Origin of the sequence: Streptomyces sp. UNOB3_S3 (genome assembly GCF_020740895.1) — a bacterium.
Lineage (GTDB): Bacteria > Actinomycetota > Actinomycetes > Streptomycetales > Streptomycetaceae > Streptomyces.
The window spans coordinates 1-56294 of sequence record NZ_JAILXP010000004.1 but is presented as its reverse complement, the minus strand read 5'-3'; the positions used below and the strand labels follow the sequence as shown (position 1 = coordinate 56294).

Sequence of the window (56294 nt, the reverse complement as noted above, 5' to 3'; positions counted from 1 at the left end):
GTGTGCGCGGCGTGGCCAACGCCGATCTGACGGCCGAGCTCGCGCTCGGCCTGTCGGTGGCGGCGGCGCACGTGCTCGCCGAGGCGGGCACGTTCGAGGGCCATCGCCCGATGGCGGTGGTCGGCCGTGATCCGCGGGCGTCCGGGGAGTTCCTGGAGGCCGCCGTGGTGGCGGGTCTCGCCAGCGCGGGCGTCGACGTGCTGCGGGTGGGCGTGCTGCCCACGCCGGCCGTCGCCTACCTGACCGGCGCGCTCGGCGCCGACCTCGGCGTGATGCTCTCCGCCAGCCACAACGCGATGCCCGACAACGGCATCAAGTTCTTCGCCCGTGGCGGCCACAAGCTCGCCGACGAGCTCGAGGACCGCATCGAGCGGACCTACCGCGCCCACGCCTCCGGCGAGCCCTGGGACCGGCCCACCGGCGCCGGCGTCGGCCGCGTCAAGGACTACGACCAGGGCTTCGACAACTACGTCGCCCACCTCATCGGCGTCCTGCCCAACCGCCTCGACGGCCTCAAGGTCGTCATCGACGGTGCCCACGGCGCGGCCTCCCGGGTCTCCCCCGAGGCCTTCTCGCGCGCCGGCGCCGAGGTCGTCACCATCGGCACCGAGCCCGACGGCCTCAACATCAACCACGAGTGCGGCTCCACCCACCTGGACAAGCTCCGCGCCGCCGTCGTCGAGCACGGCGCCGCCCTGGGCGTCGCCCACGACGGCGACGCCGACCGCTGCCTGGCCGTGGACCACAAGGGCAACGAGGTCGACGGCGACCAGATCCTCGCCGTCCTGGCCCTGGCGATGCGCGAGGCGGACTCGCTGCGCAAGAACACCGTCGTCGCCACCGTCATGTCCAACCTGGGCTTCAAGCTCGCCATGGAGCGCGAGGGCGTCCAGCTCGTCCAGACCGCCGTCGGCGACCGCTACGTCCTGGAGGAGATGAAGGCGAACGGCTTCGCCCTCGGCGGCGAGCAGTCCGGCCACGTCATCGTCCTGGACCACGCCACGACGGGCGACGGCACCCTCACCGGCCTGATGCTGGCCGCCCGCGTCGCCGCCACCGGCCGCTCGCTGGCCGACCTCGCCGGCGTCATGGAGCGCCTGCCGCAGGTTCTCATCAACGTCCGGAACGTCGACAAGTCCCGCGTGGGCACCTCGCAGGAGCTGGCCGCCGCCGTCAACGCCGCCGAGCGCGAGCTGGGCACGACGGGCCGGGTGCTGCTGCGCTCGTCCGGCACGGAGCCGCTGGTGCGCGTCATGGTCGAGGCCGCGGACCACGAGCAGGCGCGCAAGGTCGCCGAGCACCTCGCGGACGTCGTGAAGACGACGCTGGGCTAGCCGGGCACGCTGTGCGAACGCCGGAGGGGCTGACTCCTGTCAGCCCCTCCGGCGTTTTCGCTACAGCTTGCGCAGCGACAGCCGCTGCGCCTTGTGGTCCGCGCCCTTGCGCAGGATCAGGTTCGCCCGCCCCCGCGTCGGCGCCACGTTCTCGAGCAGGTTCGGCTTGTTGATCGTCCGCCAGTTGCGCCGCGCGTAGTCCAGCGCCTCCTCCTCCGACACCTGGGTGTACCGGCGGAAGTACGAGTCGGGGTCCTGGAAGGCCGTGGCGCGCAGCTTCCTGAAGCGGTCGTAGTACCAGCGCTCGATGTCCTCCGCTCGCGCGTCCACGTACACGCTGAAGTCGAAGAAGTCGGCCAGGCTCACCCGGGTGCGGCCGTCCTCGCCGGGGCGCGCCGGCTGGAGGACGTTGAGGCCCTCGATGATCAGGATGTCCGGCCGGTGCACGGTCAGCCGCTCGTCCGGCACGATGTCGTAGATCAGATGCGAGTAGACGGGCGCCGACACCTCGTCCTTCCCGGCCTTCACATCCGCGACGAAGCGGGTCAGCGCCCGGCGGTCGTAGGACTCGGGGAAACCTTTCCGCGACATCAGGCCCCGCCGCTGGAGCTCGGCGTTGGGCAGCAGGAAACCGTCCGTCGTGACCAGCTCCACGCGCGGGTGCTCGGGCCAGCGGGCCAGCAGCTCCCGCAGCAGCCGGGCCGTGGTCGACTTCCCCACCGCCACGCTGCCCGCCACGCCTATGACGAACGGCGTGCCGCGCTGGGCCCCCTTCTCGCCCAGGAAGGTGTTGAGGGCGCCGCGCAGGCTGCCCGTGGCGCCCACGTAGAGGTTGAGCAGGCGGGAGAGCGGGAGGTAGATGTCCCGGACCTCGTCCAGGTCGATGACGTCCCCCAGGCCGCGCAGCCGCTCGACCTCCTCGGCGGTCAGCGGCAGCGGGGTGTTCTCGCGCAGCGCGCTCCACTCCGTACGGGTGAGATCGACGAAGGGGGAGGAGTCCGCGCGGCGTCGGTGCTGCGGCTGGTCGGTCGTGGTCGGCACGGGCCCATTGTGCGCGTCGGTGACGGGACGATCACCTCCGGGTGGTGTTCACACCGTGACCAGTGGGAGTTATGTGGTGCTGGTGGGTGAAGTTTGCGCTGGGGTCTGTACTTACTCACGAGTCAGGAATAGCGTCCAGCCCCCTGTCCCTCTCCCCAAGCGAGGGGTTCCGTTGTTCGTTCTCCACCTCGTGCTCCGCCGTGCCAGGAGGGGCGTACGACGTGTCGTACGCCCCCGCCGCAGCGTCCACGCGCCCGTCGGCGCGCCCATCGCCGGGGCCGTGCCCCCGCGCGACGCCTTCGCCGACCGGGTGCGCGGCGATCTGACCGCCCAGCTGCCGGACGAGGACCTCGGCCAGGACCTCGACGACTGCCTCGACCGGTACGTTCTCGGCAGCAAACCGCGCTGCGAGGAGGTCGAGTACCTGGAGCTGGTCCAGGACGCCATCGACCGGATCGAGCGCGGGCGTTGACCCACGGGTGCTGACACCGGGGCCGTACGCTTCCGTCCATGTGCGGAATCGTTGGCTATGTGGGAGGGCAGTGCGCCCTCGAAGTCGTATTGGCGGGGCTGCGGCGGCTGGAGTACCGCGGCTATGACTCGGCCGGGGTGGCGGTCCTGGCCGACGGCGGGCTGGCCGCGGCGAAGAAGGCGGGCAAGCTCGCGAACCTGGAGAAGGAGCTGGCCGACCGCCCCCTCCCCTCCGGCTCGACGGGGATCGGCCACACGCGCTGGGCCACCCACGGCGGCCCCACCGACGTCAACGCCCATCCGCACCTGGACAACGCGGGCCGCGTCGCGGTCGTCCACAACGGCATCATCGAGAACTTCGCGGAGCTCCGCGACGAGCTGGCCGAGCGCGGCCACGACCTCGCCTCCGAGACGGACACCGAGGTCGTCTCCCATCTGCTGGCGGAGTCCTTCTCCTCCTGCGGCGACCTGGCCGAGTCCATGCGCCAGGTCTGCCGGCGGCTGGAGGGCGCCTTCACGCTCGTCGCCGTCCACGCCGACGACCCGGACGTGGTGGTGGGCGCCCGGCGCAACTCCCCGCTGGTGGTGGGCGTCGGCGACGGCGAGTACTTCCTCGCCTCCGACGTCTCCGCCTTCATCGCCCACACCCGGGAGGCGATCGAGCTCGGCCAGGACCAGGTCGTCGAGCTGCGCCGCGACGGCGTCGTCGTCACCGGCTTCGACGGCGCTCCGGCCGACGAGCACACCCGCGCCTACCACGTCGACTGGGACGCCTCGGCCGCCGAGAAGGGCGGCTACGACTACTTCATGCTCAAGGAGATCGCCGAGCAGCCGAAGGCCGTCGCCGACACGCTGCTGGGCCGCATCGACGCCTCGGGCACGCTCTCGCTCGACGAGGTCCGCATCCCCGCCGCCGAGCTGCGGGAGGTCGACAAGGTCGTCATCGTGGCCTGCGGCACGGCGTACCACGCGGGCCTCATCGCCAAGTACGCCATCGAGCACTGGACCCGCATCCCCTGCGAGACGGAGCTGGCCAGCGAGTTCCGCTACCGCGACCCGATCCTCGACCAGCGCACGCTGGTGATCGCCATCAGCCAGTCCGGCGAGACCATGGACACCCTGATGGCCCTGCGCCACGCGCGCGAGCAGGGCGCGAAGGTGCTCGCCATCTGCAACACCAACGGCTCGACGATCCCGAGGGAGTCGGACGCCGTCCTCTACACCCACGCCGGTCCGGAGGTCGCCGTCGCCTCGACGAAGGCCTTCCTGACCCAGCTCGTCGCCTGCTACCTGGTGGCGCTGTACCTCGGCCAGGTGCGGGGCACCAAGTGGGGCGACGAGATCCTCTCCGTGATCCGCGATCTGTCGGAGATCGCGGGGGAGGTGGAGGAGGTCCTGGAGACCATGGAGCCGGTCCGTGAGCTGGCCCGCTCCCTCGCCGACAAGAACACGGTCCTCTTCCTCGGCCGCCATGTGGGCCACCCCGTGGCCCTGGAGGGGGCGCTGAAGCTCAAGGAGCTCGCCTATATGCACGCCGAGGGCTTCGCGGCGGGCGAGCTCAAGCACGGCCCGATCGCGCTGATCGAGCGGGACGTCCCGGTCGTCGTGGTCGTCCCCTCGCCGCGCGGCCGGTCCGTCCTCCACGACAAGATCGTCTCCAATATCCAGGAGATCCGGGCCCGGGGCGCCCGCACGATCGTCATCGCCGAGCGCGGCGACACGGCCGTGCGCCCCTACGCGGACCACCTGATCGAGATCCCGGCCACGCCGGTGCTGCTCCAGCCGCTCGTCGCCACCGTCCCGCTCCAGGTCTTCGCCTGCGAGCTCGCCACGGCCCGCGGCAACGAGGTCGACCAGCCCCGCAACCTCGCGAAGTCGGTGACCGTCGAATGATCGTGGGAGTCGGGATCGACGTCGCGGAGATCGAACGCTTCGACGCCGCGCTCCAGCGGACGCCGGGCATGGCGGACCGCCTCTTCGTGGAACGCGAGCTGTACCTGCCGAGCGGCGAACGGCGCGGCATCGCCTCGCTGGCGGCCCGCTTCGCCGCGAAGGAGGCTTTGGCCAAGGCCCTGGGGGCCCCGCCCGGGCTGCTCTGGACCGACGCCGAGGTCGTCACGGCTGCCAGCGGCCAGCCGGCCCTCGTCGTCACGGGCACGGTCGCGGCGCGGGCGGAGGCGCTGGGCGTGCGCAGCTGGCACATCTCGCTGAGCCACGACGCGGGGGTCGCATCCGCTGTGGTGATCGCGGAGAAGTGACGCGGGGCGGGGTGCGGTTCGCCGCGTGAGCGGCCCCGGCGGGCCGTTCCCCGCTCGCGGGGTCAGTCGTCCCAGGTGCGCAGGACGGCCGCGACGGACGCGGCGGTGGATTCCGGCTTCCTCAGCTCATGTGCGAGCGCCGTGACCCCGGCCTGGGTCGGCTTGACCTCGACCCCCGAAGCGACCAGGTAGGCGTGTGCCGCCGCCATGGCCACGCGCAGGTTCGAGCGCTCGAGCCACCGGAGCCGTCCCAGCGTATGAGCCAATGCGGCGGCTCGTGCGTAGGAGCCGTGGTAGATGTCCTGTCCCGCGAGCGCGGCTCTGTGACGCTCGACGGCCGCGATCGGCACCCCGTAGTCGTCAGGGGCCGGATCGTCCTCGCCCGCTTGGCGGGCGATCTCGAGGAGCCAGGACAGGTCGATGTGAAGGGTCACGCAGCTTCCTCGATCTCGTCGATGAGGTCGCCGTACGTGTCCAGGAACTCCTGGGAGGCGGCAAGGAATTTTTCCCGGAACAGCTCGTTGTCCGCCCGGATCAGCTGCTCGACGTACTCGTTCACCGGGATGTGCCGTGTCTCGGCGGCCTGCTTGGCCATCTCGGCGGTGGCTTCTTCCAGTCTGAGGTTGACCTGCGTCTTCGCCATACGCGGAAGCTATCACCTTGTAGCAGGTCGTGCGCCATGTTTGGGGCGAAAGGGCTGGGGGACATTCGCCATTGCCCTGTCGGCGGGCGGCGGTACCGTTCTCGTGTCGTGTCAGAACGGAGCTCCGTATGCCCGCGCACAGTGACGACCGCACCGGCGCGCGCATCGCGCGTGCGCGCAAGGTACGCCGCCTGACCCAGAGGGAGTTGGCGGAACTCTCCCATGTCTCCTACAGCACGCTGACGAAGGTCGAGCAGGGCGCCCTACCCGCGAGCCCCTCCGTCACCGGGGCCCTGGCCCGGGCGCTCTCGGTGCCCGTCACCGAGCTCACCGGCCAGCCCTATCTCGACGAACTCCGGGCGGACCAGCTGGACGGGCTGATCCAGCCGATCCGCGAGGCGCTCAACATCTACGACCTCGGGGCCGACCCGGACGTGACGCCACGCCCCGTGGAGAAGCTGGAGGCCCACGCCGAGGAGCTGTGCGCCATGGTCCGCGCGGCGCGCATCAAGCAGGTCGCCGCGGACCTGCCCGGCCTGATCCACGAGGCCACCACCGCCGCGCACACGACGCCCAAGGACCGCAACTGGCGCGTCCTGGCGGGCGCGTACCGCACGGCCTATGACGTGACCACGAAGCTCGGCTTCCCCGACCTCTGCACGGTCGCGCTGGACCGCCTCGACTGGGCGGCGCAGCGGGCCTCGGATCCGGTGCTGGGCGGAATGCGGCAGTACCTGCGGGCCCTGGCCTACCTCCGTGCCGGCGATTACCGCACGGGAAAGCGGCTCGTGGAGCTGGGGATGTCCATCTTGGCGCAGGCCGAGCCGGGCCGCGTCCGCGACGTCGTCACCGGTCAGCTGCACCTGGGCGCCGCCGTGCTGGCGGGCCGTGACAAGGACGAGGCCGCCGCCGACGGCCACTTGGCCGAGGCGAGGCGGATCGCCGAGCGCACGGGCGCGGCCGAGAGGGTGCACTGGCTGTCCTTCGGCCCGACGAACGTCGTCGCCCACCGCGTGAGCGTCCTCGCCGAGCTCGACCGGTACCCCGAGGCCGTACGGGCCGCCGAGGAGTCCCCGCTCCCGGACGACTGGCCGCCTTCCCGCCGGGCCCACCACTACACCGAGGTCGCCCGCGCCGAGATGTGGACCGGCCGTACGGACGCGGCGTTCAGGAGCCTGCTGCTGGCCCGAAAGGTGGCGCCGCAGCAGACGCGTTACCACCCGGTCGTCCGGGAGACCTTCGCCGGGCTGGAGTCGGCGAAGCGCCGCATGCCGGACAGTTTCAGCAACTACGGGGCCTGGCTGGGGCGATAACGCACGGCAAGGCGCTGGCCGGGGCTGTCAGTGACGTCTGATAGTTCCGGCCTCGCGGTGTCGGCAGGCTGTGGGGGTCAGAGGACCCCCGCGACCGTGCGACCGGTCCGGGGGCGTGGCCAACGCTGTAGAGGAGCGCCGACGATGCTCAACATTAATCGCTGCCAGACCAGTTGGGCGAGAGCTTCATCCGCCGACCTCGGGGCGGTGGAGCGATGACCGCCCTCGGCGAGACCTACCTCCTGTCCGCTCCCGTCGCCCCCGGCACGGCCCGGCTGGCGCGGGAGTTCGTGACGGCGTCGCTCGTCGCGGCGGACCGGCGGCTGCTGATCGAGAACGCCCGGATCTGCGTCTCCGACGCCGTCGCCAACGTCGTGCGGCACGCGCGCGTGCCCGAGCTCGCCGTGCAGGTGACCGTCCACCCCGAGCGCGTGCTCGTGGCCGTGCGGGACGACGATCCCGGACGGCCCCCGTGGCCCCGGCCGTCGTACGCGGGCGCGGGCGGGGGCGATGCCAGGGGCCTCGCGCTGTTGCGCCGGCTGGCGGACGCGTCCGGGGTGACGTGGGTGTGGGACGGGCTCAGGCCCGTCGGTAAACAGGTGTGGTTCGAGCTGCGGGAGGACGGGCCTGTACGTGTACCCGCCACAGGCAGCGGAAATCCGCACCCGGCGGTGGTCCGGGCTTGAGAAAAGCGCGCCCGGCCCGGGCCCGCACCCCCGTGGCGGGTCCGGGCCGGGGCCCGTGTCGTGCTTGTGCTGCGATCTTGGTACCTCAAGTCGACTTGAGGTCAAGGGTGTCGGCCCTCACACCCGCAGCTCCGGCGGGAAGCCCGTCCACCGCAGGTCCGCCGGCAGATGGCCCATGTCGTTGTGGACCATCACCGTCGCCGGGCGGTCCGGGGCGTAGCGGATGACCGTCAGTGACGCGTTGCCCTGGTTCATCCCCATCCAGCGCCAGGCCGGGGCGTCGTGCGCGGCGCGCACCAGCCAGGCCACGAGGAAGTTGTGGGTGACCACGAGCTCGTGGCGCGGCTCGGTGCCCTCCACCGGGCCCGTGAACTCCGCCAGGGCCTCGCGGGCAAGAGCCGGGCCCCGCTGCAGTTCCTCCTCCGGGAAGCCGGCGAGACGGGCCAGCAGGGTGTCCGCGAACTCCGGCGGCAGCTCGTCCCGGCGCGGTACGTACGGGACGTGGTCGCCGGCCTTCTCCGAACTCCGCAGCGGTACGCCTTCGAGCCGCCCGGCGATCAGTTCGGCCGTCTGCCGGGCGCGGGGCAGGGGGCTGTGGTGGACGGCGGAGAGCGGGGCGGAGGCGAGGCGGTCGCCGAGGTGTTCCGCCTGGCGTCGGCCCGCCTCGGTCAGGGCGCTCTGGTCCGGCACTGCCTCGCCGTGCCGGGCGAGGTAGAGGTAGCGCGCCGCCATGGCCATGGGTCCTCCTCGTGACGAAGTCCGTGATCGACTGTAGTCGGGGTGGACGCCGGGACCCTCTCTCCGGTTCCGACGGACTCCGTGTTGACCCTCCAGCGACGGGAGACACCAAGGTGGCGGACATGGACGACGACACCACCCTCTACTCCATCGGGGAACTGGCCCGGCTGACCGGCCTGACGGTCAAGACCATCCGGTTCTGGTCCGACACGGGGGTCGTGCCGCCGACCGACCGCACACCCGCGGGCTACCGGCTCTACGGACCGGACGCCCTGGCCCGGCTCGGCCTCGTCCGCACGCTGCGCGAACTCGGCGTCGGGCTCTCCGCCGTCCAGCGCGTGCTGGGGCGGGAGGTCTCCGTGGCCCGGATCGCGGCCGTGCACGCCGAGGCCCTGGACCGGCAGATCCGCACCCTGCGGCTGCACCGGGCCGTGCTGCGAGCCGTGGCCGTACGCGGGTCGACACCCGAGGAGATGGAACTCATGCACAAGCTCGTCAACCTTTCCGAGCGGGAACGCCGCCGCCTGATCGACGACTTCATCGACCACGCCTTCGAGGGCATCGACGTCGACCCCGGCTTCCTGACCACGTTGCGCGACGCGATGCCGGTCCTGCCGGACGCCCCGACGCAGGCCCAGGTCGAGGCCTGGGTGGAGCTGGCCGAGCTCGTCCAGGACGACGACTTCCGCGCCGGCATGCGACGGGCGGCCATCGACCAGGTACGGGCCCGCGAGGAGGCCGGGCGGCCCGACGAACAGGAGGCCCGGCGGCTGGCCGAGCTGATCCGGGAGCGCACCGCCGGGGCCCGGGAGGCCGAGGTCGCACCGGACTCGCCCGCCGCGCGACCGGTGGTCGAGGAGCTGGTCCGGGAGAGTGCCCGGCTGGCCGGGCGTGAGGACGGGCCCGGGTTCCGGGCCTGGCTGCTGGAGCGGCTGGAGATCGGCAGCGATTCCCGGTACGAGCACTACTGGCGGCTCGTCTCCGTGATCAACGGCTGGCCCGCACCCGACATGGGCCCGGCCGTGAAGTGGCTGATCGCCAGTCTGCGGGCGTACCCCGCGTAAACCAGCAGTTCCCCCGCCCCCGCCCCGACCACTGGCGTATCGTCAGGTGCTCGTCAGACCAGGGGTGGAGGCGGAGGGGGCGGTTCGGTCGTGCACCCGGCGAGGGAACGCATCGCGGCGGTGTTCGGGCGGAGTCAGGGCAGCGGTTACCTCCTGACGCCGGACCTGATCCTGACCGCCGCGCATGTGGTCGCGGACTGCGAAGCGCCCACGGTCGTCGTGCCCGGCGGCGTCGGCAAGGTGCGCTGCCGGGTGGTGTGGGCGCGGGACGACCGGCGGCGCTGCGACGTGGCGCTGCTGGCCGCCGAGCGCGACGTGGTGACGGAACAGGCGCTCCCGGACTTCGAGCCGCTGGTCTGGGGGCGTTCGTACGACCTGCGGGCCTGGCCGGGCGCGCAGGCCATCGGCTATCCGCAGGTCCAGCGGGACGGGGCGGACGAGCTCGACACCGAGCAGATCGTGGGAACGCTGAAACCCGGCAGCAATCTCCTCAGCGGGCGGTACGTCCTCGACAGCGGCCACGGCGCGCCGGCGCCGCCCGGCGACGGCGGCTCGCCCTGGGCCGGGATGTCGGGGGCCGCCGTCTTCGTGGACGGGGCGCTCGCCGGGGTCGTCTGCGCCGACCCCGCCGGGTGGCGGCACGGGCGGCTGACGGTGACACCGTCCGAGACGCTCTGGCAGGACTTCCGTTTCCTCCAGGAGTGCCTGATCGCCGGGCACAAGCCCACGTCGCGCTCGCTCGCCTCGCCCCGGCAGCTGGAGGTCGAGGCGTTCGAGCGCCGGCTGCGGGACTACATCGTCGGCAGGTCCGGGGAACTCACCATCATCGGGCTGACCCTGGGCGACGGGGAGACGGAGACATGGCCGCTCGACGCGGCGTATCTCAGCCTGGAGCTGACGGGCGCCTCCCGGGACGCCGGAGGCGGTCCCCTGCCCTCCCCGCTGCGCGCCGAGGAGGCGCTCGCCGGGCACAAACGGGTGCTGCTGCGGGGCGCCGCCGGGTCCGGGAAGACGACGCTGCTCCAGTGGCTGGCCACGGTCACCGCACGCGGCGACCTGCCGCCCGGCCTGGGCCACTTGAGTGGCTGCGTACCGCTGACGCTGCCCCTGCGCACCCTCATCCGCAAGGGTGAGCTGCCCCGCCCGGAGGAGTTCCTGGCCGCCGTGGCCGCGCCGCTCGCGGGGCTGCCCGCGGCGCGGGGCTGGGTGACCAGGCGGCTGGACGAGGGCACGGCGCTGCTGCTGATCGACGGGGTGGACGAGGTCCCCGAGGCGGACCGGCGCCGCACCCTGGCCTGGGTGAAGGACCTCCTGGCCGCCTACCCCGAGGCGCGCTACGTGATCACGACCCGCCCCTCGGCGGTCCGGGAAGGGTGGCTCGCGGACGCGGGTTTCGCGGAGCTGGAACTGCTCCCGATGAGCCGCGCCGACGTCCTGGCCTTCATCGAACGGTGGCACAACGCGGCCGGCCAGCGCGAGGACGACCGGTTACGGGCGTTCGGCGAGTCGCTGAGCGCCGCCGTGGTCGCCAAACGGGACCTCGGCCGGCTGGCCACCAACCCGCTGATGTGCGCGATGATCTGCGCCCTCAACCGCTCCCGGCGCGGCTATCTGCCGCACGGCCGCATGGAGCTCTACCGCGCGGCGCTGGACCTGCTGCTGATCCGGAGGGACCGCGAGCGCGAGATCACGGTCGGTCTGGAAGGGCCGGAGCTGGAGCAGGCGCAGACCGCGCTCCTCCAGAAGATCGCCTACTGGCTGATCAGGAACGGCCGTTCGGAGATCGAGTGGCACAAGGCGGTGGAGATCCTCGAACGCGCCCTGCCCGCGATGCCCGCCGTGGCGGCGCGTGGCAGCGCGGAGGAGATCCTGCGCCACCTGGTCGTCCGCAGCGGTGTGCTGCGGCAGCCGACCAGCGGGACGCTGGACTTCATCCACCGCACGTTCCAGGACTACCTGGGCGCCCGGGCCGCCGTCGACGACTGGGACTTCGACCTGCTCGTCAACCACGCCCACGACGACCAGTGGGAGGACGTCCTGCGCATGGCGGTCGGCCACGCGCCGCCCCGCGCCCGGGCGGAGCTGCTGGTGATGCTGCTGGAGCGGGGCGACAAGGAGGAGCTCCACCGGCACCGGCTCCACCTGCTGGCCGCGGCCTGCCTGGAACAGGCGCCGGAGGTGGACCCGGAGGTGCGGACACGCGTCGAGCGGGCGGCGGCGGAGCTGGTGCCGCCGCGTGACGTGCCGGCCGCGCGGGCGCTCGTCGGGGCGGGCAGCGCCGTACTGGACCTCCTGCCGGGACCCGAGGGGCTGCCGGACGAGGTGGCGCACGCGGTGGTCGTGACGGCCACGATGGTCGGCGACGACCGGGCCATCCCCCTCCTGGCCCGCTACGCGACGCATCCCTCGCTGCGGGTACGGGCCCAGCTGGCGTGGGCGTGGGACCGGTTCGACACGGACCACTACGCGGACGCGGTGATCGGGCGGCTGACGTACGCGGACCTGGGGGAGGGGGAGCTCGTGTTCGTGGTGAAGTCGGGCGACCACGTCGACGCGCTCGTCCGGCTGGGAGGCAGGCCCCGGGTACGGAGTGAGGTCGGCCCCCACCTGTCCCTCACCCCGCCACGACGTCCCGCCACACCCGCCGCAGCTCCTCCGCCACGCCCAGCGACGTGATCGGCGCGTCCCCCAGTCCGCGCGCCGCCAGGCCATGCAGATACGCCCCCACCGAGGCCGCGTCGCGCGCACTCAGGCCCGCCGCCAGCAGAGAGCCGGTCAGGCCGGACAGGACGTCGCCGCTGCCGGCGGTGGCCAGCCACGGTGTGCCCGTCGGGTTGACCCGCACGGCGCGGGCGCCGTCGGCGACGAGCGTGGTCGAGCCCTTGAGCAGGGCCGTCACCCCGAAGCGGTCGGCCAGCGCCCGTACCGACGACAGGCGGGACGCCTCGACCTCCTCCCGCGACAGGCCGAGCAGCGCGGCCGCCTCGCCCGCGTGCGGGGTCAGCAGGGTCGCGGCCCGGCGCGCCCGTACGGCCTGGGGGTCCAGCAGGCGCAGGCCGTCGGCGTCGACGAGTACGGGGACGTCGGAGGACAGGACGTCCACCAGGGCCTGGCGCGCCTCGGCGCCGTCCCCGAGGCCCGGGCCGATCACCCAGGCCTGCACCCGCCCGGCCTTCCCGGGCGGGCCCGCCGTCACCAGCGTCTCCGGGAAGCGGGCGATCACGGCGTCGGCGGCCGGGCCCACATAGCGCACGGCGCCCGCGCCGCCGCTGAGCGCGCCCGCCACGGCGAGCACGGCCGCGCCCGGATAGCGGGCCGATCCGGCCACGATTCCCACGACACCCCGGCGGTATTTGTCGCTCTCCGCCTCCGGGAGGGGAAGCAGACCGGCCACGTCCGCGTGCTGGAGGGCCTCGGCGTCCGGCTCGGACGGCAGCCACGGGCCCAGACCGATGTCGACCAGGCGCAGCGCGCCCGCGTGCTCGCGGGCGGGGTCGATGAGCAGGCCCGGCTTGTACGTGCCGAAGGTGACGGTGGCGTCGGCGCGCACCGCCGCGCCCGGGACCTCGCCGGTGCCGGCGTCGACGCCGCTCGGGAGATCGACGGCGACGATCAGCGCGCCCTCGGCCGCCGCGACGAGCTCCTGGGCGGGCTCGCGCAGGGCGCCCTTGCCGCCGATGCCGACGATGCCGTCGACGACGAGGTCGGCGCGGCGGACGGCCCGTACGCCTTCCCCTTCCCCGGCCGTGACCGCGCGGCCGCCCGCGTTCCGGAGCGCCCGCAGGCCGCCGGTGTGGGCGCGGTCGGGGGAGAGCAGCACGGCCGTCACTCCCGCTCCGCGGCGTGCCAGGCGGGCGCCTGCGTAGAGGGCGTCACCGCCGTTGTCGCCGCTGCCGACGAGCAGGGCGACGCGGGCGCCGTAGACGCGGCGGCCCAGGAGGTCGGCGCAGGCGGCCGCCAGGCCCGCCGCGGCGCGCTGCATGAGCGCGCCTTCCGGGAGCTCGGCCATGAGGGCGCGCTCGGCGGCCCGTACGGTGTCCACGCTGTGGGCAGTCCTCATGGGGGTCAGCGTGCCATGCGGCCGGTGGCGGGGCACCCTGTTCGGGTGCGGGCCGGTGGTCCGGTTTGTGCCCGCCCGTTCCGCCCTGCGGAACGACTGCCCACAAACCGGGCGCGTACCCACCCCGAGGCCCCGGCCTGAGAGACTGGCTGCGATGACTGAGACACCGATGCGCGCCCGAGCCGTGGTCGACCTGGCCGCCCTGCGGGCCAACGTACGCGCTCTGCGCGCCCGCGCCCCCCGGGCGCAGCTGATGGCCGTCGTCAAGGCGAACGCCTACGGCCACGGCGCGGTGCCCTGCGCCAGGGCCGCCCGTCAGGCCGGAGCCGAGTGGGTCGGCACGGCCACCCCGCACGAGGCGCTCGCCCTGCGCGCCGCCGGTGACACCGGCCGGCTGATGTGCTGGCTGTGGACGCCGGGCGACCCGTGGCGGGAGGCCCTGGAGGCCGACATCGACGTCTCCGTCAGCGGCCTGTGGGCGCTGGAGGAGGTCACCGCCGCCGCCCGCGCGGCCGGCCGCGTCGCCCGCGTCCAGCTGAAGATCGACACCGGTCTCGGCCGCAACGGCTGCCAGCCCGGCGACTGGGAGAAGCTCGTCGCCGCCGCGCGCGACGCCGAGACGGCCGGGCTGATCAAGGTCACCGGCATCTGGTCGCACTTCGCCTGCGCCGACGAGCCGGGCCACCCCTCCATCCGGGCCCAGCTGACCGTCTTCGAGGACGCGATCGCCTACGCCGAGGCCCAGGGCCTGGCCCCCGAGGTCCGGCACATCGCCAACTCCCCGGCGACCCTCACCCTCCCCGAGGCCCACTTCGACCTCGTCCGTACCGGCGTCGCGATGTACGGGATATCCCCGGCCCCCGAGCTGGGCACCCCCGAGGAGCTGGGGATCCGGCCGGTGATGACCCTCTCCGCGTCCCTCGCCTCGGTGAAGCGGGTGCCGGGCGGGCACGGCGTCTCGTACGGCCACCTGTACACCACCCCCGGTGAGACGACCCTCGCGCTCGTCCCCGTCGGCTACGCGGACGGCATCCCGCGCTCGGGCTCCGGCACCGGCCCGGTGCTGGTGGGCGGCAAGTGGCGCACGGTGGCCGGGCGGGTCGCGATGGACCAGTTCGTGGTCGACCTGGGCGGCGACAGCGCGGCCCCCGGCGACGAGGCGGTGCTTTTCGGCCCCGGCGACCGGGGCGAGCCGACCGCCGAGGACTGGGCGCGGGCGACCGGAACCATCGCCTATGAAGTCATCACGCGCATCTCGGCGCGTGTGCCGCGCGTCTATGTCGGAGACAACGACGTCGAGGACACGTCCGAGGACACGGGGGACTGACATGAGCGAGGGCGGCGGCGACAGTACGGGCATGGCGGCGGCGGGGGCCGTGGAGGCCCTGGGCGGCGCCGCCTGGCGGCGCGGGGCGGGCATCGCGGGCGCGGCCGTCGGGGTCGTCGCCGCCGGGGCCGCGGTCGGGGTCGCCGTGGAACGGCTGACCGTCGGGCGCGGCATGCGCCGCAAGGCGCGGCTCGCCCTCGACTCCGCCGGCCCGTACGGGACGCTGCGCGGCACCCCGGGCACGGCACTCGCCGAGGACGGCACCGAGCTCCACTACGAGGTGGACGAGCCGGAGGCCCCCGCTTCCGGTAAGGGCAAGGGCTTCTTCGGGCGCCGCCCGGAGCCGCCGCTCACGGTCGTCTTCAGCCACGGCTACTGCCTCAGCCAGGACTCCTGGCACTTCCAGCGCGCCGCCCTGCGCGCCGCCGGTGTCCGCGCCGTCTTCTGGGACCAGCGCAGCCACGGCCGCTCCGCGCGCGGCAAGGGCCAGCGCGAGACGGGCGAACCGGTCAGCATCGACCTCCTCGGCCGCGATCTGAAGGCCGTCGTCGACGCCGCCGCCCCCGAGGGGCCGCTGGTGCTGGTGGGGCACTCGATGGGTGGCATGACCACGATGGCCCTGGCCGCCCAGCACCCGGAGCTGATCGCCGAGCGCGTGGTCGGCGCCGCGCTCGTCGGCACGTCCCCGGGCGGGATGGGCGAGGTGACGTACGGCCTGCCGCCGATGGGGATGAACGTCCTGCGGCGGACGGTCCTGCCGGGCGCGTTCAAGCTGATGCTGACCCAGACCGAGCTGGTGGAGAAGGGGCGGCGGGCCGCCGCCGAGATCATCGGCGGGATCATCAAGCGCTACTCGTTCGGGGCGCGGGACGTCGACCCCGCGGTGGCGCGGTTCGCCGAGCGGCTGATCGAGGCGACGCCGGTGGACGTCGTCGCCGAGTTCTATCCGGCCTTCGCGGAGCACGACAAGGTGGCGGCGCTCCAGGTGTTCGCGGGGCGGCCGGTGCTGGTCCTGGCGGGCGAGAAGGACATGGTCACGCCGAGCGACCACAGCCGGGCCATCGGGGAGGCGCTGCCGGAGGCGGAGCTGGTGATCGTGCCGGGGGCGGGGCATCTGGTGATGCTCGAGGTTCCGGACCTGGTGTCGGGGCACCTCGCGCGGCTTGTGGGCAGTCGTTCCGCAGGGCGGAACGGGTGGGCACAAGCCGCCCACCGGGCGGCACCCGAATAGCTTTCCGGGCACCCGGCACCGGGGCTGAGGTACGGGGGTGGCTGACGCCGTCGTCCGGCGTTGTGCCCACCCGTTCCGCCCTGCGGAACGATTGCCCACAACGCGGGCGGTTACCATCGGCGGATATGAACGCCCCGCACACCCCCTCCGCCGTCACCGCGGCGACGCTGACCGTCAAGTCCGCCGAAGACATGCGGGAGTTGGGCCGCCGGCTCGCCACGCTGCTGCGGCCCGGTGATCTCGTGCTGCTCTCCGGGGAGCTGGGCGCCGGCAAGACGACGCTGACCCGGGGGCTGGGCGAGGGGCTCGGGGTGCGTGGCGCCGTCACGTCCCCGACCTTCGTCATCGCCCGGGTGCACCCGCCGCTGAGCGGCGGCCCGGCCCTCGTCCACGTCGACGCCTACCGGCTGTCCGGTGGGCTGGACGAGATGGAGGACCTGGACCTCGACGTCTCGCTGCCGGAGTCGGTGATCGTCGTGGAGTGGGGCGACGGCAAGGTCGAGGAGCTGTCCGAGGACCGGCTGCGGGTCGTGATCGAGCGCGCGGTGGGCGCGGACGCCCCGGCCGAGGGCGACGACGACGCCGATGACGTACGCAGCGTGACCGTCAGCGGCGTCGGCGCGCGCTGGGCGGGCGTGGACCTCGCGCCTTTGGGGTAGTGGACGGCGCTCGTTCCGACAGGCCGTCGGCAAGATGTTGCGCGCGCGACACCGGGCGTGGTCACATGGAGGGCAGGAGGGTCGGTTAGGTCTACCTAAGTAGAGGGTAGGCCGTGACGCCTCCGACCGGCCCGAGCCGCCCCAGGAGGCATGCATGTCGGCCCACGAGCCCGAGCCCACGCCCACCGCCGCCGAGGAGCGCCCCCTGTCGGTGCGCGACCTCCTGGCGTCCTGTGCCGCCGCCGACGCCGTCTCCACGCCCCCGAAGGCGCCGGAGCGCGCCCCCGCCACCGGGAACACGGACGACGTCGACGAGGGCGGCGCCGCGCGCGACGCCGCCTGAAAGAGCTAGAAGGCTACGGAACGACGACGACCGGCGTGTTGTTCACCGCGAACTCCCACATCGCCCGCCCGTCGGCCGGCTGCTCGCGGATCCCGCCCGTCTTCTTCGTCGAGTCCGGGTTGGGCGAGGAGCCGTCCACGGCCGAGCTGAAGCCGAAGACGATCCCGGCGGCGTCCCGGTGGAAGCGCACCACGTGCTCGATGGGGACGCCGTCCGAGCCGGTGACCGTGGGCGTGCGCGAGGTGACCAGGTAGCTGCCCGCGGGCGGGTTCACGGTGCTGGGCGCGACCTCGAACGTACGGGTGGCCTTGCCGTCCGAGCCGACCAGCCACACCCGCTTCTGCGCGAGCCCGTAGACGACGCGCAGGCCGGTGCCGGAGTTCTCCGGGACCGCGTTCGGCGCCTTGGCCTGCTCCTGCCCGGCGGCGCCGGCGGCCTTGTCCTTGCCCTGCTCGCCGTCCTTCGCCTTGCCGGCGGCCTGGCCCGAGGCGTGCGCGGCGGGGTGGTCGGGCGCGGCCTCCGCCTGGAAGGCGAGGAAACCGACTCCGGCCAGGGCCGCCACCGTGAGCGTGGCCACGATGATCCCCGAGCTGCTACGTGCCACGCTGCGCACCTTTCGTCCCGCGTGCTGCTGTGCTGCTGTGTGCTGTCGCCGCTGTCCCGCCGCCGTCCCGGCGCTGCCGTGCCGGCCTGTGCGTGCCCGCCGTACCGCGGCTTCGTACGGCCATGCGGCTGACCGTAGCACCCGCTCGTGCCCCCGCCGCGCCCCCGGCTCGGGGCCCATGCGCGCGCCGCCCGCCCCTTGGTGCGCCGTAGGCTTGTCACGTGCTGCTGCTCGCTCTGGATACCGCCACCCCCGCTGTCACCGTCGCCCTCCACGACGGCGAGTCCGTCGTCGCCGAGTCGACCCAGGTGGACGCCCGCCGGCACGGGGAGCTGCTGCTGCCCGCCGTCGACCGGGTCCTCCGTGAGGCGGGCACGAAACTCGACGCCCTCACCGGGATCGTCGTGGGTGTGGGCCCCGGCCCGTACACCGGCCTGCGCGTCGGCATCGTCACGGCCGCCACCTTCGGCGCCACCCTCTCCGTCCCCGTCCACGGCCTGTGCACGCTGGACGGCATCGCGTACGCGGCCGGTCAGCAGGGGCTCACCGGCGAGTTCGTCGTGGCGACGGACGCCCGCCGCAAGGAGGTCTACTGGGCGCGTTACGCCGACGCCCGGACCCGGATCACCGAGCCCGCCGTGGACCGCCCCGCCGAGCTCACCGAGCGCCTGGCGGGCCTGACCGCCATCGGCGCGGGCGCGGTGCTCTACCGGGACGCCTTCTCGGACGTGCGCGAGGAGCTGCCGCAGCACCAGTCGGCGGCCGCGCTGGCCGCGCTGGCCGCCGAGAAGCTCCGCACGGGCGGGGAGTTCCTGCCGGACCAGCCGCTGTACCTGCGCCGCCCCGACGCCCAGGTGCCGGCCAACTACAAGGTGGTCACCCCCCAGTGACCGGGCCAGCCGAAGCGGCCGCCGCCGCAGCAGCCCCCACCGCCCGCATCCGCGAGATGCGCTGGTGGGACATCGCTCCCGTGCTGGAGCTGGAGCGCGCCCTGTTCCCGCACGACGCGTGGTCCAAGGGCCTGTTCTGGTCGGAGCTCGCCCACGCGCGCGGGGCGAACGCCAACCGCCGCTACGTCGTCGCGGAGGTCCCCGGTGAGGCCGGCGCCGCCAGGGTCGTCGGCTACGCGGGCCTCGCCGCCGTCGACGGCACCGGCGACGTGCAGACCATCGCCGTGGCCAAGGAGTACTGGAGCACGGGCCTCGGCGCCCGGCTGCTGACCGAGCTCCTCACCACCGCGAACGCCTTCGAGTGCCGTGAGGTGCTGCTCGAAGTGCGTGTCGACAACACCCGCGCCCAGCGCCTCTACGAACGCTTCGGCTTCGAGCCCGTGGGCGTGCGCCGCGGCTACTACCAGCCCGGCAACATCGACGCGCTCGTGATGCGCCTCTCCGATCCCCTGTCCGCAGTGCAAGGAATGTCCCATGGCTCGCAAGACTGACGAACCCCTCGTCCTCGGCATCGAGACCTCGTGCGACGAGACCGGCGTCGGCATCGTCCGCGGCCACACGCTGCTCGCGGACGCGGTCGCGTCCAGCGTCGACGAGCACGCCCGCTTCGGCGGCGTCGTCCCCGAGGTCGCCAGCCGCGCCCACCTGGAGGCCATGGTCCCGACCATCCAGCGCGCGCTGAAGGAAGCGGGCGTGAGCGCGAAGGACCTCGACGGCATCGCGGTCACCGCCGGCCCCGGCCTCGCGGGCGCCCTGCTCGTCGGCGTCTCCGCGGCGAAGGCGTACGCCTACGCGCTGGGCAAGCCCCTCTACGGCGTCAACCACCTCGCCTCGCACATCTGCGTGGACCAGCTGGAGCACGGCGCCCTGCCCGAGCCCACGATGGCCCTGCTGGTGAGCGGCGGCCACTCGTCCCTGCTGCTGGCGCCCGACATCACCTCGGACGTCCGGCCGCTCGGCTCGACGATCGACGACGCGGCGGGCGAGGCCTTCGACAAGATCGCCCGGGTGCTGAACCTGGGCTTCCCCGGCGGCCCGGTCATCGACCGCTACGCCCGCGAGGGCGACCCCGACGCCATCCGCTTCCCGCGCGGCCTGACCGGCCCCCGCGACCCCATATACGACTTCTCCTTCTCCGGTCTCAAGACCGCCGTCGCCCGCTGGATCGAGGCCAAGCGCGCGGCCGGCGAGAACGTCCCCGTCGCGGACGTCGCGGCCTCCTTCCAGGAGGCGGTCGTCGACGTCCTGACCCGCAAGGCCGTCCGCGCCTGCAAGGACCACGGCGTGGACCACCTGATGATCGGCGGCGGCGTCGCCGCCAACACCCGCCTGCGCGCCATGGCCCAGCGCCGCTGCGAGGACGCGGGCATCACCCTGCGGGTGCCGCGCCCCAAGCTGTGCACCGACAACGGCGCGATGGTGGCGGCGCTGGGCGCGGAGATGGTGGCCCGGGGCCGCGCGGCGTCCTCGTGGGACCTGTCGGCGGACTCGTCGCTGCCGGTGACGGAGACGCACGTGCCGGGCGACCACGACCACGACGACCATGAGCACGGCCACAGCCATGGTCATGGGCACGCCCATGACCACGACCACGTGCACGAGCTGAGCAAGCAGAACCTCTACGACTGAGGGGCCCCGCCGGCCCCGCCGGTCCGGGCTACGCCCGGGCCGGCCGCCCCAGCAGCATGGCCGGCGCGCCCGCCACGCGCGTCAGCATGATCACGCAGGAGTGCGGGCCCGCGAGCTTGAGCTTCTTGCGCAGTTCCTCCGGCTCCACCGCCGATCCCCGCTTCTTGATGACGGCGACGCCGATCCCGCGCTCCCGCACGATCGCCTTGAGCTTCTTCAGGTTGAACGGCAGCACGTCCGTGATCTCGTACGCCGCCGAGTGGTCCGACGGCAGCAGCTCGTCGCTCGTCACGTACGCGATCGTCTCGTCGATCAGCCCGCCGTCGCCCAGCTCCGCCGCGGCCTCCGCCACCAGATGCGCGCGGATGACCGCGCCGTCCGGTTCGTAGAGGTAGCGGCCCACGGGCCGGACGGCCGGGTCCGGCAGGCCCCGGCCCACCAGGGACGCGCCGCCCGGCAGCAGGGTCGCCCGGCGGGTGCCGGGGTCCGTGCCGAACCACAGCACGGCCTCCTTCACATCGCCGCCGTCCGAGATCCACTCGGCCTCCGCGTCCTCGGGGATCGCCTCGTGGGGCACCCCGGGGGCGATCTTCAGGGCTGCGTGCGGGGCCTTGCGGGCCGCCTCGACCGCCCAGGACAGCGGGGGCGAGTACGCCTCCGGGTCGAAGATCCGGCCCCGGCCGCCGCGCCGCGCCGGGTCGACGAACACGGCGTCGTAGGACGAGGTGTCGACCTCGGCGACATCCGCGCAGCGCACCTCGATCAGGTCGGCCAGGCCCAGGGCGGCCGCGTTGGCGCGGACGACCTCGCAGGTCAGGGGGTCGCGGTCGACGGCCAGCACCTCGATGCCGGCGCGTGCCAGCGCGATCGCGTCGCCGCCGATGCCACAGCACAGATCAGCGAGACGGCGCACGCCCAGTGCGGAGAAACGCTGTGCTCTATAGGCGGCGACACCGGCCCGGGTGGCCTGCTCGACGCCGTTCGGGGTGAAGAACATGCGGTACGCGTCCTCGGCGCCGAACTTGGCGACCGCGCGCTGCCGCAGCCGGGCCTGCCCGAGGGCCGCCGACACCAGGTCGGCGGGGTGGTCGCGGCGCAGCCGGGTGGCCGTGGCGAGCTCCTGGGCGGGGTCGTGGTCGCGCAGCTCGTCGAGGAGGGCGCGGCCCTCGTCGGTGAGGAGGGCGGCGAAGGCGTCGACGGCTGCGGAGGAGGAGTTCGGTGCGGGCACGTGTCTCATTCTCGCGCCACGGAGGCCCTCCCGGACGCGGGGGCTCCGGCGCGGCGCTCGAACGGATGAACAAGAATCGTGAGTGTGAGCCCGTCTGTTTCCAGCCGTATACGCGCCGCCGCCCTCGCCTCCGCCGCCCTGCTGCTGACCGGCGCCCTGGCCGGGTGCTCCGGCTCCTCCTCCGGCGGCCCGGAGAAGCCGCACAAGGCGGCCGGGGCGCCCACCGCGGCCTCCTCCGCCCCGGCTTCCCCGGCGGCCCCCGACGCGTACCGCCGCTGGGGCCTGGACAAGCCGCTGGCCGCGCCCCCGGCCCCGCCCGCGAAGAAGCTCACCGACGGGTTCACGGCGGGCGCGACGCCGCAGGTGATCCGGCGCATACCCACCCAGGACAAGGTCGTCTTCGTGACCTTCGACGACGGGGCCGAGAAGGACCCGGAGTTCCTGAGGATGGCGGCGGACCTCAAGGTGCCGTTCACGATGTTCCTGACGGACGACATAGCCCGCGCGGGCGCCGGCTACGGCTACTTCGAGAAGCTCCGCGCCCTCGGCAACGGCGTCGACAACCACACCCTCTCCCACCCCAATCTGCGCACCCTTTCCGCCGAGGCGCAGAAGCGCGAGATCTGCGGGCAGCAGGACGCCCTGGCGAAGCGGTTCGGCGGCCGCCCGGCCCTCTTCCGCCCGCCCTACGGCAACTACAACGACGCCACGCTCACCGCCGCGGCCGCCTGCGGGGTGCGCGCGGTCGTGCTGTGGGAGGCGACGATGCAGATCAACGACATGCGCTACGCGCAGGGCGGCGGGCTCCGGTCCGGCGACATCGTCCTGGCCCACTTCCGCGGGCCCCAGGAGCTCAAGGGCACCACGATGACCAGGATGGTGACCAACATGCTGCGCAGCATCCAGGCGCAGGGCTTCACGGTGGCCCGCCTGGAGGACTACCTCTAGGCCCCAGGAGTACCGCTCCTCCCACGGGGTAGATCAAAGCTCGCCGCACGCCGGATTGGCACTCCGCTTGACCGAGTGCTAACCGCGTCATAGTCTCGGCTCCGTTGGCACTCTCCACCGGTGAGTGCCAAACACAGCGACGGCCAGATTCCGGCACCCGCGACGACGGAACTCCTGGTCGCCACCTCAGACAGTTAACCCCGTGAGATCTCCGAAGGGGGAGGTCGGATCGTGACGACCACCAGCTCCAAGGTTGCCATCAAGCCGCTTGAGGACCGCATCGTGGTCCAGCCGCTCGACGCCGAGCAGACCACGGCCTCCGGCCTGGTCATTCCGGACACCGCCAAGGAGAAGCCCCAGGAGGGCGTCGTCCTGGCCGTGGGCCCGGGCCGCTTCGAGGACGGCAACCGTCTTCCGCTCGACGTCCAGGTCGGCGATGTCGTGCTGTACAGCAAGTACGGCGGCACCGAGGTGAAGTACAACGGCGAGGAGTACCTCGTCCTCTCGGCTCGCGACGTTCTCGCGATCATCGAGAAGTAATTCACCCGAGGCTCCCCGAGCCTTCGAAGTTGTGAACAGTGCCCCTGGTTCCCGTGCCTGCACAGCCGGGCGCCGGGGGCGCGGTTCGTTTTGAGACACGGCGAAGGATACGTAACCCATGGCCAAGACCCTGAAGTTCGACGAGGACGCCCGTCGCGCCCTTGAGCGCGGCGTCAACAAGCTCGCCGACACCGTGAAGGTGACGATCGGCCCCAAGGGCCGCAACGTCGTCATCGACAAGAAGTTCGGCGCCCCCACCATCACCAACGACGGTGTCACCATCGCCCGCGAGGTCGAGCTCGAGGACGCGTACGAGAACCTGGGCGCCCAGCTCGTCAAGGAGGTGGCGACCAAGACCAACGACATCGCGGGTGACGGCACCACCACCGCCACCGTGCTGGCCCAGGCGCTGGTCCGCGAGGGTCTGCGCAACGTCGCCGCCGGCGCCTCCCCGGCCTCCCTGAAGAAGGGCATCGACGCCGCGGTCAAGGCCGTCTCCGACGAGCTCCTGGCCACCGCCCGTCCGATCGAGGACAAGGCCGACATCGCCGCCGTCGCCGCGCTGTCCGCGCAGGACAAGCAGGTCGGCGAGCTGATCGCCGAGGCCATGGACAAGGTCGGCAAGGACGGTGTCATCACCGTCGAGGAGTCCAACACCTTCGGCCTGGAGCTCGACTTCACCGAGGGCATGGCCTTCGACAAGGGTTACCTCTCGCCGTACATGGTCACCGACCAGGAGCGTATGGAGGCCGTCCTCGACGACCCGTACATCCTGATCCACCAGGGCAAGATCTCCGCCATCCAGGACCTCCTCCCGCTGCTGGAGAAGATCATCCAGGCGGGTGGCTCCAAGCCGCTGCTGATCATCGCCGAGGACGTCGAGGGCGAGGCCCTGTCGACCCTGGTCGTCAACAAGATCCGTGGCACCTTCAACGCCGTGGCCGTCAAGGCCCCGGGCTTCGGCGACCGCCGCAAGGCGATGCTCGGCGACATGGCCACCCTCACCGGTGCCACCGTCATCGCCGAGGAGGTCGGCCTCAAGCTCGACCAGGCCGGTCTGGACGTGCTGGGCACCGCCCGCCGCGTGACCGTCACCAAGGACGACACCACCATCGTCGACGGTGGCGGCAACTCCGAGGACGTCCAGGGCCGCGTCGCCCAGATCAAGGCCGAGATCGAGTCCACCGACTCGGACTGGGACCGCGAGAAGCTCCAGGAGCGCCTCGCCAAGCTCGCCGGTGGCGTCTGCGTCATCCGCGTGGGTGCGGCCACCGAGGTCGAGCTCAAGGAGCGCAAGCACCGTCTGGAGGACGCCATCTCCGCGACCCGCGCCGCGGTCGAGGAGGGCATCGTCTCCGGTGGTGGCTCCGCGCTGGTCCACGCCGTCAAGGTCCTCGAGGGCAACCTGGGCAAGGAGGGCGACGAGGCCACCGGTGTCTCCGTCGTCCGCCGCGCCGCCGTCGAGCCGCTCCGCTGGATCGCCGAGAACGCCGGCCTCGAGGGCTACGTCATCACCTCCAAGGTGGCGGAGCTCGAGGCGGGCCAGGGCTTCAACGCCGCGACCGGCGAGTACGGCGACCTGGTGAAGGCCGGCGTCATCGACCCGGTCAAGGTCACCCGCTCCGCCCTGGAGAACGCCGCGTCCATCGCCTCCCTGCTGCTCACGACCGAGACCCTGGTCGTCGAGAAGAAGGAAGAGGAGCCCGCCGAGGCCGGTCACGGTCACAGCCACGCCCACTGACGCACCCTTCGCCCATCCGGGTGATACGGCCGGGGCCCGGCCCTCCCTCGTGGGGAGGCCGGGCCCCGGTCCGTTTGCCGCTCGGCGCGCTGTCGGGATGCCGCCGGTCGCGCTGCCGGGCGCGCCGTCAGCTGGGCCCGTAGCGGCGGCCCGTCGTCGCGCCGGCGCGTGAGACCGCGCGGCGGGGGGCCAGCTTCAGCAGACCGGTCAGCGCCTTGTAGCGCGGGTCGGGGATGGACAGCGCCTTGCCGCGGGCGAGGTCCTTCAGCGCCGCGTCGACCAGCTTGTCGGCGTCCAGCCACATCCAGCCGGGCACGTTGTCCGTGCCCATGCCGGCCCGCTGGTGGAACTCCGTGCGGACGAAACCGGGGCAGAGTGCCATCATTCGCACCCCGCTGCCCGCCAGATCCCGCGCGGCGCCCTGGGTGAACTGCACCACCCACGCCTTGCTCGCCCCGTACGTCCCCCGGGGGACGAACGCGGCGACCGAGGCCACGTTGACCACGCCGCCGCGTCTGCGCTCCCGCATGCCGGCCGCCGCGGCCGAGGTCAGCCGCAGCACCGCCTCGCAGTGCACCTTGAGCATCGTCAGCTCATCGGCCATCGAGACCTCGAGATAGCGGCCCTTGTTGGCGAAGCCCGCGTTGTTGACCAGCAGGTCCACCGGGTTCTTGCGATCCGAGAGCCGGGCCTCGACCGCCGCGATGCCCCCCTCGCGCGAGAGGTCGGCGCGGAGCACCTCCACCTCCACGCGGTGGCGGTCGTGGAGCTCCGTCGCCTGCTCGCTCAGCCGCTTCTCGTCGCGGGCCACGATGACCAGATTGTGTCCGTCGGCCGCCAGCCGCCGGGCGAAGGCCGCGCCGATGCCCGCGGTCGCTCCCGTGATCAGTGCAGTCGTCATACGGGAACGTTAGTGCTCGGCGTACCCTCCTGGCTGCCTTCCCCCTCGTCCGCCCGCCCCTCCTGACGCCCCGTGGCGCGATTCTGACGCTCTCTGTACGCCAGGGCCTTCTCCTGAAGCTCGGGGTGGAGCGCGTCGCCCGCCGCGAGGAGGCCCGCCCGCAGCGGCTGATCGGTGGTCAGCGCGCGGAAGGCGTAGGAGACGGTCACCTCGTGCGCGGGGCGGTGGACGACGGTGACGGGATCGCCCGCGCGGATCTCCCCGGGCTCCAGGACGCGCAGATACGCCCCGGGCGCGGCCTCCTGGGTGAAGCGGCGGATCCAGCCCGACTCGCCCAGCCAGTCGGCGAAGACGCGGCAGGGGATGCGCGGGGAGGTGACCTCCAGCAGCAGATCCGTACCTATGCGCCAACGCTCTCCGATGCGCGCGCCGTTGACGTCGACGCCGAGGGTGGTGAGGTTCTCCCCGAAGGCGCCGTGGGGCAGCGTGCGGCCCAGCGCCCGTTCCCAGCCGTCGAGGTCCTCCCGGGCGAATGCGTAGACCGCCTGGTCGTCCCCGCCGTGGTGGCGGAGGGAGACGATCGTGTCGCCCGCGAGGCCGCTGCCCGCCGTGCCCTTGGGGCCGGGGGCGGCCACGGCGACCGGGCCGGCGACGGGGCGCTTGTCGATGCCGCTCGCGAGCCCGTCGGCGAAGGCGCCCTCGTGGCCCTCGCGGTCGCCCGCGGTCCGGGCGCGGCCGGTGTTGACGGAGAGCAGTCGCATGGGGGAAGGCGTGGCGCTGTCCATGTGATCAGCCTAAGCCGGACACCCTCAAAGGGGCGAGCGAATATTTCGCGCCTTCCCCAAGGTGGCCTTATGCTCGGTTCTATGATCGAGGCACGTCATCTGAGGGTGCTGCGCGCGGTGGCCGCCACCGGTTCGTTCTCGGCCGCGGCCCGGGAGCTCGGCTGCACCCAGCCCGCCGTCAGCCAGCAGATGAAGGCCCTGGAGCAGTCGGCGCGCACGCCCCTGCTGGTCCGGACGGGCCGGGAGATGCGGCTGACCGAGGCGGGCGAGGCGCTGGTCCGCCACGCCACGGGGATCCTGGCCGGGCTGACCGCCGCCGAGGAGGAGATCGCGGCCATCGCCGGGCTGCGGGCCGGGCGGGTGCGGCTGGTGTCCTTCCCCAGCGGCAGTTCCACGCTCGTGCCGACGGCGCTCGCCGAGATGCGCGCCGCCCACCCGGGCACCCAGATCTCCCTCGTCGAGGCGGAGCCGCCGCGCTCGGTGGAGATGCTGCGCGAGGGCGACTGCGAGATCGCGCTCGCCTTCCGCTACCCCGATGTGCGCGGCGCGGACCCGGCGGCCGGCGCGGAGTGGGACGACCTGGTCGTCCGGCCGCTGCTGACCGACCGCCTCATCGGTGTGGTGCCCGAGGGGCACCGGCTGGCCGGGGCGGAGCGGATCGGGATCGCCGAGCTGGAGGAGGAGCCGTGGATCGCGGGCTGCCCGCGCTGCCGGCGGCATCTGGTGGAGGTGTGCGAGAGCGCGGGCTTCACCCCGCGCATCGACTTCGCGACGGACGACTACCCGGCGGTCTTCGGCCTGGTCGGGGCCGGGCTGGGCGTCGCGGTCATGCCCGAGCTGGCGCTGGAGTCGGTACGGCCCAAGGGGGCGCGGACGGTGCCGGTGGAGCCGGTCGTGCAACGGGAGATCGTCGCCCTCACCCTCCCCGACCTGGCCAGGGTCCCGGCGGTCGGGGCGATGCTCGACCGTCTCGCGGCGGCCGCGAGCCGCTGACGTTCCGGCGCCGGGCGCCGGATGCCGGACGCGGTTCCGCCGCCGGGCGCGGGGCCGTCCGGGGGCGTGCGGGAGCGCGGTCGTCGGCGGAAGCGCAGCCGCAGGCGCTCACGCGGTCATCGCGCCGGCGCCCGCGCCGCTCGCCGAGATGGGCCGGTGCCTCGCGCGCCCCATGAGCTCCTCGCGCTCGTCCTCGGTCAGGCCGCCCCAGACGCCGTAGGGCTCCCGCACCGCCAGCGCGTGCGCCGCGCACTCGGCGCGCACGGGACAGCGCATGCACACCTCCTTCGCGGAGGTCTCACGGGCGCTGCGCGCCGCGCCGCGCTCGCCCTCGGGGTGGAAGAACAACGAGCTGTCGACCCCTCGGCACGCCGCCAGGAGCTGCCAGTCCCACAGGTCGGCGTTGGGACCGGGAAGGCGGGAGAAATCTGCCATTGCTTATCCCCTCGAAACGATCTGTCCGATGCAGTGCCCGTGTCCGTACATCTGTCGTGACTGTCGTGTGAGCAGATGAAAATATGACTCATTGCTGAATCTAGCCACAGACACCGGTAAATGGGAAGAAATGCGGGTCCGAGTGGGCAAATGGGGCATAGCTTGGCTGGTGGGCCGGGCGCCCCCCGTGCGCCCTGCTCCGTGTCCGCGCCCTCACGTAGAGTGCCGAACACGGCCGACCAAGCCCGTAACTCTTTCGGGTGACCGTCGTTGAGAGTGCGGAGGCGGTTGACGCATGAAGCAGTCGGGCGGGTGGCAGGGCCCGGGTGCCGTCGACCGCGCAAGGTGACGACCAGTACCAGCCTCTGGAGGCTCAAGGTGACGCGCATCAGCTGCGGAGGGCGGCCATGACATCCGTCCTCGTCTGCGACGACTCCCCGCTTGCCCGAGAAGCGCTCCGTCGCGCGGTGGCGACCGTGCCCGGCGTCGAGCGCGTGACGACGGCGGCCAACGGCGAGGAAGTCCTCCGCCGCTGGGGCGCCGATCGTTCGGACCTCATTCTGATGGACGTACGCATGCCCGGACTCGGTGGTGTGGAGACCGTGCGCCGGCTGCTCTCCGCCGACCCCGGCGCCCGCATCATCATGCTCACGGTCGCCGAGGACCTCGACGGGGTCGCGCTCGCGGTCGCCGCCGGGGCGCGCGGGTATCTGCACAAGGACGCCTCGCGCGCCGAGCTGCGCGCCACCGTGACCCAGGCGCTCGCCGACCCGACCTGGCGGCTCGCCCCCCGGCGGCTGCGCTCGGCGGAGATGGGCGCCGCGCCCACGCTCACCGCGCGGGAGATCCAGGTGCTGGAGGGCATGAGCCACGGCCGCTCCAACGCGGAGATCGGCCGGGAGCTCTTCCTCTCCGAGGACACGGTGAAGACCCACGCGCGCCGGCTGTTCAAGAAGCTGGGCGCCTCGGACCGGGCGCACGCGGTGGCCCTCGGCTTCCGCTGGGGCCTGGTCCGCTGAGGCGGTGTGGCGCGCAGCGTCTCGAGGTCGCGGTGCGCGCCACCCGGGCGGGTGGTGCCCACCGCGACCTCCGTGGTGCGCACCGCGATCCCGCCGCCGCACCGGCCCGACGCCGAAAGGTCGAGGGATGCCGCATCCTTGAGGTGTGACTCCTCCCCGGCGGAGGCCGAGGTTTCTCGCTCGGCCAGAAGAGACCTCATGACGGACAAGCCCTGCCACGTGCCCTATGGCACGGGTGCAAGCTATCGGTGGAGTCGTGAGTGCTGGGGCGGGCATACCCGAAAGGGGGAGGCGCTAGACGTGAGTGCGAGGACACCGACGCGTAACGGTTCGATGCACAACCACGAGGGCGGTGCCACGGAGAATCCGGCGCCGGGGCACCATGGACCGATGCGCGACGACGACACCACCGCCATTGGCGCGCTCGTCGCCCGGGCGGTGGAGGGCGACCGGCAGGCCACCCATGATCTGCTCGCCCTGGTGCACCCCCTCGCCCTGCGCTACTGCCGTACGCGCCTGTCGCGGCTGCCGGGCGACGCCCGTCATTTCGTGGACGACCTCGCCCAGGAGGTCTGTCTCGCCGTTCTGTGCGCCCTGCCGCGCTACCGCGATACCGGGCGCCCCTTCGAGGCCTTCGTCGTGGCCATCGCCGCGCACAAGGTCGCCGATCTCCAGCGCGCCGCCATGCGCCACCCGGGCAGCACGGCCGTGCCCTCCGACGAGATGCCGGAGCAGCCCGACGACTCGCTGGGGCCCGAGGAGCGGGCCCTGCTCAGCAGCGATGCCGAGTGGGCCAAGAAGCTGCTCGCCAACCTTCCGGAGAACCAGCGCGAGCTCGTGCTGCTGCGCGTCGCCGTCGGGCTGACGGCCGAGGAGACCGGGCAGATGCTGGGAATGTCACCCGGCGCCGTCCGGGTCGCCCAGCACCGCGCGCTCAGCAGGCTCAGGGCGCTCGCGGAACAGTGAGCGCGGGGTGTGCGCGTCCCGGCCCACCGGGACGCGCACACCGCACGGACGCGCCGATCGGCGGTGTTCTCATAGGAACATCCAAGTGACGTGAGCCTCAGAGCTCGTGGAATGGGACACCCGTCACGGCCGTTAGCATGGTAGTCCTCGCTGGGGCAAGACCATTTGGGAAGGTGTCATGACTGACAACGTCGACGGAATGCCCGGGAAATTCGCGATGCTCGGTCTGACATACGACGACGTCCTGCTGCTGCCGGGCGCCTCCGAGGTCCTGCCGAACGCCGTGTCCACCGCCTCCCGGGTCTCGCGCAACGTACGGGTGAACATCCCGCTGCTGTCCGCCGCCATGGACAAGGTGACCGAGGCGCGCATGGCCATCGCCATGGCCCGCCAGGGCGGCGCGGGCGTGCTGCACCGCAACCTCTCGATCGAGGACCAGGCCAACCAGGTCGACCTCGTCAAGCGCTCGGAGTCCGGCATGGTCTCCGACCCGATCACCGTCCGCCCGGACGCCACGCTGGCCGAGGCCGACGCGCTGTGCGCCAAGTTCCGCATCAGCGGTGTGCCGGTCACCGACCCGGTGGGCAAGCTGCTCGGCATCGTCACCAACCGTGACATGGCCTTCGAGATGGACCGCAGCCGCGCGGTGCGCGAGGTCATGACCCCGATGCCGCTGGTCACCGGCAAGGTGGGCATCTCCGGCGAGGACGCCATCGAGCTGCTGCGCCGCCACAAGATCGAGAAGCTGCCGCTGGTGGACGACGCCGGTGTGCTCAAGGGCCTCATCACGGTCAAGGACTTCGTCAAGGCCGAGAAGTACCCGAACGCCGCCAAGGACGCCGAGGGCCGGCTGGTCGTCGGTGCCGCGGTGGGTGTCGGCGCCGAGGCCTACGAGCGCGCCCAGGCGCTCGTCGAGGCCGGCGCGGACTTCCTGGTCGTCGACAGCGCCCACGGCCACAGCCGGGGCATCCTCGACATGATCGCCAAGATCAAGTCCAACATCAGCGTCGATGTCGTCGGCGGCAACGTCGCCACCCGCGACGGCGCCCAGGCCCTGATCGACGCGGGCGTGGACGGCGTCAAGGTCGGTGTCGGCCCGGGCTCGATCTGCACCACCCGCGTCGTCGCCGGCATCGGCGTCCCGCAGGTCACCGCGATCTACGAGGCCGCCCAGGCGTGCCACGCGGCGGACGTCCCGCTCATCGGCGACGGCGGCCTCCAGTACTCGGGCGACATCGCCAAGGCGATCGCCGCCGGCGCCGACACGGTGATGCTCGGCTCGCTGCTCGCGGGCTGCGAGGAGTCGCCGGGCGAGATGGTCTTCATCAACGGCAAGCAGTTCAAGTCCTACCGCGGCATGGGCTCGCTGGGCGCCATGCAGTCCCGCGGCCAGGCGCGGTCCTTCTCCAAGGACCGCTACTTCCAGGACAACGTCCTCTCCGAGGACAAGCTGGTGCCCGAGGGCATCGAGGGCCAGGTGCCCTACCGCGGCCCGCTGGCCTCGGTCGCCCACCAGCTCGTCGGCGGCCTGCGCGCCTCCATGGGCTACGTCGGCTCGGCGGACATCCAGGAGCTCAAGGACAAGGGCCGCTTCGTGCGGATCACGTCCGCGGGCCTCAAGGAGAGCCACCCGCACGACATCCAGATGACGGTGGAAGCGCCGAACTACTCGCGTCGCTGACGCGGACCCCCGGCCGGGGGTCCGGGGGTCGCCCCCCGGGTAGTGCCGTCGGATGACGGTGGAAGCGCCGAACTACTCCCGCCGGTAGTAGTCGGAGCTTCATACATCGGAGCTTCGTACATCGCTTCGGGAGCCCGCGGTCGTCAGGCCGCGGGCTCCGCCGCGTCGGGGATACTGGTATGCGGCAGACGGAGCGCCAAGGAAAGTGAAAGGCCACACACGTGACTGAGATCGAGATCGGGCGCGGCAAGCGCGGCCGCCGGGCGTACGCGTTCGACGACATCGCCGTCGTCCCGAGTCGCCGTACCCGCGACCCGAAGGAGGTCTCGATCGCCTGGCAGATCGACGCCTACCGCTTCGAGCTGCCGTTCCTGGCCGCCCCCATGGACTCGGTCGTCTCGCCCGAGACGGCCATCCGCATCGGTGAGCTGGGCGGCCTGGGCGTGCTCAACCTCGAGGGCCTGTGGACCCGCTACGAGGACCCCGAGTCGCTGCTGGCCGAGATCGCCGAGCTGGACGAGACCGCCGCGACCAAGCGCCTCCAGGAGATCTACGCCGCTCCGATCAAGGAGGAGCTGATCGGGCAGCGCATCAAGGAGGTCCGCGACTCCGGTGTCGTGACCGCCGCCGCGCTCTCCCCGCAGCGCACCGCGCAGTTCTCCAAGGCCGTCGTCGACGCCGGTGTGGACATCTTCGTGATCCGCGGGACGACCGTCTCCGCCGAGCACGTCTCGAGCGCCGCCGAGCCGCTGAACCTCAAGCAGTTCATCTACGAGCTCGACGTCCCGGTGATCGTGGGCGGCTGCGCCACCTACACCGCCGCTCTCCACCTGATGCGCACGGGCGCGGCCGGTGTCCTCGTCGGCTTCGGCGGCGGCGCCGCGCACACCACCCGTAACGTCCTGGGCATCCAGGTCCCGATGGCGACCGCCGTGGCCGACGTGGCCGCCGCCCGCCGGGACTACATGGACGAGTCCGGCGGCCGCTACGTCCACGTCATCGCCGACGGCGGCGTGGGCTGGTCCGGCGACCTGCCGAAGGCCATCGCCTGCGGTGCCGACGCCGTGATGATGGGCTCCCCGCTGGCGCGCGCCACCGACGCCCCCGGCCGTGGCTTCCACTGGGGCATGGAGGCCGTCCACGAGGACGTGCCGCGCGGCAAGCGCATGAACCTGGGCACCGTGGGCTCCACCGAGGAGATCCTCCTCGGCCCCTCGCACACCCCGGACGGTTCGATGAACTTCTTCGGCGCGCTGCGCCGGGCGATGGCCACCACGGGCTACAGCGAGCTCAAGGAGTTCCAGCGTGTCGAGGTGACGGTCGCGCCGTCGCAGCACGACAAGCGCTGACGCTTCGTCTTTCTAAAGGCCCGGTCTGTTTCGGCAGGCCGGGCCTTTCGCATGGCCTGCCGCCGCCGTTAGTGCCGTATAAGCATTCGATCTTAGGGAATACTGGCGACTTATGGCGCAAAGCAAGTCGTTCAGCGGCAGGGACATGGGTATCGACCTCGGCACCGCGAACACGCTGGTGTATGTGCGAGGGAAGGGAGTGGTGCTCAACGAGCCCTCGGTCGTCGCGGTCAACGCCGAGGACGGCAGTGTGCTGTCGGTCGGCTCCGAGGCCAAGGAGACCATCGGCCGTACCCCCTCGAACATCGTCGCCATCCGCCCGATGCGGGACGGCGTCATCGCGGACTTCGAGATAGCCGAGCGGATGATGCGGCACTTCATCAAGAAGGTCATGGGGAACCGCTTCTTCTCCCGCCCGCGCGTCGTGGTGTGCGTGCCCTCGGGCATCACGGGCGTCGAGCGACGGGCGGTCATCGAGGCCGCGTCGCAGGCCGGGGCCCGGCAGGTGCACCTGGTCGAGGAACCCATGGCGGCCGCGATCGGCGCGGGGCTGCCGGTCAGCGAGCCGACCGGCTGCATGGTCGTCGACATCGGCGGCGGCACCACCGAGGTCGCGGTGATCTCGCTGGGCGGGATCGTCACCGCGCGCTCGGTGCGCACGGCGGGCGACGCCATGGACGCGGCGATCATCTCCTACGTCAAGAAGGAGTACGCCCTCGCCATCGGTGAGCGCACCGCCGAGGAGATCAAGATGACCATCGGCTCGGCCTCGCCGACCGCCTACGCGGAGGCGGCCGCCGGCGACCCGGAGGAGACCCAGGGCCTGCGCCCCGGCGACCGGTTGACGGTGCGCGGCCGGGACCAGGTCAGCGGTCTGCCCAAGACGCTGGAGCTGACGGCCGACGAGATCCGCCACGCGCTCTCCGAGCCGGTGGACGCCATCGTGATGGCGGTGCGCCAGACGCTCGACGAGACCCCGCCGGAGCTCTCCGGCGACATCATGGACCGGGGCATCGTGCTCACCGGCGGCGGCGCGCTGCTGCGCGGCCTGGACGTCCGGCTGAGCCGGGAGCTCGACATCCCCGTGCTCGTCGCGGACGAGCCGCTCGACTGCGTCGCCGTCGGCACCGGCCGCTGCGTGGAGAACTTCGCCTCGATGCGCACGGTGCTGGACGCCCAGCCGCGCCTGCTGTCGGGCCGGCTGTAGCCGGATCGGCTGTGGTCGGATCGGCTGTAGTCGGCCTGCTGTGGCCGGGCGTCACAGCCGGTGCGCCGCTCCGGTGGGGCTCGCGCCCCGGGTGTCCAGCAGCAGCTGGGCCTTGACCGCGAGCCCCTGGAGGTCGTACGTCCGGTGGTGCTGGAGAAGGACCGTCAGATCGGCGGCGGCCGCCGCCTCGTAGAGGCAGTCGGCGCGCGGCACGGGCTGGCCCATGACGCGCCACTGGGCGGCGTAGGGGTCGTGGTAGCTGAGCAGCGCGCCCATCTCCATCAGCCGGGACGCGATCTCGCGCGCCGGTGAGCCCTCCTGGTCGCCGACGTCGGCCTTGTAGCTGACGCCCAGCAGCAGCACCCGGGCGCCGCGCGCGGATTTGCCGTGCTCGTTGAGGAGCGTGGCGCAGCGCTGGATGACGTAGCGCGGCATCCGCCCGTTGACCTCCTGCGCCAGCTCCACCATGCGCAGGGGGTAGCCGAGGCTGCGGCCCTTGTAGGAGAGGTAGTTGGGGTCGATGGGGACGCCGTGGCCGCCGACCCCGGGGCCGGGGCGGAACGCCTGGAAGCCGAAGGGCTTGGTCTCCGCGCAGCGCAGGACGTCCCAGAGGTCGACGCCGATGTCGTGGCAGAAGACGGCCATCTCATTGGCGAGCGCGATGTTGACGTGCCGGTAGTTGGTCTCCAGGACCTTGACGGCCTCGGCCTCGCGGGGGCCCCGCGCGCGGACGACCTTCTCGCAGACGCGCCCGTAGAAGGCGGCGGCGGCCTCGGTGCAGGCGGGGGTGAGGCCGCCGATGACCTTGGGGGTGTTGGCCAGGCCGTGCCGGCGGTTGCCGGGGTCGAGGCGGCTGGGGGAGTAGGCGAGGTGGAAGTCCTGGCCGGCGCGCAGCCCGGAGCCGGACTCCAGGAGGGGGCGGATCAGGTCCTCGGTGGTGCCGGGATAGACGGGCGACTCCAGGATCACGGTGGTGTGCGGCCGGAGCCGGGCCGCCAGGGCGCGGGCCGCCGAGACGACGGCGCCGAGGTCCAGCGCCCGGTCCTCGCCCAGCCGGGTGGGGGCACAGATCACGGCCGTACGGACCCTGCCGAGCTCGGCGTCCTCGGTGGTGGCCCGGAAGCCGGCGGAGATCATGCGGCGGATCAGGCCCGCGGTGATGCCGTCGGCGCCCTCCGGGGGCACCCGTCCGGCGCGGAGCTCGGCGACGGTGCGGGCGTCGGTGTCGTAGCCGACGGTGGGGATGGCGGCGGCGGTGGCGGCCTGGGCGAGCGGGAGCCCGAGGTGACCGAGGCCGATGACGGCGAGATCTGCGGGCATGGCGGGATGCGGTCCTTCCCGGAGGCGAGGTCCGGAGGCGACGGCCGGTGGCTATGGCTGGTGGCGATGGCCGGTGGTGACGGCCGTGGCCGGTGTCCGGTGGTTTCCGGCGAAAACGGCCCGGTACATCAGCTTAGGCGGATATATGACTGTTATCCGGTATTTCTGTGTCTCTCCCGGTGGCGCCGCGCCGTGGGCGCGGCCGTCCGTGGCGCGGCCGCAGCGCCCGATCTGGGGCAGCATCGAAGCAAGGACGCGTAAACGACGTACGGTCCCGGCTCCGTCCGCGCGGTCACCGGCAGCGGCGGCGGGGGCGGCCAGGCGGGAGGCAGTGGTGAGGACAGCGACACTCGGCCCGGCCCAGCGCGGCGAGGCTCTCGCCCGAATGGCGGAGCGGGAACTGGACATCCTCGTGGTCGGCGCGGGCGTCGTCGGCGCGGGCACCGCCCTGGACGCGGCGACCCGCGGACTGGTGACCGGCCTCGTCGAGGCGCGGGACTGGGCGGCCGGCACGTCCAGCAGGTCCAGCAAGCTCATCCACGGCGGACTGCGCTATCTGGAGATGCTCGACTTCGCCCTGGTGCGCGAGGCCCTCAAGGAGCGCGGGCTGCTGCTCCAGCGGCTGGCCCCGCACCTGGTCAGGCCGGTGCCCTTCCTCTACCCGCTCCAGCACAGAGGCTGGGAGCGCTGCTACGCCGGCGCGGGCGTGGCCCTCTACGACGCCATGTCCCTCTCCTCGGGCCACGGCAGGGGGCTGCCCGCCCACCGCCACCTCACCCGCCGGAAGGCACTGCGGGTCGCGCCCTGCCTGCGCAAGGACGCGCTGGTCGGCGCCCTCCAGTACTACGACGCCCAGATGGACGACGCGCGCTACGTCACCACCCTCGTGCGCACCGCCGCCGCCTACGGCGCCGACGTCGCCAACCGGGCGCGGGTCGTGGGCTTCCTGCGCGAGGGCGAGCGCGTGGTCGGCGCCCGGGTGCGGGACCTGGAGCAGGGCGGCGAGTTCGAGGTCCGCGCCCGGCAGATCGTCAACGCCACCGGGGTGTGGACGGACGACACCCAGCAGCTCATCGCCGAGCGCGGCCAGTTCCACGTGCGGGCGTCCAAGGGCATCCACCTGGTCGTCCCCAAGGACCGGATCCACTCCACCACCGGGCTCATCCTGCGCACCGAGAAGAGCGTGCTCTTCGTGATCCCGTGGGGCCGGCACTGGATCATCGGGACGACGGACACCGACTGGGACCTCGACAAGGCCCACCCGGCCGCCTCCAGCGCCGACATCGACTATCTGCTGGAGCACGTGAACTCGGTGCTCGCCGTGCCGCTCAGCCGCGACGACGTCCAGGGCGTCTACGCCGGGCTGCGCCCCCTGCTCGCCGGCGAGTCGGACGCCACCAGCAAGCTCTCGCGCGAGCACACGGTGGCCCACCCGGTGCCGGGGCTGGTGGTCGTGGCGGGCGGCAAGTACACCACGTACCGGGTGATGGCGAAGGACGCCGTCGACGAGGCGGTGCACGGGCTCTCCCAGCGGGTGGCCGACTGCGTCACCGAGGACGTGCCGCTCGTCGGCGCCGAGGGGTACAAGGCCCTGTGGAACGGGCGCGCCCAGCTCGCCCGGCGCACGGGGCTCCACGTCGCGCGGGTCGAACACCTGCTCAGCCGCTATGGCTCGCTGGTGGACGAGGTGCTGTCCTACGTCACCGCCGACCCGGCGATGGGTGAGCCGCTGACCGGGGCCGAGGACTATCTGCGGGCGGAGGTCGTCTACGCCGCCTCCCACGAGGGGGCGCGCCACCTCGACGACGTCCTCACCCGGCGCACCCGGATCTCGATCGAGACCTTCGACCGCGGCACGCGCAGCGCCCGCGAGGCCGCCGAGCTGATCGCGCCCGTGCTGGGCTGGGACGCGGCCCAGGTCGACAAGGAGGTCGAGCACTACGAGAAGCGCGTGGAGGCCGAGCGCGAGTCGCAGCGGCAGCCCGACGACCTGACGGCGGACGCGGCCCGGCTGGGCGCGCCGGACATCCAGCCGGTCTGACGGCCCGTCCATGGGAGCCGATGTCCGGTGTTGTCCTTTGATGTGCACCCGTGCTCATGAGCGGTGTGTGACAGACCGGCAGCTTCGGGAACCGCCCGCGCCGGGACCGGGTCCTGTAGAAGTGACAGGTCCTGTTCAGGGGCGCGGGCGTCGACGCCACCGCATCCCGTCGTCTTCGGCGCGCGTCGGCACACGCTCCTCACCAGGGCTCTCGGACCCTGGCCTTCCGCTGGTCCGCGGATGAGAGACAATGGTCCCTCTGCCAGGGTCGGTTGGTCGCAGAGCTGATTGCCAGAGGGGACGCATGTCGGAGGCGGAGCAGACGCAGGGCACGGCAGGGCGCCTCCTCGCCGGGCGGTACCGCCTCGGGGACGTCCTCGGGCGTGGTGGCATGGGCACGGTCTGGCGGGCGACGGACGAGACCCTGGGCCGTGTGGTCGCGGTCAAGGAGCTGCGCTTTCCGGCCAACATCGACGAGGACGAGAAGCGCCGTCTGATCACGCGCACGCTGCGCGAGGCCAAGGCCATCGCCCGGATCCGCAGCGCCGGCGCCGTCACCGTCTTCGACGTCGTGCACGAGGACGACCGGCCGTGGATCGTCATGGAGCTCATCGAGGGCCGCTCGCTCGCCGACGTCATCCGCGAGGACGGGCCGCTGAAGTGGCGCCGGGCCGCCGAGGTCGGGCTCGCCGTCCTCGACGTGCTGCGCGCCGCGCACCGCGAGGGCATCCTCCACCGCGACGTGAAGCCCTCCAACGTCCTCATCGCGGACGACGGCCGTGTCGTCCTCACCGACTTCGGCATCGCGCAGGTCGAGGGCGACCCCTCGGTCACCTCGACGGGCATGCTCGTCGGCGCCCCCTCGTACATATCCCCCGAGCGCGCCCGCGGCCAGAAGCCCGGCCCGCCCGCCGACCTGTGGTCGCTGGGCGGCCTGCTGTACGCGGCCGTCGAGGGCGCCCCGCCGTACGACAAGGGGTCGGCCATCGCCACCCTCACGGCCGTCATGACCGAGCCCCTGGGGCCGCCGCGCAACGCCGGCCCGCTGGCGGAGGTCATGTACGGGCTGCTGGCCAAGGACCCGCAGAAGCGCCTGGACGAGGCGGGGGCGCGGGCGTTGCTGACGGACGCCGTCAACGCCCCGGACGAGCGGCTGCCCAAGCCGCCCGAGCCTCAGCCCGACCTGGAGGCCACCCAGGCCATCGCCGTGCCGTCCATACCGGAGAAGCCGGTCCGCGCGGCGGCTCCGGCGCGGTCCGGGAAGAAGGACCGCGGCGGGTACGGCTATGACGACGTCCGGTCGTCCGCGTCGGCGTCCCCGGGCTCTTCGTCCCCGTCCTCCTCGTCCCCGTCGTTCTCGTCTCCCTCGTCCTCCCGGTCCGGGGGCCCGGCCGGTGGTGTGTCCGGCGGCGCGCGGTCCGGCTCGTCGTCCGCGCCCTCGCCGGCGGCCGGCGGCGCGGCGGACCAGCGGACGCGGGGCGCCTTCCGGCCTCTGCGCGACGCGGACACCGGCTCGTCGGTCACCGCCGAGCCCGAGGGCGCGGGGCAGCCCGTCAAGCTGCGGGTCGGCAGCGTCGCGGCCGGCGCCAGGGGCGTCCGCGACGCCCGTGGCACGACCTACGGCCGGGCCTCGGTCATGGACGTCGTGCCGCGCCGTGTGCTGCTTGTCGCGGCGGTCGTGGTCGTTCTCGCCGTCATCGGCACGGTGATCGCCCTCGCCGTGAGCGGCGACAAGGACGACAACGGCAAGGGCGGTTCGTCCACGAAGCACAAGAAGGCCGCGGTCGTCTCGACCGCCCCGGCGTACGCCTCCCTGGGCGACCGGGACGGCTTCTCGCGCGCGAACTGACGCGCGCCGGCCCGCGCGACGCCGTGCGGCCTTCCGGGACGGGAGGAGCGCGTGCGCATACCGGGCCGGACTGGTGGGGACGTACTGAACCGTACGCGCCCTAAGGGGCGGGTTCGGCACGTATCGTGAGTCGTCGTGGACCGTACGCAGTCGCGATACGCCGCAAGGCACCGCTGAACGACCGGCTTTGACGGCCGGTCGGTGCGTCGGGGGCGGACCGCGCGACGGCGGATCGCACGAGTGGGGAGGCGTCGTGGACGACTACGCGGGCCGGGTGCTCGCCGACCGTTACCGTCTGCCGTTGCCCCCGTCCGAGGCGTTCGAGCTCGTGGAGACACGGGCGTTCGACACCTACAGCGGTCAGGAGGTCCTGGTCCGGCAGATTCCGCTGCCGGAGGTCGTGGACGCCGAGGTCCTGGGGGGCGACGGCCCCCACGGCCCCGGCACCGCCCGGGGCCCGGCCGGGGCGGGGGCCGGAGGCGCGGGCACACGGCGTACGGCCCCGGGGCCCGGCGACCCGGCGGTGCGCCGCGCGCTGGTGGCCGCCACCGCCGCCGCGCAGATCCCGGACCACCCCCGGCTCGACCAGGTCTTCCACGTCTTCGCGGAGGCGGGCAGCCTCTGGATCGTCAGCGAGCTCGTCTCAGCCCGCCCGCTGGCCGCCCTGCTCGCCGAGCGCACGCTCTCACCGCACCGCGCGGCCGAGGTGGCCGCCGACGTCCTCACCGCCCTGCGCGCCCTCCACGCCCAGGGCTGGACCCACCGCAACATCACCGCCCGGACCGTCCTCATCTGCGACGACGGCCGTGCCATCCTCACCGGCCTGGCCGCCGGCGCGGCCGAGGAGGCGCTGTGCGGCTACGACCCGGTCCCGGAACCGGCGGGCCGGGGGGACCGGTCGCGCCCCTCGCCGTACGGGCCGGGGAGCGGAGGCCCCGGCGGTCCGGGCGCGCGCACCGGGACCGCCGTTCCCCGGCAGGGCGGCGGCGGCACGGCGGGCGGTGCGACAGGCGGCGTGACGGGCGGTACGGCGGGCGGTACGGCGGGCGGTACGGCGGCCCAGGGCACCGGCGAGCTCCATGGCTCGGGGGACGAGCGGGACGAGACCCGGAACGCTCGCGCGGCCCGCTCCGGGGCGATCGCCGCCTACCACGCGGCAGCCCGCGCCGCCGCGCGCGCGGCGGCCGAGGGCGCCGGCCGCCCGGCCGCCGGCGCCTCCACCTGGGGCGGCGGCAGCGCGGCCAGCGGCAGCGCCCCCGCTCCGGGGGCCACCCGCCCCTGGAACGCGGACGGCCTGGTCCGCGGCGGCCCGGGCTCCGCAGGCGCACGCGGTCCCGCGACACCGGGGCAGGGCGGGCCCGGAGTGTCGGGGAAGGGTGGGTCAGGCGTACCGGGCCGGGGCGCGCAGCCCGCCGGTCCGGGGCAGGGCAAGCCCGCTCTGCCGGCTCAAGGAAGGCCCGGTGTATCGGATTCGGGCACGCGGCCCGGCGCCGGCGTCCCGGAGCGCGGCGCTCAGCCTGCCGTGCCCGCCGTACCCGCCGTACCCGCCGTGCCCGCTCAGGGCGGGTCCGCCGGCGGGGCGTCGCCGGCTCCGGCGGGCCGGTCCTCGAACGGCTGGGGGCACCCCAAGGGCCCGGCCGACGCCCTTGCCGCCGAGCGTGCCCGGCAGGCGCGGATGGTCGTGGTGGGCGCCGTCACCGAGCGCTGGGCGCCCGAACAGGCCTGGCCGGTGCAGGAGAACTGGCAGCTCGCGCCCCCCGTCGGCCCCGCCGCCGACCTGTGGGCCCTGGGCGCCCTGCTCTTCCGCGTCGTCCAGGGCCACGCGCCCTACCCCGAGGAGAGCACGGCCGAACTCGTCCAGGTCGTCTGCGCGGAACCGCCCGCGTACGCCGAGGAGTGCGGCGCGCTGCGCCCGGTCGTCGAGTCGCTGATGCGCAAGGACCCGGCCGAGCGGCCCGAGTTCGAGGAGCTCCGCGGCTGGCTCCGGTCGCTGATCCGTTCGGCGCCGGAGCCCGAGCTCGGCAGCCGGACCGTCACCGTGCCGTCGATCGGGGCCCCCGCCCCCGGCGATCCGCGCCGGCTTCCGGTCGTCCGGCGGCGCGGTGAGCTGGTCCGCAAGCGGCGCGACCGCGCGTCCGCCCGGGGCACGGCGGCCGGCCCGGCCCCGGCGAGCGCCCACGGCCGGCACAAGCGGGCGGCCGGGGAGCGGCGTGGGGAGCCCCGGGCCGGGGAGCCCCGGGCCCAGGAGCGGAGCGGCTTCCACACCACGGGCCATCTGCGGGAGGAGCGCGTGCCCGCGACGACCTCCCCGCAGCGGCTGGGAAAGCTGCTCCTCGGCCTGATCCTGCTCGCCCTCCTCGGGGCCGTGCTGTACGCGGTGCTGTTCATGCCGCGCGCGGAGGAGGGCGCCGGGCGCGCCCCGGTGGACCGTACGGGTGCGGCCGGTGCCCTGAGCGCGGCCCCGGGCGGCTCCGCCCCCGCCGGTACGGCGGGCCGGGCCTCCACGGACGGCGCCCGGGACGGCCGGGCCGGGGACGGCACGGGGTCCGGCGCCGGTGCCGCCAAGGGCTTCGCCCTGCGCAAGGACCCCAAGGGCTTCGCCGTGGCCGTCGCCGAGGACTGGCAGCGGCGCGGCGAGAACGGGCGCGGCCAGGTCGTCTTCGCCGGCGGGGACTACGAGCTGATCGTGGTGCCGGGCCGGGACACGGTGGCCGAGTTCGGCGGTGACCCCATGGCCTACCAGCAGGACAAGGAACCCGAGCTGGCCCCGTACCGCGCCTCGTCCTGGTCGGGCTCCTCCGGCCTGCGGCGCGTCGACGTCGGCGGAACGGCGACGGCGGAGGGCACGTTCCACTGGAACGACAGCGGCGGCCGGCAGATCTATGTGCGCAACGCCGCGATGATCCTGGGCGACCGCTACCACCTGCTCCAGGTACGCGGCCCGATGGACGAACAGCGGTCGGTGGACACCTTCTTCGAGCAGGCCATGGCCACGTACCGGATGGGCGGCTGACCGGGCGACGGTTCGCTCGGTTCGCTCAGCCGGCTCAGTCGGCGAAGCGCTCGCGCAGCGTCTGTTTGAGGACCTTGTGCAGGGTGTCGTCGCGGGGCAGCGTGTCGACGAGCTCCAGCTGCTCGGGCAGTTTGTGCACGGCCAGTCCGGCGGCGCGCAGATGGGCCGTGACGGCTTCGAGGGTCAGCGGCCGGGCCCCCGCCGGCTGCTGGATGACGGCGCAGACGCGTTCCCCGCGCAGCGCGTCGGGCAGGCCGATGACGGCGGCGTCCTCGACGCCGGGGTGGTCGTGGAGGAACCGCTCGATCTCCTGCGCCGAGATGTTCTCGCCCTTGCGGATGATGATGTCCTTCACCCGGCCGGTGAGCACGAGATGGCCGTCCTCGGTGAGCCGCCCGAGATCCCCGGTGCGGAGGAAGCCGTCCTCGTCGAACGCCTCGGCCGTCTGGGCCGGGTCGAGATAGCCCCGGCAGACCGCCTCGCCGCGCAGCCGTACCTCCCCGTCCGTCCCGGCGGGGACGGGCGTGCCGTCCCTGCCGGCGACCCGGACCTCCATGCCGGCGGGCGGCCGTCCCTCCGTGGCGGCCAGCCTCTCCTCGGGGTCGTCCGGGCACCCCATAGTGATCATCGGTGCCTCGGTCATCCCGTATCCATGGGCGAGCCGGCAGCCCAGTTCGCGGACCACGTCGTGGTGGAGCGCGGGCGGCCGGGGCGCCCCGCCGCCGGCCATGAGCCGGAGCGTGGGGAGCAGCCTGCGGCCGGGGTTCTTGCGCTGTTCGGCGAGGAACATCGCGTAGAAGGCGGTCGAGCCGCCCGCCACGGTGACACCGTGGCGCCGGTAGGCGGGGAGCGAACCGGGCAGGGAGAAGTGCTCCACGAGCAGCGCGGGGAAGCCTCGCAGGAGCATCGCGACGGTGTAGTCGGGCCCGGCCACGTGCGCGTAGGGGAAGGCCATGGAGCCGACGTCGTCGGGGGTGAGCCGGAGCGCGTCGGCGAGGCAGCCGCCGGCGGCGATGAGGGCGCGGTCCGTGTGCAGGACGCCCTTGGGGGCGGCCGTGGTGCCGGACGTCCAGAAGATCCAGCGGACGGCCGTGCCGTCGGCCGGAGGGGGCGGGAGGATCGCCGGGTCGGCCTCCGGGAGGGCGTCGTGGGCCAGGAATACCAGGGGCGGGGTGGGCAGCGTCAGGGCGACGCGGTGGGCCATCGGCGTGTGGTCGAAGCCCCGCCACAGGCCGGGGACGGCGAAGTACTCGGCTCCGGTGGACCTGAGCGCGTGCCCGACCTCGTGGTCGCGGCAGGCGGGGACGAGGGGGCTCTGGACGGCGCCCAGCCTGGCCAGCGCGAAGGCCAGGACGACGGTTTCGACGCGGGTGGGCAGCTGCCAGGCGACCCGGCTCCCGGGCCCCACGCCGAAGGTGTGGAGCCAGGCGGCCACGCGCTCGGCGCGGCAGCGCAGCCCGCCGAAGGTCATCCGCCGGTCGCCGCCGGGCGCTCCGTCCCGTGCCTCCCGCGCGGGCTCGTCGGCCTGGACGAGCGCGAGGGCGTCCGGGGTGAGCTCCGCGCGGCGTGCGAGGAGTTCCCAGAGCGTGCGGGAGTCCGCCAGTTCCCGGGCGTTGGTGCCGTTCCGCATGAGGGCGCCCTCCGATCTGACGGTACGTCATACCGGGCCGGAGCGTAGGCCGTCGCGCCTTGTCGGTCCAGGGGGCGGGGGCTAGCCTCCTAGTGAACTGACGGAGTGTCAGATATGGCGAAGGGGCACCCCCATGGAGCTGCCGCGCATCGTCAGCGTCGACGATCACGTGATCGAGCCGGCCCATCTCTTCGATGCCTGGCTGCCCGCGAAGTATCGTGACAGCGGCCCGCGCCCCCTGACCGCCGGGATCGGGGAGCTGGAGTACGTCGGCGGTAAGTACCGGTTCACCACGGACTCGGAAGGTCAGGTCACCGACTGGTGGGAGTACGAGGGGGGGCTCTTCCCGTACAAGCGCGTCATTGCCGCCGTCGGCTTCTCGCGGGACGAGATGACCCTGGAGGGCATCACGCGCGAGGAGATGCGCCAAGGCTGCTGGGACCCGAAGGCGCGGCTGGCGGACATGGACCTGGGCCACGTCGAGGCGTCCTTGTGCTTCCCCACCTTCCCGCGTTTCTGCGGGCAGACCTTCGCGGAGGCCCGTGACAAGGAGGTCGCGCTGGCCTGTGTGCGGGCCTACAACGACTGGATGGTCGAGGAGTGGTGCGGCGACAGCGGCGGCCGGCTGATCCCGCTGTGCCTGATCCCGCTGTGGGACGTGGGCCTGGCCGTGGCGGAGATCCGGCGGAACGCGGCGCGCGGCGTGCGGGCGGTGACCTTCAGCGAGCTCCCCACGTATCTGGGGCTGCCGTCGATCCACTCCGGCTACTGGGACCCGTTCTTCGCCGCCTGCGAGGAGACGGGGACGGCGGTGTGCATGCACATCGGGTCCTCCTCCCAGATGCCCGCCGCCTCCCCCGACGCCCCGCCTGCCGTCCAGGCCACGCTCTCCTTCAACAACGCCATGGCCTCGATGTCGGACTTCCTCTTCAGCGGCGTCCTCGTCCGCTTCCCCCGCCTGAAACTTGCCTACAGCGAGGGACAGATGGGCTGGATCCCCTACGCCCTGGAACGCGCCGACGACGTCTGGCGCGAACACCGCGCCTGGGGCGGCGTCCGCGATCTGATCCCCGAACCGCCCTCCACCTACTACTACCGGCAGATCTACTGCTGCTTCTTCCGCGACAAGCACGGCGTCGACTCACTCGACGCGGTCGGTCGCGACAACGCCACCTTCGAGACCGACTACCCCCACGTCGATTCGACGTGGCCGCACACCAAGGAGGTGGCGCTCGACCATGTGCGGGGCCTCGACGAGGAGACCGTCCACAAGCTGATGCGCGGCAACGCCATCCGCATGCTCGGCCTGGACCTCGACGAACCGGGGAGCTGAGCCGGTGGACCTCGCCCATACCGCGGAAGAGGAGGAGTTCCGCCGGGAGCTCCGCGCCTGGCTGGACGCGACGCTGCCCGGTCTGCCCTCCAAACCGTCACCGGACGACTGGCCCGCCCGCCGCGCCTACGACTGCGCCTGGCAACGGGCGCTGTACGACGCCGGGTACGCCGGACTGCACTGGCCCGCCGACGCCGGCGGCGGGGGCGCGCTCCCCGGCAAGCACCTGATCTTCCTGGAGGAGACCGAACGGGCGGGAGCCCCCTATGTCGGCGCCAACTTCGTCGGCCTCCTGCACGCGGGCCCCACCATCGCGACCGAGGGGACCGCCGCCCAGCGCGCCCGCTGGCTGCCGCCCATTCTGCGCGGCGAGGAGGTGTGGTGCCAGGGCTTCTCCGAGCCGGACGCCGGTTCCGACCTGGCCTCCCTGCGCACCCGCGCGGTCCGTGACGGCGACGCCTACGTCGTCACCGGCGGCAAGATCTGGACCTCGCACGCCGAGGTCGCCGACTGGTGCGAACTGCTCGTCCGCACCGGCCCCCCGGACTCCGGGCGCCGGGGCCTGACCTGGCTCGCCCTGCGCATGGACGCCCCCGGGGTGACGGTTCGCCCGCTGCGCACCCTCGCCGGGTCGGCGGAGTTCGCCGAGGTGTTCCTCGACGGGGTGCGCGTGCCGCTCTCCCATCGCGTCGGCGCCGAGAACGACGGCTGGCGCGTCACCATGGTCACGCTCTCCCACGAGCGCGGCACCGCCTTCGCGGGGGAAACCGTCGCCTGCCGTCGCACCCTCGTGGAGCTGGCCCGCGCGGCACGGGACAACGGGCGCTGGGACGATCCCGTCCTCCGGCGCCGACTGGGCCGCCTCAACGCCGAATTCGGCGCGTTGTGGCGGCTCGTCCAGTGGAACACGAGCGAGGCGGAAGCGGCGCTCCGCGCGGGCGGCGACGGGGTGCCCGGCGTCGGTGCCTCGGTCTTCAAACTGCGCTATTCCCACGCGCGGCAGGAGCTCTACGACGCGGCCGCCGACGTCCTGGGCCCGTTCTCACTGGACGCCGCTCACGAATGGACCACCGGGCGCCTCACGTCCCTCGCCTACACCATCGCCGCCGGCACCTCCCAGATCCAGCAGAACATCATCGCCGAGCGCGTCCTCGGCCTCCCCAAAGGGCGGTGACCCAAGGGCATGGACTTCCGGCCGAGTCACGATCAGCGCGCTCTGATCGCGGGAATGCGGACGCTCCTGGCGGCGCGATTCCCCCGGGAGAAACTCCGGGAATCCATCGATGTCAAAGTGCTGGAAGGTGCTCTCGACCGCTCTCTGTGGCGGGAGTTGGGGACGTGCGGATTCTTCTCCCTGAGACTCGCGGAGAAGGACGGCGGAGCCGGGCTCGGCCTGACGGAGGCGGTGCTCCTCTTCGAGGAAGCGGGCCGCCACCTGCTCCCCGGCCCGCTCGTGGCCACCCACCTGGCGGCCGGCCTGATCCCCGGCGCGGCCGACGGCGAGACCGTGGTGACGGCCCTGGAGGGGCCCGGCATGGTCGAGCACCTCTCCGTCGCCGATGTCGTACTCGTTCTCGACGGTGACCGTCTCCGGGCGCTGGAGGTGACGGACGGTCACGGACCGGGCGCCCTGCCGGGCCGTCCGGTGCGGTCGGTGGACCCCACGACGCCCCTGCGTCACGTGGGGAAAATGCCCGGGTGCGCACAGGCTCTGCCGGTCGTGGGCGCCGGAGGGGGCGGGTGTGCCGGGGGTGATACCGCTCGCCTTCGCCGGGAAGCGTCGCTGCTGACCGCCGCGCAGCAACTCGGCAGTGCCGGCCGCACTCTGGACATGGCCGTCTCCCACGCGAAGAACCGCAGACAGTTCGGCCGCCCGATCGGCGCCTTCCAGGCCGTGCAGCACCTGTGCGCCCAAATGCTCGCCCGTACGGAACTCGCACGCGTAAGCGTATATGCGGCGTCACTCACGGCCACCGAAAACGATATCGACGGGGCCCGGCTGCTGGCGGACGAGGCGGCCGTCCGTAATGCCCGCGACTGTTTGCAACTGCATGGGGGCATGGGCTTCACCTGGGAGGCGGATGTCCACCTCCATCTGAAACGGGCCTGGCTGAGGCGGACGCAGTGGCAGCCGGCCGAGGGTGCTGAAGAGGCGCTGGCCCGGGCCCTGCTCGCCCCTTCCGGAGAATTGCCCGACGGAATCGCGAACCATTCGAATGACGCCGGGTAATCGGCTCGGCTTTAATGTCGCCCCTGCCGCCATGGAATGATCACGCTGCGTCGATATCGAGTTGTGTTCTTCGCGCAAGTCGTCACTGTATGGAGTCGCGCCGGGTTTCGGGTACTCTCCGTGAGATGCGAGTGGTTCAAGGGCGCAATAAATCCGGTCCCGCCGAAGAAGTGGTACCGGGCAGGGAAACGCCCTTCGTCCTTGTCGGCCCGGAGGCGGGAACGCCCCGGTGCCCGAGCCCCTCAAGCGCGCGCCGCACAGTATGCAGTACGCATGCTCCCCTGCGCCGGAATATGCCCGAAGCGCTTGTCGGGGTGACTGTACGTCAACCATGCTGTCGCCGAAGGGGGTCACGCTCAGTGATCCCGTCGGGCAGCGAGGCGTTGTGTCCGCCGGTTCGGATGGTGTGAGCGGTGCAGGTGCTTCAGGTGCAGATCGAGGTGGGGGCCGACCCCTCGGAAGTGGGGCGGGCCCGTAGGTGGGCGCGGTCACGGCTCGCCGGGTGCGGGATAGGGCTCGACGAGCCCCTGGCCGAGACGCTGATCCTGCTGATCTCGGAGCTGGTCACCAACGCCGTGGTGCACACCGGCTGTCCGGCCGTCCTGCGGATGCTCCTCCCGGGCGCCGCGAGCCCCGCCGGCCCGGCGCTGGACGCCCCGCCGGGCACCGTCCGGGTAGAGGTGGCCGACATCAGCGCCCGGCCGCCGACGCGGCGGTGGGCCGAGGGTGGCGACACGGGAGGCAGGGGTCTGGAGTTGGTGGACGGACTCGCCGACCGCTGGGGCTGGCAGCGCGAGGGCACCGGCAAGCGCGTCTGGTGCGAGGTCGACCGCGGCGGGCCGTGCTGGAGTAGTGCTTTCGAGCCACAACACGCCGCGACAAATCGGGCGTAGTCGACAAAGTCCAGACCAGGTGTTGACGTGAAGTGGTCACGTGATCACCCTGGATGCAGCGATTCGTTGCGAGGGGACGTCGAGAGGTCCGGCTGTCCTGGGCTGCCTTGGCGAGTGCGGGTCGCGATCCGGCGCGACGACAGGGCTGAGGCGCCGGAGCTGGTTGGCGGCGCACGGTGCCGTGCTCGGGGTGCGCATCTGTGCGCCGCCGCCCATCCGTTGCCCCGGGTGCCCGCCGGGCCCCGTCAGAAGATCGCCACAGGCGCCACGGGCGTTCCCGTCCCGCCGACGAACGGCTCCGGCATGGCCGCCAGGAGAAAGGCGTAGCGCCGCTCCTCCGCGCATACGGCGGAGAGTTCCTCCAGATTCCAGTTCTGGCCCTGGGGCATGCCCATCTCCACCAGGTCGAGCGCGTGTACGGGCATCCAGAGGTCCGCGATCTCCGGCGGGAAGATCTCGAACGTGAGGGTGTCATTGGCGACGGCGGCCACGTCGCGGGCGTGGAACCACTCGGGCGTGCGGATCGACAGGCCCGGGGAGGGATGGGCGTACGCGTGTTTGTCGCCGGCCAGGAAACGCTGGACCTGTCCCGTCCTGACGAGCACGATGTCGCCCGGCCGGACCGTGACCCGGGCCAGCTCCTCCGCCGCCTCCAGATCCTCGGGCGTGACGGCGTGGTCGCCTTCGAGCCGGTCCACGCCCCTGGCGCGGGCGACGTCGAGCAGGACGCCGCGCGAGACGATGTGCCCGGCCTTCTCCACGCCGTTGAAGGCCGAGCGGCCCTGGGCGGTGATCGAGTCCGCCGGACGGCCGTTGTATAGCTTCCCGCCGTGGGAGACGTGCGAGAGCCCGTCCCAGTGCGTACCGGCCTGCAGCCCCATGGTCACGACATCGTCGCTGGTGGCGACGGTGCCCGGCCCGAACGGCTCCATATTGATCGCCACCATGGTGTGCAGCGGGTTGACCCTGCCCGGGATCATCCCCGTCTGTACGCCGTCCTGGTGGAGGGGCAGCGCGAGCGGGACCCGCCGCCCGCTGGTCACGGCCGCGGCGGCCTCGCGCACCACCGCGTCGGTGATGAGGTTGAGCGTGCCTATCTCGTCACCCTCGCCCCAACGGCCCCAGTTGTTAAGCCGCTTGGCCAGTTCGTAGAACTCGGACGGCAGTGGCATGGAAGTCCTCCCGGATGATGCCTGTGCGGCTCCGCCGCGGCTTCGGCCGCGGGGCTTGTGCTCACGCCCGTGCTGCCCAAAAATCTAACGGACCGTCAGAAACTGCGGGAGGGGGCCACACCGTGGGGGACTTCTTGGCAGGCAAGGTGATCGCCGTCACCGGCGCCGGACGGGGGATCGGCAGGGCGGTCGCCCTGGCGTGCGCCACCGAGGGGGCCCGGGTCGTCGTCAACGACTACGGGGTGTCCGTGGCGGGAGAGGAGCCCTCGAGCGAGATCGCCACCGCCGTCGCCAAGGAGATCGAGGCCCTCGGCGGCGAGGCTACGGCCGTCGCGGACGACGTCTCCACGATGGCCGGCGGCCGGCGGATCGTGGACACGGCGATCGCCCGGTACGACCGCCTCGACGGCGTCGTGTGCGGAGCGGGCATCCTCCGCGAGCGCATGATCTTCAATATGACCGAGGAGGAATGGGACCCGGTCATCGCCACCCATCTGAAGGGCACCTTCACCGTCTTCCGCGCCGCCTCCGCCGTGATGCGCCGGCAGCGCGCCGGCACCCTCATCGGATTCACCAGCGGCAACCACCAGGGAAGCGTCTCCCAGGCCAACTACGCCTCCGCCAAGGGCGGGATCATCTCCCTCGTCCGCAGCGCCGCCCTGGGGCTGCACAAGTACGGCGTCACCGCCAACTGCGTCGCCCCCGTGGCCCGCACCCGGATGTCCGCCGGCGTACCCATGGAACTCAAGGAGATCGGCACACCCGAGGACGTGGCCCCCCTGGTCGTCTACCTGCTCGGCGACCGCGCCCGGGAGCAGGGCGTCACCGGCCAGGTCTACACCGTCGCCGGACCCAAGATCGCCGTCTGGGCCCAGCCGCGCGAACTGCGCGCCGCCTACGCCGAGGGCCGCTGGACCCCCGAACGGATCGCCGAGGTCCTCCCAGAGACCGTCGGCACCGATCCGATGCCCCTGCTGGACCGGCTCCGGGCGATGGCCGACGCGGCCGCCGCCGGCCGGCGCCCCAACGTGTGACGCGGCGGACCGCGAAGGGAGAGGCACAGCGCCATGGACTTCGCATTCGGGCCGGAGGACGAGGCATTCCGCCAGGAGGCCCGGACCTGGCTGGCCGGGCATCTGCCCGGACACACGGCCCGGCACCAGGACGGTGACGGGCGCCCCGCGCCCGGCCGCGCGTGGGAGCGCGAACTCGGCACCGGCGGCTGGATCGGCCTCGGCTGGAGCCCCCACCGAGGCACCCACGGCAACCGTACGGCCTCCCTCACCGGACAGGTCGTCTGGGCCGAGGAGTACGCCCGCGCCGGGGCGCCCGCCCGCCTCGGCCACCTGGGCGAGAACCTCCTGGCACCCACCCTCCTCGCCCACGGCGACGACGCCCAGTGCGCCCGCTTCCTCCCCGCCATCGCCCGGGGCGAGGAGATCTGGTGCCAGGGCTACAGCGAACCCGGCGCTGGCTCGGACCTCGCCGGCGTCCGGACCACCGCCACACGCGCCGACGGCGGCTGCGTCTACCGGATCGACGGGCAGAAGATCTGGACCTCCCTCGCCCACGAGGCCGACTGGTGCTTCGTCCTCGCCCGCACCACCGAGGGCTCACGGCGCCATCACGGACTCTCCTTCCTGCTCGTGTCGATGGACCAGCCCGGCCGCGTCGAGGTCCGGCCGATCCGCCAGCTGACCGGGACCGCAGACTTCAACGAGGTGTTCTTCGACGGCGCCGAGGCCCGCGCCGAACACCTCGTCGGCGGCGAGGGCGACGGCTGGCGGGTCGCCCTGGGACTCCTCGCCAGGGAGCGTGGGGTCTCCACCCTCGTCCAGCAGATCGGCTTCGCCGCCGAACTGGCGCGAGTGGTCCGCCTGGCCGTGGAGACCGGTGCCGCAGAGGAGCCGGCGGTACGGGACCGGCTCGTACGGCAGTGGGCCGAACTCCAGGTCATGCGCTGGAACGCCCTGCGGACCCTGGGGTCCGCGGACACCCCCGGGGCGCCCAGCGTCGCCAAGCTGCTGTGGGGTGGCTGGCACCAGCGGCTCGGCGAACTGGCGATGCGGGTGCGCGGCGCCCCCGCCACCCTGGGGCCGGACCCCTGGAGCGCCGGCAGCCCGTACCGGCTGGACACCCTGCAACGCCTGTTCCTCTTCAGCCGGGCCGACACCATCTACGGCGGCTCGGACGAGATCCAGCGCAACATCATCGCCGAGCGCGTACTCGGTCTGCCCAAGGAGGCACGGACATGACGGCGTACGGGCACTGGATCGCCGGCGCCTGGCGCGCGCCGGAAAAAGGGCACTATCCAGTTGTCAATCCGGCGACCGAGAAGGTCGTCGGGGAGGCCCCGGAGTCGACTCCCGCCGAAGTCGCCGACGCCGTGGCCGCCGCGCGGGCCGCGCAGGACGGCTGGTCCCGTACGAGTCCGCGCGAACGCGCGGCCGTACTGGACCGGATCGCTGATCTGATCACCGAACGGAGCGAGGAGCTCGCGCCCCTCCTCCAGGCCGAGACCGGCGCGACGACACGCGTCACCTCGGCCATGCAACTTCCCCCCGCCGCCGAACGCTTCCACCGGTACGCGCGGGGCGCCACGGAACCGCACGTCGTCCCGCTCGCGCCACGCCCCGTAGGGGCGAGCCCCCTCGCACCCGGCGGCCTGCTCGGCGCCGCCGCCGTGCGCCGCCCCGTGGGCGTCGTCGGCTGTATCACCTCCTACAACTTCCCTCTCGTCAATCTCGCGGGCAAGGCCGCACCCGCCCTGGCCATGGGCAATACGGTCGTCGCGAAGCCGGCGCCGCAGGACCCGCTCTGCTGCCTGGAGCTGGGCCCGTTGTGCCGCGAGGCCGGGCTTCCCGACGGGGTGTTCAACGTGGTCACCGGCTCGGGCGCGGGAGCCGGGGAGGCGCTCGTGGCGCACCCCGGCGTCGACATGATCAGCTTCACCGGTTCCAGCGGGGTGGGAAAGAAGATCGCCGAGGCCGCGGGGAGGTCGATGAAGCGCACCCTGATGGAACTGGGCGGCAAGGGCGCGGCCATCGTCCTGGAGGACGCCGACGAGGCGGTGGTCAAGTCGGCGATCGGGGCGGTCGGTTCGGTCTGGTCCTTCCACAGTGGGCAGATCTGCACGGCGCCGACCCGCGTGCTCGTCCACCGGTCGCTGTACGAGCGGGTCGTCGCCGGTCTCACACGCTACGCCGGGTCACTGATCGTCGGGGACCCTGTGGATAACTCCACCGTCGTGGGCCCGTTGATCTCCGCCGAGCAGCGCGACCGCGTCGAGGCCCACATCGCAGGGGCCCGTGACCAGGGCGCCCGCGTCGTCGTCGGGGGCGCGCGCCCCGCCGTCCGCCCGGGTTTCTACGTCGCCCCCACCCTCATCACGGACGTCACCCCCGACATGACCGTGGCCCGCGAGGAGATCTTCGGCCCCGTCGTGGTCGTGATCGTCTTCGACGACGAGGACGAGGCGGTCCGTATCGCCAACGGCACCGCGTACGGCCTCCACGACTACGTCTTCAGCGCCGACACCGGTCGTGCCTGGGCCCTCGCCGCCCGGCTCCGCAGCGGGAACGTCGGCGTGAACACCGTCCAGCGGCACCCGGAGACGCCCTTCGGGGGGTTCAAGGAGAGCGGGACAGGTCGCGACGGCGGCTCGTTCGCCCTCGACGCGTACAGCGAACTCCAGTCGGTCGTCTGGCCGTCCTGAGCCCTGCCCCGGCGAGGACCACCGATGGGAGGACCACCGATGAGAGGCGTCATCTTCGACGGCGAGCGGCCCCGTTTCGTCGACGACCTGGAGGTACGGGACCCGGGCCCCGGCGAGGTGCTCGTCGCCGTCGCCGCGGCCGGCCTCTGCCACAGCGATCTCGCGGTTGTCGACGGCACCATTCCGCATCCCCTTCCCGTGGTCCTCGGGCACGAGGGCGCGGGCGTGGTCGAGGCCGTCGGGCCGGGTGTCGCACACGTCTCACCCGGCGATCACGTCGCCCTGTCCACTCTGGCCTCCTGCGGCGCCTGCGCCGACTGCGACCGGGGACGGCCCGCCATGTGCCGCGCGGCCTTCGGCAGGCCCGGCAGGCCCTTCCGGCGGAACGGGGAGAAGCTGTTCCACTTCGCGGCCACCTCCGTCTTCGCCGAGCGGACGGTCGTCAAGGCCGTCCAGGCCGTCAGGATCCCCGCCGACGTCCCGCCGGCCCCGGCGGCCCTCCTCGGCTGCGGCGTCCTGACCGGCGTCGGCGCGGTCCTCAACCGCGCCCGCGTGGGCCAGGGCGAGTCCGTCCTCGTCATCGGGGCGGGCGGGGTCGGCCTCAATGTGCTGCAAGGAGCGCGGATCGCCGGTGCCGCTCCGGTCGTCGCCGTCGACGCGAACCCCGCGAAGGAGAAAACGGCCCGGCTCTTCGGCGCCACGCACTTCGTCCACGCCTCCGCCGGTCGCGACGTCCTCGCCGCCGTCCGGGAGGTCCTGCCCGCCGGAGCCGATCACGCCTTCGAGTGCGTCGGCGACGTCCGGCTCGTCCGGCAGGCGGTGGACCTCCTCGGGCGGCATGGCCAGGCGGTCCTGCTGGGCGTGCCGCCCATCGGCGCGGAGGCGTCGTTCCCGGTCTCGTCCCTCTATCTGGACAAGTCGATCCTGGGCTGCCGATACGGCTCGTCCCGGCCGCAGCACGACATCGCGCTCTACGCCCGGCTGTACCGGGAGGGCCGCCTGATGCTCGACGAACTCGTCACCCGGGTCTACCCCGTCGAGGAGTTCGCACAGGCCATGGACGACATGAACAACCGTACGGTGGCCCGGGGCGTCCTCTCCTTCGACCGGTGAGCCGGTCGTCCTCCATGTGATCCCCTTCGCGGGTCTTGCGCGGGCCGTCGCCTGAGCGTGGGGTTGGCCTGTGCCTTTCGTGCCGAGCGGCCCGATTCCGGACCGGCCGGAACGGAACCTCGCGGCCTCTGGGGGAATCATTCTTGGAGAGAGGGGCTGACATGACACAGCAGGCCGATCCGCACGCGATAGCGGAACAGATACCGGACGAGGCGATGGACGCCGCGTCCGCGCCGTGCTGCGGAGCACCGCACCGGGCGGCGCGCGACGACGGGTTCGGCGCGGCGTTCTGCGCCTCGATGGCCACGCTCTGCGCGGAGATCGTCGTCGCCGCGACGGCCGGGGTGCTCGTCCTTCTCTCCCGGGAACACGACGGGCTTCCCAAGGGCCCCCTCCTGATCGCCGCGGTGGCCCTCGGCGCCCTGCTCCTGACCGTGCTGCTCAGCGGCTTCGTCACCGCCGCCGCCGTCATGCCCGGGCTGGCGCTGGCCCGGCGTACGGCACGCGCCCGGGAACGGAGCGACAGCGCGCTGTGGACCGCCGGGGCCGCGACCGCCGTCGCGGCGGCGGCCGTCGTCGTGTTCGGCGGCGTGGCGGCGCTCGGCACCCTCTCCCTCGCGTGGCCGTTCAGTTATCCGATCTGGTGGGGCGCTCTCACGGTCGTACTGGTGCCCGCCGCGCTGGCCGGCCGGGCGGCCGCCCGCAGGGTTCAGGAGGGCCGCTCCGGCAGCGTGGCCCGCCGGGTGACGCGCGACGGTCTGCTGGCCTGGCTGGTCGTCGGCGCGCTCGGCGCCGGGGCGTACGGCACGGGCCTGGTGAGTGTGTACGAGCCGCCGCGCCTGACCAAGTCGGACCTCGCCGGCACCTGGACGGACGGCCGTGGCGGCACGGTCAAGCTGGCCTCGGACGGCAACGCGATCGCCGAGGGGCTCGACAACTTCACCTGGGACGGCACGGGCAAGGACCGGCCCAAGGACTGCGACGGCTCCGGCACCTGGACGCCGGTCAAGGACGGCGGCCGTGTCCAGGGCGTCTCCCTGCGGATCAGCGCCTGCGAGCTGTCCCGCGACTGGAGCGTCATCGGTACGGAGAAGGAGCCGCGGATCTTCCACGAGATCGGCAAGCCGGGCTCCGGCAAGCGCTATGTGCTGACGAAGGTGGTCAAGCACAGGAAGCGGTGACCGGAAGGGCGTGACCGCGATGGACGCGACCGCGATGGACGTGACGCGGTGGACGTGCCCGTCAGGGGCGGGACGCCCGCTCGTCGTACGTCCCGAACGCGTCGAAGGTGCCGAAGCCGCTCCGGTGGAACAGCAGGGGGCCGGCGCTCGCCGCGTTCTCGTCCGTCCCCAGGGCCGCCACGCGCCCCACGACGATGAGGTGGTCCCCTGCCGTGTGCACCGCGTGGATCACACAGTCCACCCAGGCGGGCACGTCCTCGATCCTGGGCGAACCGGTCGCCGGGGCGGGGGTGTGGGGGACTCCGGTGAACTTGTCGGCCGTTTGCGCGCCGCTGACCGCGAAACCCCGGCAGAGCGCTCCTTGCCCGGAGCCCAGGATGTTGACGCAGAAGACGCCCGCGCGGGCCACGCGGGGCCAGGTCGTGGACGTACGGCCGACCATGAAGACGACCAGGGGTGGGTCGAGGGACAGCGAGGCGAACGACTGGCAGGCGAAGCCGGCCGGAGGCTCGCCGTCCGCCCCGGGCGCCGTGATCACGGTGACTCCGCTGGCGAAGTGCCCCAGCACCGTCCGGAAGGCCTCCGGATTCGGTGGATTTGGCGGAGGAGGCTCGTCCGCTCGTACGGCCCGCAGAGCCGGGCGGGGGAGCGGGGGAAGGC

At 73.0% G+C, this 56294-nt stretch carries 49 protein-coding genes and 1 pseudogene (1 of these 50 running past the window's edge); 36 read left to right on the top strand and 14 right to left on the bottom strand.

The features are described from left to right. On the top strand, window positions 1-1334 hold the 3' portion of the coding sequence (glmM, locus tag K6I33_RS01140) for a phosphoglucosamine mutase (RefSeq protein ID WP_229347520.1). 25 nt of this gene lie to the left of the window's left edge; only the last 1334 of its 1359 coding nucleotides appear in the window; its start codon lies beyond the left edge, outside the window; its stop codon occupies window positions 1332-1334. Window positions 1335-1394: 60 nt separating this feature from the next. On the opposite strand, the gene coaA is transcribed toward glmM, so the two are convergent. Next, on the bottom strand, window positions 1395-2375 hold the full coding sequence (gene coaA, locus K6I33_RS01135; protein ID WP_229347513.1) for a type I pantothenate kinase: 981 nt from the start codon (window positions 2373-2375) through the stop codon (window positions 1395-1397). A gap of 172 nt (window positions 2376-2547) precedes the next feature. Here coaA and K6I33_RS01130 point away from each other — a divergent pair, with 172 nt between their 5' ends. The 3 genes from K6I33_RS01130 to K6I33_RS01120 are packed head-to-tail and all read left to right on the top strand — an operon-like array spanning window position 2548 to window position 5104. Next, window positions 2548-2847 (top strand): hypothetical protein, encoded by a 300-nt coding sequence (locus K6I33_RS01130; protein ID WP_238491082.1) that lies wholly within the window; start codon window positions 2548-2550, stop codon window positions 2845-2847. 38 nt (window positions 2848-2885) lie between these two features. Next, window positions 2886-4739, top strand: a complete 1854-nt coding sequence (gene glmS, locus K6I33_RS01125; protein ID WP_229347511.1) for a glutamine--fructose-6-phosphate transaminase (isomerizing) — start codon at window positions 2886-2888, stop codon at window positions 4737-4739. Further along, window positions 4736-5104, top strand: coding sequence for a holo-ACP synthase (locus K6I33_RS01120; protein ID WP_229347509.1), 369 nt, complete (start codon window positions 4736-4738; stop codon window positions 5102-5104). The genes glmS and K6I33_RS01120 overlap by 4 nt, the downstream gene beginning before the upstream one ends. Window positions 5105-5166: 62 nt before the next feature. On the opposite strand, the gene K6I33_RS01115 is transcribed toward K6I33_RS01120, so the two are convergent. Together K6I33_RS01115 and K6I33_RS01110 are read right to left on the bottom strand one after the other, a co-directional pair. Beyond that, complete coding sequence (locus tag K6I33_RS01115) at window positions 5167-5538, bottom strand: fic family toxin-antitoxin system, toxin component (RefSeq protein WP_229347507.1); 372 nt, start codon at window positions 5536-5538, stop codon at window positions 5167-5169. Continuing rightward, window positions 5535-5747: a hypothetical protein gene (locus K6I33_RS01110; protein WP_229347505.1), complete on the bottom strand. Its 213-nt coding sequence runs from the start codon at window positions 5745-5747 to the stop codon at window positions 5535-5537. Before K6I33_RS01110 ends, K6I33_RS01115 begins: the two co-directional genes overlap by 4 nt. Window positions 5748-5875: 128 nt before the next feature. On the opposite strand from K6I33_RS01110, the gene K6I33_RS01105 reads away from it, so the two are divergent. Further along, a complete protein-coding gene (locus tag K6I33_RS01105; RefSeq protein WP_229347503.1) occupies window positions 5876-7060 on the top strand; it encodes a helix-turn-helix domain-containing protein in 1185 nt (394 codons plus the stop codon). 215 nt (window positions 7061-7275) lie between these two features. After that, a complete protein-coding gene (locus tag K6I33_RS01100) occupies window positions 7276-7746 on the top strand; it encodes an ATP-binding protein (RefSeq protein WP_229347501.1) in 471 nt (156 codons plus the stop codon). Between the two features lie 117 nt (window positions 7747-7863). Here the strand turns inward: K6I33_RS01100 and K6I33_RS01095 are convergent, their stop codons facing one another. Further along, on the bottom strand, window positions 7864-8484 hold the full coding sequence (locus K6I33_RS01095) for a histidine phosphatase family protein (protein ID WP_229347499.1): 621 nt from the start codon (window positions 8482-8484) through the stop codon (window positions 7864-7866). Between the two features lie 122 nt (window positions 8485-8606). Between K6I33_RS01095 and K6I33_RS01090 the strand changes: the two genes are divergently transcribed. Beyond that, entirely contained in the window at window positions 8607-9548 is a 942-nt protein-coding gene (locus K6I33_RS01090) for a MerR family transcriptional regulator (RefSeq protein ID WP_229347497.1), read from the top strand. A 90-nt stretch (window positions 9549-9638) separates the two neighbouring features. Beyond that, window positions 9639-12224, top strand: a complete 2586-nt coding sequence (locus K6I33_RS01085; RefSeq protein ID WP_229347495.1) for a serine protease — start codon at window positions 9639-9641, stop codon at window positions 12222-12224. Here the strand turns inward: K6I33_RS01085 and K6I33_RS01080 are convergent. Further along, window positions 12163-13608, bottom strand: coding sequence for an NAD(P)H-hydrate dehydratase (locus tag K6I33_RS01080; protein WP_229347486.1), 1446 nt, complete (start codon window positions 13606-13608; stop codon window positions 12163-12165). The two genes, K6I33_RS01085 and K6I33_RS01080, sit on opposite strands and share 62 nt — an antisense overlap. Before the next feature lie 154 nt (window positions 13609-13762). Here K6I33_RS01080 and alr point away from each other — a divergent pair, with 154 nt between their 5' ends. The 4 genes from alr to K6I33_RS01060 all read left to right on the top strand — a co-directional run bounded on the left by alr (window position 13763) and on the right by K6I33_RS01060 (window position 17168). Next, window positions 13763-14935 (top strand): alanine racemase, encoded by a 1173-nt coding sequence (alr, locus tag K6I33_RS01075; RefSeq protein ID WP_229347484.1) that lies wholly within the window; start codon window positions 13763-13765, stop codon window positions 14933-14935. Between the two features lies 1 nt (window position 14936). After that, window positions 14937-16166 carry an alpha/beta fold hydrolase gene (locus K6I33_RS01070; protein ID WP_374282865.1) on the top strand — a complete coding sequence of 410 codons (1230 nt, stop codon included), beginning with the start codon at window positions 14937-14939 and terminating at the stop codon, window positions 16164-16166. Window positions 16167-16291: 125 nt separating this feature from the next. Continuing rightward, window positions 16292-16825: a tRNA (adenosine(37)-N6)-threonylcarbamoyltransferase complex ATPase subunit type 1 TsaE gene (tsaE, locus tag K6I33_RS01065; RefSeq protein WP_229347482.1), complete on the top strand. Its 534-nt coding sequence runs from the start codon at window positions 16292-16294 to the stop codon at window positions 16823-16825. 154 nt (window positions 16826-16979) lie between these two features. Continuing rightward, window positions 16980-17168, top strand: a complete 189-nt coding sequence (locus K6I33_RS01060; RefSeq protein ID WP_229347474.1) for a hypothetical protein — start codon at window positions 16980-16982, stop codon at window positions 17166-17168. 13 nt (window positions 17169-17181) lie between these two features. Here K6I33_RS01060 and K6I33_RS01055 read toward each other — a convergent pair whose 3' ends face one another. Further along, a complete protein-coding gene (locus K6I33_RS01055; protein WP_229347472.1) occupies window positions 17182-17772 on the bottom strand; it encodes a hypothetical protein in 591 nt (196 codons plus the stop codon). 221 nt (window positions 17773-17993) lie between these two features. On the opposite strand from K6I33_RS01055, the gene tsaB reads away from it, so the two are divergent. The 3 genes from tsaB to tsaD are packed head-to-tail and all read left to right on the top strand — an operon-like array spanning window position 17994 to window position 20351. Next, window positions 17994-18662, top strand: coding sequence for a tRNA (adenosine(37)-N6)-threonylcarbamoyltransferase complex dimerization subunit type 1 TsaB (gene tsaB, locus K6I33_RS01050; protein WP_229347470.1), 669 nt, complete (start codon window positions 17994-17996; stop codon window positions 18660-18662). Between the two features lie 56 nt (window positions 18663-18718). Beyond that, entirely contained in the window at window positions 18719-19213 is a 495-nt protein-coding gene (rimI, locus tag K6I33_RS01045) for a ribosomal protein S18-alanine N-acetyltransferase (RefSeq protein WP_229347553.1), read from the top strand. Then, window positions 19197-20351, top strand: coding sequence for a tRNA (adenosine(37)-N6)-threonylcarbamoyltransferase complex transferase subunit TsaD (tsaD, locus tag K6I33_RS01040; RefSeq protein WP_229347461.1), 1155 nt, complete (start codon window positions 19197-19199; stop codon window positions 20349-20351). The genes rimI and tsaD overlap by 17 nt, the downstream gene beginning before the upstream one ends. Before the next feature lie 28 nt (window positions 20352-20379). Here tsaD and K6I33_RS01035 read toward each other — a convergent pair whose 3' ends face one another. After that, entirely contained in the window at window positions 20380-21588 is a 1209-nt protein-coding gene (locus tag K6I33_RS01035) for a methyltransferase domain-containing protein (RefSeq protein WP_229347453.1), read from the bottom strand. A gap of 75 nt (window positions 21589-21663) precedes the next feature. On the opposite strand from K6I33_RS01035, the gene K6I33_RS01030 reads away from it, so the two are divergent. The 3 genes from K6I33_RS01030 (at window position 21664) to groL (ending at window position 24808) form a co-directional block, all read left to right on the top strand. Next, window positions 21664-22527: a polysaccharide deacetylase family protein gene (locus tag K6I33_RS01030; protein WP_229347451.1), complete on the top strand. Its 864-nt coding sequence runs from the start codon at window positions 21664-21666 to the stop codon at window positions 22525-22527. 231 nt (window positions 22528-22758) lie between these two features. Beyond that, entirely contained in the window at window positions 22759-23067 is a 309-nt protein-coding gene (groES, locus tag K6I33_RS01025; RefSeq protein WP_229347449.1) for a co-chaperone GroES, read from the top strand. Between the two features lie 118 nt (window positions 23068-23185). Beyond that, on the top strand, window positions 23186-24808 hold the full coding sequence (gene groL, locus K6I33_RS01020) for a chaperonin GroEL (RefSeq protein WP_229347447.1): 1623 nt from the start codon (window positions 23186-23188) through the stop codon (window positions 24806-24808). Window positions 24809-24935: 127 nt separating this feature from the next. Here groL and K6I33_RS01015 read toward each other — a convergent pair whose 3' ends face one another. Beyond that, complete coding sequence (locus K6I33_RS01015; RefSeq protein ID WP_229347430.1) at window positions 24936-25709, bottom strand: SDR family oxidoreductase; 774 nt, start codon at window positions 25707-25709, stop codon at window positions 24936-24938. Continuing rightward, window positions 25706-26470 (bottom strand): MOSC domain-containing protein, encoded by a 765-nt coding sequence (locus K6I33_RS01010; protein ID WP_229347546.1) that lies wholly within the window; start codon window positions 26468-26470, stop codon window positions 25706-25708. Before K6I33_RS01010 ends, K6I33_RS01015 begins: the two co-directional genes overlap by 4 nt. A 105-nt stretch (window positions 26471-26575) precedes the next feature. Between K6I33_RS01010 and K6I33_RS01005 the strand changes: the two genes are divergently transcribed. Then, on the top strand, window positions 26576-27487 hold the full coding sequence (locus tag K6I33_RS01005; protein WP_229347424.1) for a LysR family transcriptional regulator: 912 nt from the start codon (window positions 26576-26578) through the stop codon (window positions 27485-27487). A gap of 108 nt (window positions 27488-27595) precedes the next feature. Here the strand turns inward: K6I33_RS01005 and K6I33_RS01000 are convergent, their stop codons facing one another. Beyond that, a complete protein-coding gene (locus tag K6I33_RS01000) occupies window positions 27596-27922 on the bottom strand; it encodes a WhiB family transcriptional regulator (RefSeq protein WP_126914647.1) in 327 nt (108 codons plus the stop codon). A gap of 407 nt (window positions 27923-28329) precedes the next feature. Here K6I33_RS01000 and K6I33_RS00995 point away from each other — a divergent pair, with 407 nt between their 5' ends. The 5 genes from K6I33_RS00995 (at window position 28330) to K6I33_RS00975 (ending at window position 34144) form a co-directional block, all read left to right on the top strand. Then, complete coding sequence (locus K6I33_RS00995) at window positions 28330-28941, top strand: response regulator transcription factor (protein ID WP_003948568.1); 612 nt, start codon at window positions 28330-28332, stop codon at window positions 28939-28941. 390 nt (window positions 28942-29331) lie between these two features. After that, window positions 29332-29907, top strand: a complete 576-nt coding sequence (locus K6I33_RS00990; protein ID WP_206279852.1) for a sigma-70 family RNA polymerase sigma factor — start codon at window positions 29332-29334, stop codon at window positions 29905-29907. 178 nt (window positions 29908-30085) lie between these two features. Next, complete coding sequence (guaB, locus tag K6I33_RS00985; RefSeq protein WP_229347422.1) at window positions 30086-31588, top strand: IMP dehydrogenase; 1503 nt, start codon at window positions 30086-30088, stop codon at window positions 31586-31588. A 221-nt stretch (window positions 31589-31809) separates the two neighbouring features. Beyond that, entirely contained in the window at window positions 31810-32937 is a 1128-nt protein-coding gene (locus tag K6I33_RS00980; RefSeq protein ID WP_229347413.1) for a GuaB3 family IMP dehydrogenase-related protein, read from the top strand. Window positions 32938-33049: 112 nt separating this feature from the next. Then, complete coding sequence (locus K6I33_RS00975; RefSeq protein ID WP_229347404.1) at window positions 33050-34144, top strand: rod shape-determining protein; 1095 nt, start codon at window positions 33050-33052, stop codon at window positions 34142-34144. Between the two features lie 51 nt (window positions 34145-34195). Here K6I33_RS00975 and K6I33_RS00970 read toward each other — a convergent pair whose 3' ends face one another. Continuing rightward, window positions 34196-35464, bottom strand: coding sequence for a nucleotide sugar dehydrogenase (locus K6I33_RS00970; RefSeq protein ID WP_229347402.1), 1269 nt, complete (start codon window positions 35462-35464; stop codon window positions 34196-34198). A 334-nt stretch (window positions 35465-35798) separates the two neighbouring features. Between K6I33_RS00970 and K6I33_RS00965 the strand changes: the two genes are divergently transcribed. The 3 genes and pseudogenes from K6I33_RS00965 (at window position 35799) to K6I33_RS00955 (ending at window position 42367) form a co-directional block, all read left to right on the top strand. Continuing rightward, the gene (locus tag K6I33_RS00965; RefSeq protein ID WP_229347396.1) at window positions 35799-37505 is read left to right on the top strand and encodes a glycerol-3-phosphate dehydrogenase/oxidase; all 1707 of its coding nucleotides are present in this window, start codon (window positions 35799-35801) and stop codon (window positions 37503-37505) included. Between the two features lie 304 nt (window positions 37506-37809). Beyond that, a pseudogene (locus tag K6I33_RS00960) lies at window positions 37810-39342 on the top strand (serine/threonine-protein kinase); the annotation flags it as partial. Window positions 39343-39607: 265 nt separating this feature from the next. Beyond that, window positions 39608-42367, top strand: a complete 2760-nt coding sequence (locus K6I33_RS00955; RefSeq protein ID WP_229347391.1) for a protein kinase — start codon at window positions 39608-39610, stop codon at window positions 42365-42367. 34 nt (window positions 42368-42401) lie between these two features. On the opposite strand, the gene K6I33_RS00950 is transcribed toward K6I33_RS00955, so the two are convergent. Beyond that, the gene (locus K6I33_RS00950; protein ID WP_229347383.1) at window positions 42402-43997 is read right to left on the bottom strand and encodes a class I adenylate-forming enzyme family protein; all 1596 of its coding nucleotides are present in this window, start codon (window positions 43995-43997) and stop codon (window positions 42402-42404) included. Between the two features lie 133 nt (window positions 43998-44130). On the opposite strand from K6I33_RS00950, the gene K6I33_RS00945 reads away from it, so the two are divergent. From K6I33_RS00945 to K6I33_RS00930, 4 genes are all read left to right on the top strand, one after another. Then, window positions 44131-45330: an amidohydrolase family protein gene (locus K6I33_RS00945; protein ID WP_229347379.1), complete on the top strand. Its 1200-nt coding sequence runs from the start codon at window positions 44131-44133 to the stop codon at window positions 45328-45330. A gap of 4 nt (window positions 45331-45334) precedes the next feature. Further along, a complete protein-coding gene (locus K6I33_RS00940) occupies window positions 45335-46504 on the top strand; it encodes an acyl-CoA dehydrogenase family protein (RefSeq protein WP_229347377.1) in 1170 nt (389 codons plus the stop codon). A 9-nt stretch (window positions 46505-46513) separates the two neighbouring features. Continuing rightward, the gene (locus K6I33_RS00935; protein WP_229347365.1) at window positions 46514-47560 is read left to right on the top strand and encodes an acyl-CoA dehydrogenase family protein; all 1047 of its coding nucleotides are present in this window, start codon (window positions 46514-46516) and stop codon (window positions 47558-47560) included. Window positions 47561-47973: 413 nt separating this feature from the next. Continuing rightward, the gene (locus K6I33_RS00930) at window positions 47974-48453 is read left to right on the top strand and encodes an ATP-binding protein (protein WP_229347354.1); all 480 of its coding nucleotides are present in this window, start codon (window positions 47974-47976) and stop codon (window positions 48451-48453) included. 245 nt (window positions 48454-48698) lie between these two features. Here the strand turns inward: K6I33_RS00930 and K6I33_RS00925 are convergent, their stop codons facing one another. Beyond that, on the bottom strand, window positions 48699-49625 hold the full coding sequence (locus tag K6I33_RS00925) for a cyclase family protein (RefSeq protein ID WP_229347352.1): 927 nt from the start codon (window positions 49623-49625) through the stop codon (window positions 48699-48701). Between the two features lie 122 nt (window positions 49626-49747). Between K6I33_RS00925 and K6I33_RS00920 the strand changes: the two genes are divergently transcribed. The 5 genes from K6I33_RS00920 (at window position 49748) to K6I33_RS00900 (ending at window position 55634) form a co-directional block, all read left to right on the top strand. After that, window positions 49748-50659, top strand: a complete 912-nt coding sequence (locus K6I33_RS00920) for an SDR family NAD(P)-dependent oxidoreductase (RefSeq protein ID WP_229347350.1) — start codon at window positions 49748-49750, stop codon at window positions 50657-50659. 33 nt (window positions 50660-50692) lie between these two features. Further along, entirely contained in the window at window positions 50693-51880 is a 1188-nt protein-coding gene (locus K6I33_RS00915) for an acyl-CoA dehydrogenase family protein (RefSeq protein ID WP_229347343.1), read from the top strand. Further along, window positions 51877-53340 carry an aldehyde dehydrogenase gene (locus tag K6I33_RS00910; protein WP_229347341.1) on the top strand — a complete coding sequence of 488 codons (1464 nt, stop codon included), beginning with the start codon at window positions 51877-51879 and terminating at the stop codon, window positions 53338-53340. Before K6I33_RS00915 ends, K6I33_RS00910 begins: the two co-directional genes overlap by 4 nt. A 39-nt stretch (window positions 53341-53379) precedes the next feature. Beyond that, window positions 53380-54453, top strand: a complete 1074-nt coding sequence (locus tag K6I33_RS00905; protein ID WP_229347327.1) for a Zn-dependent alcohol dehydrogenase — start codon at window positions 53380-53382, stop codon at window positions 54451-54453. A gap of 161 nt (window positions 54454-54614) precedes the next feature. Next, window positions 54615-55634: a hypothetical protein gene (locus tag K6I33_RS00900; RefSeq protein WP_229347324.1), complete on the top strand. Its 1020-nt coding sequence runs from the start codon at window positions 54615-54617 to the stop codon at window positions 55632-55634. A 61-nt stretch (window positions 55635-55695) separates the two neighbouring features. On the opposite strand, the gene K6I33_RS00895 is transcribed toward K6I33_RS00900, so the two are convergent. Then, window positions 55696-56294, bottom strand: a 599-nt coding sequence (locus K6I33_RS00895; protein WP_229347322.1) for a flavin reductase family protein, incomplete at its 5' end; no start/stop codon positions are given.

Bases quoted from the DNA above. Each gene is read 5' to 3' on its own strand.
- glmS (WP_229347511.1), top strand. From the start codon at position 2,886: ATGTGCGGAATCGTTGGCTATGTGGGAGGGCAGTGCGCCCTCGAAGTC.
- K6I33_RS01120 (WP_229347509.1), top strand. From the start codon at position 4,736: ATGATCGTGGGAGTCGGGATCGACGTCGCGGAGATCGAACGCTTCGAC.
- K6I33_RS01110 (WP_229347505.1), bottom strand. From the start codon at position 5,747: ATGGCGAAGACGCAGGTCAACCTCAGACTGGAAGAAGCCACCGCCGAG.
- K6I33_RS01105 (WP_229347503.1), top strand. From the start codon at position 5,876: ATGCCCGCGCACAGTGACGACCGCACCGGCGCGCGCATCGCGCGTGCG.
- K6I33_RS01100 (WP_229347501.1), top strand. From the start codon at position 7,276: ATGACCGCCCTCGGCGAGACCTACCTCCTGTCCGCTCCCGTCGCCCCC.
- K6I33_RS01095 (WP_229347499.1), bottom strand. From the start codon at position 8,484: ATGGCCATGGCGGCGCGCTACCTCTACCTCGCCCGGCACGGCGAGGCA.
- K6I33_RS01090 (WP_229347497.1), top strand. From the start codon at position 8,607: ATGGACGACGACACCACCCTCTACTCCATCGGGGAACTGGCCCGGCTG.
- K6I33_RS01080 (WP_229347486.1), bottom strand. From the start codon at position 13,608: ATGAGGACTGCCCACAGCGTGGACACCGTACGGGCCGCCGAGCGCGCC.
- alr (WP_229347484.1), top strand. From the start codon at position 13,763: ATGACTGAGACACCGATGCGCGCCCGAGCCGTGGTCGACCTGGCCGCC.
- K6I33_RS01070 (WP_374282865.1), top strand. From the start codon at position 14,937: ATGAGCGAGGGCGGCGGCGACAGTACGGGCATGGCGGCGGCGGGGGCC.
- tsaE (WP_229347482.1), top strand. From the start codon at position 16,292: ATGAACGCCCCGCACACCCCCTCCGCCGTCACCGCGGCGACGCTGACC.
- K6I33_RS01060 (WP_229347474.1), top strand. From the start codon at position 16,980: ATGTCGGCCCACGAGCCCGAGCCCACGCCCACCGCCGCCGAGGAGCGC.
- rimI (WP_229347553.1), top strand. From the start codon at position 18,719: ATGCGCTGGTGGGACATCGCTCCCGTGCTGGAGCTGGAGCGCGCCCTG.
- tsaD (WP_229347461.1), top strand. From the start codon at position 19,197: ATGGCTCGCAAGACTGACGAACCCCTCGTCCTCGGCATCGAGACCTCG.
- K6I33_RS01035 (WP_229347453.1), bottom strand. From the start codon at position 21,588: ATGAGACACGTGCCCGCACCGAACTCCTCCTCCGCAGCCGTCGACGCC.
- groL (WP_229347447.1), top strand. From the start codon at position 23,186: ATGGCCAAGACCCTGAAGTTCGACGAGGACGCCCGTCGCGCCCTTGAG.
- K6I33_RS01015 (WP_229347430.1), bottom strand. From the start codon at position 25,709: ATGACGACTGCACTGATCACGGGAGCGACCGCGGGCATCGGCGCGGCC.
- K6I33_RS01010 (WP_229347546.1), bottom strand. From the start codon at position 26,470: ATGCGACTGCTCTCCGTCAACACCGGCCGCGCCCGGACCGCGGGCGAC.
- K6I33_RS01005 (WP_229347424.1), top strand. From the start codon at position 26,576: ATGATCGAGGCACGTCATCTGAGGGTGCTGCGCGCGGTGGCCGCCACC.
- K6I33_RS01000 (WP_126914647.1), bottom strand. From the start codon at position 27,922: ATGGCAGATTTCTCCCGCCTTCCCGGTCCCAACGCCGACCTGTGGGAC.
- K6I33_RS00995 (WP_003948568.1), top strand. From the start codon at position 28,330: ATGACATCCGTCCTCGTCTGCGACGACTCCCCGCTTGCCCGAGAAGCG.
- K6I33_RS00990 (WP_206279852.1), top strand. From the start codon at position 29,332: ATGCGCGACGACGACACCACCGCCATTGGCGCGCTCGTCGCCCGGGCG.
- guaB (WP_229347422.1), top strand. From the start codon at position 30,086: ATGACTGACAACGTCGACGGAATGCCCGGGAAATTCGCGATGCTCGGT.
- K6I33_RS00975 (WP_229347404.1), top strand. From the start codon at position 33,050: ATGGCGCAAAGCAAGTCGTTCAGCGGCAGGGACATGGGTATCGACCTC.
- K6I33_RS00970 (WP_229347402.1), bottom strand. From the start codon at position 35,464: ATGCCCGCAGATCTCGCCGTCATCGGCCTCGGTCACCTCGGGCTCCCG.
- K6I33_RS00950 (WP_229347383.1), bottom strand. From the start codon at position 43,997: ATGCGGAACGGCACCAACGCCCGGGAACTGGCGGACTCCCGCACGCTC.
- K6I33_RS00945 (WP_229347379.1), top strand. From the start codon at position 44,131: ATGGAGCTGCCGCGCATCGTCAGCGTCGACGATCACGTGATCGAGCCG.
- K6I33_RS00935 (WP_229347365.1), top strand. From the start codon at position 46,514: ATGGACTTCCGGCCGAGTCACGATCAGCGCGCTCTGATCGCGGGAATG.
- K6I33_RS00925 (WP_229347352.1), bottom strand. From the start codon at position 49,625: ATGCCACTGCCGTCCGAGTTCTACGAACTGGCCAAGCGGCTTAACAAC.
- K6I33_RS00915 (WP_229347343.1), top strand. From the start codon at position 50,693: ATGGACTTCGCATTCGGGCCGGAGGACGAGGCATTCCGCCAGGAGGCC.
- K6I33_RS00910 (WP_229347341.1), top strand. From the start codon at position 51,877: ATGACGGCGTACGGGCACTGGATCGCCGGCGCCTGGCGCGCGCCGGAA.
- K6I33_RS00905 (WP_229347327.1), top strand. From the start codon at position 53,380: ATGAGAGGCGTCATCTTCGACGGCGAGCGGCCCCGTTTCGTCGACGAC.
- K6I33_RS00900 (WP_229347324.1), top strand. From the start codon at position 54,615: ATGACACAGCAGGCCGATCCGCACGCGATAGCGGAACAGATACCGGAC.